The organism is Hyphomonas sp. BRH_c22, from assembly GCF_000961795.1.
Taxonomy (GTDB): Bacteria; Pseudomonadota; Alphaproteobacteria; order Caulobacterales; family Hyphomonadaceae; genus Hyphomonas.
The window spans coordinates 1-40,704 of the sequence record NZ_LADU01000017.1 but is presented as its reverse complement, the minus strand read 5'-3'; the positions used below and the strand labels follow the sequence as shown (position 1 = coordinate 40,704).

Below are 40,704 nucleotides of genomic sequence, written 5' to 3'. Positions count from 1 at the left end.
GTCCGGCCCGGCGGGCGGCTCTGCCAGTGTGCCCGGCGGCGGCGCGCCAATGACGGCCCGCCCGGAGAAATAGTTGATGAGGGCAATCAGGCTCGGCGCTGCGAGGACGCTGCCCCGGCCCAGGCCGCTTCCGCACCGCAGGGCGCCGGCCAGATCAGCTTCAGGTCCGTCGCCTCGGCCGCCAATGCGGCGTGGCCTTCCAGAAGGTCGGCCGGGATAACGCCCATGATGGTGAGGGCAATGGCCAGAAGGTAATGACGGCCCTCCTTGGGCAGGTCAGCGGGGGCAATGTTCACGATGACGTGCTTGGGCGGCATGGCGAGGCCGAGGGCGGCAAAGGCGGCGCGTACCCGCTTGCGGCTTTCGGCCACGGCCTTGTCGCCGAGACCCACGATTTAGAAATTCGGCTGCCCACCGGTGAGCTGCACCTGCACGTCGACAGGCTGGGCCTCAACGCCCTCGAACGCATCTCGTGATCCGGCAAACCATCCCAGCTTTCCGCGTCAGCGGGAAAACCCTTAAGACAGGCCATCGAACAAAGAAAGAACAAATTCGCGGGGAAGGTGACACCTGATTCCGGGTCAAAAGTATTTCAGGGTGCATCAAGGCTGAAGGCCGCAATGCAGCATACTGTTATGCGTAGCATCGCTCTGCTGCACGCAGACCCGCGCGGGCTGGGTAATCTCCCATACAAGACAGGCGGAAAGTGGAAATCCACGCGCAACCTGATTGGGGTGTTGCGTGTTACCACGGTGACGGGTCCCCCACTGGTGTCCGCGAATGAGGGCCGAAAAATTATGGTAGACATGCAGGACACATCCAAACCAGGAGGCGGCAGCAGCGTCGCCGCGATCGTCATGGCCACGATCCTGGTGGCGGTGTCGCTTTACCTGCTTCGCGGGATCGTCGCGCCGTTCCTGATGGCCGTGTTCCTGCTCATTGTCATCGATGGCCCGTCACGGCTCATCCGCCGCACGATTCCCGGTATGCCGCACTATCTTTCCGTCAGCATTTCGGTGGCGGTCATCCTTGGATTTTTCGCCGCCATAATCTGGGTGACGTTTACCAATATCGAACTCCTGTTCAGCGACGCGGAGACATATGCGCGCCGCCTCGGCGAAGTGGCGAGCGCCGTTCAAAGCGCCTTCGGCGTGACGATTCCGGCCAGCCTCGAACGCCTGACCAGCGACGTGAACATTCCGGGCATTGTCAGTTTTGTTGCAGGCTGGCTACGGTCGGCCGTTTCCGCGACTGGCTTCGCGCTTATCTATCTTGGCTTCATGCTGGCGTCACGGCGCTCGTTCTCCCGCAAGCTGTCGGCGCTCACAGACGAGCAGGGGGAGCAGAAGGAGACGGAGCATGTATTCGATGCCATTCGAGACGCGGTCGCCAGCTATATATGGATCCAGACCGCAACGGGCGTCATGATTGGCGTCCTGTCATGGCTGGCCTTGTGGGCATTGGGCGTTCCGCAACCCATCTTCTGGGCTTTCCTGATTTTCATTGCCAGTTACGTGCCGATCGTGGGGGGAACTGTGGGTGTTTTCGCGCCTGCTCTTTTCAGCCTTGCTGAATCGGGGGGGGTTACGACCCCGCTTCTCGTGCTCGCCAGCCTGCAAACCATCCAGATCGTCATCGGCTACGCCGTGCAGCCGCGTATGCAGAGCCGGAGCCTGAATATCGATCCCATCGTGGTCCTGCTCGCCCTCGCATTGTGGAGCATGCTGCTCGGCCCGGTGGGCGCCTTTCTGTCAACGCCGCTCACCGTTACGGCAATGGTGGTTATGGGTGAATTCAAACGTACCCGGTGGATCGCCATCATGCTATCCGACGATGGCCAGCCCGCTCAGCTGGCCTCCGAGGTGGAGGAAGACGCGCCGATCGGCGGCTAAAACCCAGGGTCGTCAACGCATTGACGAAGGCGATGGTCGGGAGCGGGGCGGCGATTGCGGGCCAATCCCGGCGGTTGGACTCAGGCGGACCGAATGTGGTCCTTGCCCCAACTCGGAGCGTTGAGCAAAGACCCGAATGCTTCTTCGACGCTGTTCTTCGTCCCTCTCCCCCAAAACCCCAGCGCCAACTCCCTGACAGGGCCCTGCCCTTCCGGTTTCGTGTCGCTTCAAGGTCCTTGCGGATGGGCGGCGGGGCCGCTTGGGGCAAGGCTGGTCGTTCAGTTCAGGGATGGATGGTATGGCGCCCTACCGTGCACAGCTGGCCGACCTCCCATCCGCGTGGGGCAGGTAAAATGCCCCGGACCTGCCGCCGGGGGAGCCGGCGACAGGGGCAGTATAGGCGCAATGCGCCGGGGGCGGAGAGAGACGCGCGCTTTTGCCGGGGGCGCTGCAGGTTGCGGCGCGACAGGTGGGGGAAAGGCGGATCAGGCGCTGGCGGTATCGGCCGTGTGCTGTGTAATCGCCTCCAGGGCGGCGTCGAGCACGTCGAGCCCGGCGCCGGGCCTGGGTGCGCACTCAGACAGGACGCGGCGCCAGGCGCGGGCGCCGGGCTGGCCATTGAACAGGCCCAGCATGTGGCGCGTCATGGCGTGCAGGCCCGTGCCGCGCGCGAGCTGGTCTGCCATATAGGGCCGGTAGGCGCGGATGGCGTCATGGGCCGAGACGATCTGTGCCCCTTTCCCGCCGAGGGCCGCGTCAACCTCCCCGAGCAGGGACGGATCCTGGTAGGCGGCGCGGCCGAGCATGACGCCATCGAACACTTTGAGGTGGTCGCGGCATTCCTCCATCGTGGTGATGCCGCCATTCAGCGTGATGGAGAGGTGCGGGCGCTCGGCCTTGAGCGCAGCGACGAGGGCGTAGTCGAGAGGCGGCACCTCGCGGTTTTCCTTCGGGCTGAGGCCCTTCAGCCAGGCCTTGCGCGCGTGGACGGTGAAATGGGTGCAGCCGGCGGCGGAGACTGTGTCAATGAAGGTGAACAGGGTTTCGCGGGCCGGCAGGTCGTCAATGGCGATGCGGCATTTCACGGTCACCGGCACGTCTACGGCGTCACGCATGGCGGCGACGCAATCGGCGACCAGGTACGGCTCGGCCATCAGGCATGCGCCGAACGCGCCAGACTGGACGCGCGATGACGGGCAGCCGCAGTTCAGATTGATTTCCTCATAGTTCCATTCCGCGCCGATCTTCGCGGCGCTGGCCAGCTTGGCCGGATCGGACCCGCCCAGCTGGAGCGCAACCGGCGACAGGCCGGGGGCCTGCCAGAGGAGGCGTTCCTGATTGCCGTGAATGATCGCGTCGGCGGTGACCATTTCGGTATAGAGCAGTGCGCTTTTCGTCAGGCAGCGATGGAAGGCGCGGCAATGCGCGTCGGTCCAGTCCATCATCGGCGCCGTGCTCACGCGGTATCCTAATGAACTGTTTTTAATCATTTTTGTCCAGTCACGCATAGAGTCTACTAACTTTTCCAGTCCCCGTAAGTTTAATTCGTTGTCCTTTTACTCAGCCATAGTGAGGTTCTGAGTCAAAAATCAAACTAAACTCAGGCTGAGCACCTTGGTTTTGGCAAGCCTCCCGACTGCTCGCTCGTGTGCGAGGCGCTCGCCCAGCTTAGATCTGGATCTAACTATCCTTGCGAGCGCCTGCAAATTCGTAGCCCAGGCCGGCGTGTCGCCTCCGGATTGATCGCGCCAGCGTGCTAAACCGTGAGCTGCGCCCGGTGAGTTTGTCACGGTCTGGAAATCACAGTCTGTGATCTCAGCCCGGCTCGTTCGCTATCGAAGTTCCGCACAGAGTGACTTGCATTCCGAATCAGACGCACTCTAATTCCGAATCAGACGGAGCTGCGCTCCGAATTGGACGGCAGGCCATGCAAGTAAAGTCAAAAGCCAAGGCGCGCCATGCCGAGCCGTGCGTGCTGGGCGCCCTCAGCGATACGCGCATCGTTGCACTGGTGGGCCCGCGCCAGTCGGGCAAGACAACGCTGGCGCGCAAAATCGCCGCCGACAGGAAGATGAGTTTCGTAACGCTTGATGACGAACAATTCCGGCAGTTTGCGAATGAGGATCCGGGCGGTTTCATGCGCGGCCTCGACCATGCCGTGATTGATGAAGTGCAGCGCGCGCCCGGGCTTATTCTGGCGCTCAAGCGATCTGTCGATGAAGACCCTCGTCCAGGTCGCTTCCTGATCACGGGCTCGGTCGATCTCTTCAAGGGCACGATCTCGCCGGATTCCCTTGCTGGCCGTGTGGAGACAATCGAACTCCTTCCCTTCAGCCAGTCAGAGATTGCGCAGCAGAATCTCTCGGCCTTTCTCGACAAGGCCTTCGAGGCAGATTTCCCCGCCCTTATGGAAACCGGGCGCACGCCCGACCTCGTCCTGCGCATTCTCGCGGGCGGTTATCCGGAAGCTCTGGCGCGGACCGATCCGCAGCGCCGCCAGACCTGGCTGCGCGCCTATGCCCGCGCCCTCACAACACGCGATGTCTCGGAGATTTCATCGGTGTCAAAGACGGACGAACTTTCAAGACTGCTCGATCATGCCGCTCTGTCTTCGGGAGGACTGCTCAATCTGTCGGCTCTGGCCTCGCCCCTCGGCGTTGACAGCAAGACGATTGATCGCTGGCTGACCTTGCTGGAACAGATGTTCATTCTTCGACGTGTGCGCGCATGGCACCGCAATGACCTCAAGCGCCTTGTCAAAACGCCTAAGCTCCACTTCCTCGACACGGGTCTTCTTGCGGCGCTGCGACGGGTCGGAAAGGGCGACATTCAGTCTGACCGAAACAGGCTCGGAACTCTGCTGGAAGGCTTCGTCTATTCAGAGCTTGAGAAACAGTCAGCGCTTTCGTCCGACCCGGCTCTGATCAGCCACTATAGGGACAAGGACAAGGTCGAGGTTGATTTCGTGCTCGAGCGCGGACGGCGCCTTGTTGGAATCGAGGTCAAGGCAGCAGCCACCGTGAAGACGGAGGACACGCGCGGCCTGAAACGCCTGCAGGAAGCGGCGGGCAAGGCGTTTGCCTGCGGAATCATCCTGCATGATGGCGACCGAATTCAGCGTATCGGAGATCGGCTGTTCGCCATGCCGGTCAGCCAACTCTGGGCGTGAGGCATGGTTAGCGCCTGCTCGACTGCAGCATCTGCTGGCGATCACGCGAAAACCCAGGCGCCTCGAGGCGGTGAAACTGCAGCTTTGGCGGCGCGAGCCGTCGGTGTGACCAAACAGACCTACTACCGCTGGCGCAAAGAGTATGGCGGCCTGCAGGTCGACCAAGCCAAGCGCATGAACGCTGGACAACCAGACCCTTCAGGCAGTCGTACGGGGTGCCGCAGACAGGCGCAGCCAAAGTTCTAAGCTCTTCGCGGCGTCGTGCTGCAGTCGATCACGTGCTGGAAGAGCTGGCGTCTCCGAACGCCGGGCTTGCCGTGTGATCGGCCAGCACCGCTCGACCCACCGCAAGTAACCCATCCGGCGAGATGATGAGGACGCCCTGATGTCGGCGATCATACGTCTGGCAGAACGGTTCGTCCGGTACGGTTATGGGGCCTACTGACACGATGGCAAATGCACTTTCCAAGCAAGCACAGCATACATCCTTTAATAAGCCGCGGGCCTTATTAAAGGATGTCGGATTGAACGTTGGTGACTAAGGAGAGTTCGGCCGCGGATCGAGGCGTTGGCGGTCGTGAAAGATCGGCCAGACTTTCGGCCAAGCTTTCGTTTTATGGATTATTTTCACAATATAATCAAGCCTCTAAATGTTTACAACATCGGCCATTGCGCTGCAGCGCCAACTCAAGTTAAGATCGGCCACGGCATCGGCCAACATCCCCGCGCACCTCACGCAACTTGCTAATTTTTATAGGTTTTCTCTGTTTTGACTTCGGCCAACGACCTCCTTGAAACACCAAGCCGGATCGAACCGGCCAGGCTTGAGGAAACACCTGAAGCCATTGCAGATCTCATCGCAGAAGTCGCCGCCAAGTCAGCTGTTCTGGGTACAAAACTGCATCCTCTGACAGCAGCAAACCTCGCTTCTCTCGTTCGCCTGATGAACACGTATTACAGCAATCTGATTGAGGGTCATGACACACGGCCGCGTGATATCGAACGCGCGCTGGCCGGTGACTTCGACGAAAACGAAGGACGAAGAAACCTCCAGATCGAAGCGGCCGCTCATGTACGCCTCCAAGCGGAAGTTGACCATCTAGCGTCCACCGGCGAGCTGCCTGAACCAGCCTCCAGAGACTTCATTCTCTGGCTGCACCGCGAGTTCTATAAGGACGCACCAGAGGAGATGCTGCGTATAAAGAGCGACAATGTCGAATTCCTCATGACACCGGGTGAATGGCGATCCCAAAAAGAACACGACGTTTCGGTCGGTCGGCACATACCCCCCTCAAGCGAACGCGTAGCTGACTTCATGGCCTATTTCGAAAGCCGCTTTGCTTTCGAACGTATGGGTCAGGCTGCACGCATTCTTTCGATGGCAACCGCTCACCACCGCTTCAACTTTATCCACCCCTTCCCTGACGGGAATGGCCGGGTCAGCCGCCTGGTGAGCCACGCCATGGCCGCAAAGGCGGATATTGGCGCCCATGGTCTTTGGTCGATTTCCCGAGGACTGGCGCGCGGCTTAGAAAGCCGCACCGACTACAAGCGCATGATGGATTATGCCGACAGCCCCAGGCAGGGAGATCTCGACGGCAGAGGTAACCTGTCTCTCAAGGCACTGACCGAATACACAGCCTGGTTCCTGAAGGTCTGCCTCGACCAGATCGATTTCATGGCTGAGCTCTTCGATCTCGACAATCTATCAGGGCGTCTGAAGCGTCTGATCGAGCGCTCTGAAACCCTGAAACCGGAAGCGGCCTTCCTCCTCGAAGTGGCACTGATCCGCGGTGAATTTGAGCGAGGCGCCGCGCCTCGCATCACCGGCCTGCCGGAGCGCACGGCACGGCGTGTCCTGGGAGATGTCGTCGATGCCGGCCTGCTGGCCTCGGAAACACCTAAAGGACCGGTCTCACTCCGCTTCCCTGCCGACGCATTGGAAATCCTCTTCCCGCGCCTCTATCCGGAAACCTGAACACTCAGGGGATCCAGGGCCGTTCAAAGGTCAGATTGTCGGTACCTGAAATATCAAGGGCCGCCGCACCGCCGAAAAGCCATAACCTTCCTGCGGGACGAGCACCGCATCGGCCGCACGGATGGTGCGGTGGACAAGGGGCGCATAAGTCTCACCATCATTCGAGTTGCCGACCGCGTTGATGATAACGTCGAGCCCCTGCATTGCCATGACGAGCGTAGCCTCGTCTTTGAATGACACAGCCTTCACAAGAAGATTTGCTCGATCTGTCTCATGGTCGCTGACGGGGAACAACGAAGGACAACTGAACCCATCACCGCAGCCGAAACGGCGTGCACGAATTACACGATCTGATGGGACATTACCGCCTACTAATCCTTTGGCAGTTCACACGGAGAGCACATGAAGAACCGTAACACATTGTTTTTATGTGTTATTTTGTGATATCCGTCATAGGTGCCGTGCTCACGCGGTATCCCAATGAACTGTTTTTAATCATGTTTTTGTCCAGTCACGCATTGAGTCTACTAACTTTTCAGCCTCCGCAAGTTTAACTTTTGCCCTTCTACTCACCTATAGTGAGGCTCGACAATACAGTAAGACCGCATAGCGCGATCGGAAACAAACCCCCGGCCGCACTGATCAATCATGCAGGCGTAACCAGTCCGCCATCGTGAAAAGGCCGGAAAACTCCAACCGGCAGTGGTCCAGACCTGGGTCTCAGAGCATCAGGCAACTGGAGGTCGGAAAGTACCGGACGACGAACGGGGATCAGTTCATCTCTGAATTTCAAACGGGGTCAAACCATGCCTCGATCTACGATTGCCTTCCGCCTGAACCAAATCATTCAAGTCTATTGGGACAGGGTCCAAAAACAGTTGTATTTAAGAGAATGATCGTTCCATTATAGCCTGCGAAAGCAACGCCGGACATCCGCAGGCATGCAACAAGCTACGGAGGCTTGAATGACACAACCGCACGCGGCGGGAGGCGCCTTTAGACCCATCGCGATTGTTCTGGTTGCCAAAGACGATTGGGCTTCGTCGTCATGACGGGCGGCAGAAGTCTCGGATGCGTCATGGCTGTGTTGTTCTTTTGCGTTCCGGTGATCGCGGAAGCGCAATCTCCGCCCGCCGCCGATTTTACGACGAATTTCCGAACGGACCGCTGGACGGAAGATTGGCGCATAAAAGATGCTCCGGCATGGAAGTCTATTCAACTGCCTGGAGGGATCGCTCACTTATCGTTTGGCGGAGACACCCATATTCGCTTTGAACACAAGGATGCCTTTGCTTTCGGAACAACGCAGGAGGGCGCGCGAACCAATTTAATCGGGCGAGCCCTGGTGCATGCCGATTTTAGATACGGAAGCAACTTTCGTACTTACGTCGAGCTGGGCGTGTGGGACCAGGCTGGCAAGCCGGACGGACTGTTTTTTGATGAGGCTGACCTCGCGCTCCAACGTGCGTTCGTCGACGTCGTGCCAGACGACCACTGGACTATCCGTATTGGACGCCAGGCCGTTTTCGATCGATCGAGCCGGCTTCTCAGAGCCGCTGACGCCCTGAACTACCAGCAAGTCTTCGATGGCGTTCACATTGATTACCGGTCGGATGGATCGGTTGCGGAGGCGTATATTGTTGAGCCGTTCATATCCAAAAACGGCTATTTCAAGAGGTTTGAGGGCTTTGGAGATGGACGGTGGTCAGGCGGGTCCTACCGGCGAACCAGCCGGACGATCAAGGGTTTATCCTACGGAGTCTACGGCGTTTGGATTGACCGGGACGTTGTCGCATTCCTTCGTGTGCCCGGCAGTGAGCATCGCGGGGTTGGCGTGGCCCGGATGACGTATGATGCAGGATCCTGGCGATCCAGTGTCGAATATGGCCGACAATTTGGGCAAGTCGGGGTTAACCCGATAGAAGCTTGGGCCTTTGCGAACGAGCTGTCTGTGAAACTTGACAATGCGGGTCACTGGCATGCGTCGTTGCGGCTGGACGGTGCGTCGGGAGACCGCGCAGAAACGGTTGCCAATGAAAGCTGGGCCCCGGCATTTGGGGGAACATTCAACCTTGGCCGAAACGGTGTCTATGGCGCGACCAATATAATTGGCGCTTACCCCGAACTGTCATGGCAGGCGACGCGGGACCTTCGTTTTGCAATCGGCGGAGAACATGTGTGGCGCGTATCCGATGGAGCAGTCTTTGGCGGGCCAGGCGGAGACGCGCTACTATCTGCAGGTGCCACCGGCGATATGTTCATCCTGAACGGGGCGAATGTCGGACTGAAATGGCGGTTGTCCGGCACCCACGAAGTGCGGGCCAATTTGTTCGCACTCTCACCAAAGGGCGCATTCAGGCAATCGGGCGGCGAGCAGATCCGGGGACTGACACTCAACATGATCTCTCGTTTCTAGGATGGTACAGAACAAATGATTGTCGGAAGATCTGAAGAAGTGAATCTACGCCTCCTGCGTCTCGACTTTTCTCCGTCGATGGTCGGGATATGTACACCGGCTGTTTTGAATCTGATGAACGAGTTAGCCGACTACCAAGTTACGCGCAATCAATTGCGAGCCGGGTTTCCTTTTATATTTGAACACAGAAATGCAGGCCTCGAATGAAAAAAGGGACCGGAGACTATCCGTGATTAAATCGAAAGCGTTCGAACCAAAACTTACGCGAGGCATTATTCGTTCATGCGACCTCACCGTTGTGCTGTTGGACCAGCGCCCTGAAATGCATATCTTGAGAGCGCGCCTCTCATCGTGTGCGATACCTTGTGTAGAGCCTGACACTGATTCAAGACGAAACGACCAAAATGTGCTCTTGGATAAAGTGATCACCGGGCTTCCGGTTGTTTGGGAGAAACAGCATCGACAAAGCGTTGTCGTGGGCGACGTCTGTGCCTCTATGGTCATCCACTTGTGCCTGAGTCTCCAGTGCGAGGGGCTCGAAACCTTCGTTTGCCCATCAAGTTTGAACTCTAACGACGAGTGCTCACTGAGCTTGCTGAGAATGTCGACCTTAGGCGTTGTTCCGATCAGCCCGTCTCAATTGCTGGCCGAAATTGGCGATATTCACCTGTGAGGCATTTTCAGATGACGAAGAAAACGAATGGAAGAGCACCGAACAGGCCGTAGAGTCCCACCAGCGCGCCGGACGAGAATGATCTCCTGCGGGTGAAGATAAAAACGCATAAGACACCAAGTGCGGCTTCGAACGTCAGTGCCGCCGACAGGTTCAGATGATACCAGTCCGTACCAAGCGGTTGGCTGTCGGGGCCGAAAACAAAGTGCCCGTAGCCGGCAACCAGGTCGCCCAGCCAGTGGGCCAAAGACAAGGCCATGGCGATCAGCGCGAAGTCAGAACGGCGCGTTACCGCGAAAGCGATCGCACCGGCAAGCAATGTCCAGCCGATCTGGGGGATCAGGTCATGACTAAACGTCATCTCGACTATTTGAGTCGCTAGGCTCGGCCCGTCCGCGCCTGACGGTGTCATTGTCTCAATGCCGAGTGCGACGAAAGTGAACATCGCGATGTCGATCAGAAAGGCACTGAATAAAAGCAGCCACCAGGGAATTTTCGGTGCGGCGCGTTTGGCAACCAATGTCGTTGCTGCGTGACCCAAGATTATTGGACACCCCCAACGTTCAGTTGCTGTACAAGTTCTGCCGTGGTGACAATAGCATGTGCATAAGCCGGGCCATTGATGTCGTGGGCGGCGTGCATGGACTCGGACGACATGGCGGCCGTTGCATCGCGGACCAGGGTCACATGGTAGCCGAGTTCCGCCGCATGGCGCGCTGACGTTTCGATACAGGTATTGGCAATCAGGCCAATGAAGATGACATGGGTGATCCCGTGCTGGCGCAGCTGCACATCAAGGTCGGTATTGGCGAAGCTGGACGCGCCCCAATGTTCCTTGACGACGATATCGCCGGGCTCGGGGCCAAAGCCCGGATACCATTCACCGCCCCAGCTATCGACAGCGAACAGTTGGTATTGGTGCGCCGCACGCTGTGAGGGTGTCAGGTGCGTCCATCCCTCAAAATCAGCGGGCTTGTGCCGGTGATGGGGCAGAATGAAGATCGGCATGCCGGCCTCGCGCACAGCCCCGCGGGTTCGAGAGATATTGGCATGAAGGTCGACCGATTTGGCAACCTCGCTGAGGGCGGGCCACATCTTGCCATCCTCTGCGAGGAAATCATTATACGGGTCGATGAGAAGAAGCGCAGTGCTGCCCTTGGGATATATCGTCTCGTCCATGGCAGGTTCCTTTCTGGAGGATTGAGCCGGTACTGCCTGGCTTTTTGTTTGTGCAAACATGACGGGCGGGGCTGCGAGGTTGGTTGCATCGTCGGAATGGGCTGGACTGCTCTCAGTCGCGGTTGTGCCCGGCCCGGCCAGAGGCATCCGGTCGCTGCTGGAATTGTCCTGAGCAAAAGCGAAAGTGCCGAGCGCGAAGCTGGCCAGCAGGATCAGATTGAAACGCATAGATGACCTCATGAACATTTACTGGCTGTGTTGAGTGGCGGGCTGCACACGCAGAGCGAAAACGAGAGCCAGAGCAAAAACAGCAACACCCGCGCCCGCAACGCCCGTCGCACTCAATCCTATCGCAGCGATCACACCGCCCCCGAGGGTCGCGCCCATGCCCTGTCCAAAATAAACCATGGAACTGTTAAGGGCGAACGCGATCGTCACTGCCGCGCCAGACGTTGCTGCCAGCCGTGCCTGAACCACGGTGGTCGTTGCAAACAGTGCAGCCGATCCAAGCGCCATCGTCACGATCAGGAACGGCACCGACAAGCCCTCAAAATCAAAATGCATGCCGAGCGCAAAGGCCACCTGCGTCAGGCCGGCCAGCATGAACAGAATGAACAATGCCTTTCGAACAGCCAGACGTGCAAACAACGCCCCGACAGGGACCCCGATCAGGCTGCCGATGCCCGTGGCAATCTGAACACCGCCAATGGCCGCGCCCGTAAGTCCGGTCGTCTGGGTGATGACGGGGCCGATATAGCCAACCGTCACGAAGGTCGCGACGAATCCCAGCATTGTGAGCGCCATGAGTTTCGGGTTTTCCCCGCTGAGCGCGGTTTTGAAATTCGCGCCGGCCAGCTGTGGGGCCTTCACGTTTCGAGGCGCGACAAGTGCGATCAGGAGTGCAGCGAGGACGGCTACTCCGCCTGCAAACCAGAATGCCGCGCGCCAGCCAAAAGCATCACCCAGTATTGTGCCAAGCGGCATTCCCAGCAGGAAGGCCAATGTGTAGCCAGCCATGACTGCGGCGATCGCATCCGCCCGCCTTACTTCAGGCACCATATTTACGCCGATTGTCGTCGCCAGCGGGATTGTCAGCGCAGCAAAGAAGCCGCCCATGAAACGCATGCCTGCCAGCGTTGCGAAATCCGGCGCCAGGGCTGACGCAAAATTCATCGCCACCATGCTGGCAAGCACGCCTACAAGCAGTCTCTTGCGATCGATGCCCGATAACAGCCGCGCCAGGAAAGGACCGCCAAATCCACACGCAATCGCGAACACCATTTGCAGCTGACCGATCAACGGAACGCCAACTCCGAGACCTTCTGCCATCGGATCGATCAGGCCAATAAAGACGAAGGCGCTAGTGCCAAATGCAAATGGCGCGAAAACCAGGCTAAGAATACGCGGGTTCATGCTGGACGGCCGGAACGCATGTTACTCCCGCCAATAAAGTCCATCATTTCAGGAATGACGATCTCGTACGCATCTTCCTGAATGAAGTGGCCGGCATCGTCGACGCGAGTGACTTCGGCATGCGGAAAGGCCTTCAGCCACATGCCATCAAGTGTTTCCGCGCTGAACGCGACATCCTTCATCGGCCAGACGATTTTCACAGGCTTGTTGCCAAATGCAGCCTCCAGCTTCGCGCCTTCGGCCGCCACAAAATCGCTGACAGGGCCGTTCGGGCCAAACGGGATCTGACGTGGAAAGGCGAGGATTCCCGACCGTGACGACCAGTTAGGATGAGGCGCAAGATAGGCCGCCTTGTCAGTTTCAGTCAGGCGTGCTGGATCGTTCAGCCCCGCCTGAAACAGGAACCCTTTCACAAAGGCGTGGGCCCCTTTGACCAGAAGCTCGCCAACGACAGGTGTCCGAAAAGCCCTGAGGATTGTTGGTAGAGGAACCTCGCGAACGGGTCGCTGGAAGAACGTATTCAGGACAAACAAGCCCGACACTCTTTCAGGGCGACGCGCGGCCCAGGTCAACCCAATCGGGCCGCCCCAATCCTGAACGACAAGCGTCGCGTTTTCAAGGTTGAGTGACTCAAGCAATGCTTCGCACCGGTCGGCATGTCGGGCAATGGCATAGACGTCTGTGCGGGTGGGTTTGTCCGATCTTCCGAACCCCAAATGGTCCATTGCAATTGCGCGAAAGCCCCAACCCGTCACGGCTTTTATGAATCGTCTATAGAGATACGACCAGGTCGGATTTCCGTGTACGAACACAATAGGTGGCCCGTCACGCGGGCCCTCGTCAATATAGTGCAGTCGCCCTTCAGGCGTGTCGAACCATTTCGGCGCATAAGGCCAGGCTCCGCCAAAGGTCCAGTCAGCGTCTGAATTGTTCATAGCGGACGCTCCATGAAATACATACCGACCCCGCCAAGGATCGCGATGAGCGTCCAGGGGTATGGCGCGGGTGTTCGCCACAGGGCCGGATTGCCGAAGGTGGCGAGCCCGATACAGAGCGCGGCAAAGCCTGCACTCATTGCCGTGGCGACGGCAGCGAACAGCACGCCCGATGGCTGCCATGCGGCCAGTATAAACAAGCTGATCATCGCCAGCACAGCCACCGATCCGACATGCCATGAGAAATGGTGGAGCCAGATCACGCTGTCAGGAAGGCCAGACGTCTTGAGCGGCCCAAGAACTTTTGGGGATCCGGCGACCTCATGGGCAATAACTCCAAACAGGGAGAGGCCCGCCGCAAAGTAGAACAGGATGTCGGACATATCGATCATGGCGTCACCAAGCCTCCTTGAAGGGACGAAGGTCGAGTTCCTGCGTCCACGCAGAGCGGGGCTGGTTATGAACCATCCAGAAAGCTTCCGCGATCGCAGCCGGATCGAGGGCTCCGTCTTCTCCCAGCTTGTCGAGATAATCGCCAAACCGGGATTTGACCTGATCGCCATTGACGACGCCATCGATAATGATGTGAGCCGCATGCACGCCTTGTGGACCGTACTCGCGTGCCAGCGCTTGGACAAGGTTTCTGAGGGCGCCCTTTGCAGAAGAAAAGTGCGCAAAGTTAGGCTTACCGCGCAGGGAAGCAGACGCGCCTGTAAACAACATTGACCCATGGCCCTGCCGGGCCAGAAGCGGCATCGCACGTTTTGCGGCCAGAAATCCCCCCAGGCAGCAGACACGCCAATAGGTTTCAAACTGTTCCGGCGTCAGAGCCTCAAAAGAAATGGGGGCATTGTTGCCGGCATTATAGATGACCGACGCCACCGGCATTTCTTTAGCCGCCAGCGCGCCGAACACGGCGTCGAGATCCTGCTCCGATGTCACATCACAGGACATGGCGTCAGCGGACCCCTCTTGTGCGGCAATAGCTGCGCGCGTTGCCTCGACCTTTTCGGGCGTCCTGCCGGTTACAAGTACGTGGTAGCCAGCCTTCGCGAACCGAAGTGCTATTGCGCCGCCAACGCCGTCTGGCGTACCGGCACCTAATATCAGCATGGTTTCTGTCATTCAGGTCCCCTCATCCCCCAGACCTAGGGACATAGTTGATTTACGAAGGCAGTTATGGAACATTCGTTCTATAACGTTTGATGCAGCGATCCTGACAGCGAGTCAACCGGCATTGCAAAGCGGCGAGCACTGCCGCACAAACCACGGCACCTGGAGACAAATGGATCGCGTGTGTCATGAAAGGCCCTTAGATCCGGGCCTAAAGAGGAACCCTGAATGCCTAGACCCCGTTCGAAATCGAGGGATGACCTGATCTCCAGCGCGATGGGCGTGTTCTGGGAGAACGGTTTCAATGCCACGTCTATTGAGGACCTGGTTGTTGCCACCAGCGTAAGCCGGGGTGGCATTTATGCTGATTTTGGTGGGAAGGAAGACTTGTTCCTCGCCTGTCTAGAAGCCTACCGCGCACGATTTGCCAATCCAGCCATCCACATCCTGGCATCAGGGTCCAATGGTCTCGAATCAATTGAAGCCTATTTCGACTATTTCATTACCCTCCACGAGAAACGCGGAATGCCGGGACCAGGATGCTTTATTGCGAGCACCATGACCGAACTTGCGCCTCATAATTCAGAAGCGCTGCGGATCGTGAACGAGCACAGCTCAGAGCTGAAATCGGCCTTCGCGAGATCACTTACGCAGGCGGCAAGTACAAGCAGAAAGCAGATCGCCAAAACTGAGATTTCAGAGATTGCGGAATTTCTGGTGACGTCGAGCCAGGGGCTGTGGTCATATGGAAAGAGCGTCTCTGACATACGCGTTTTGAAACGTTTCAAGATGACGCTTCTAGGCCTGCTGCGCTTTCGACTTGGGCTACCTGCTATGGGTCGAAAATGAGACCGGCAGGAAGCGACAGAAGCTTCGTGTCGAAGTCATCGTGATAAACAAAAAAGACGCATCACATGACAATCGAGAAAAAACTTCTGGACCAGTAGGTTTCAGGGTACGACCCGGAGGGATTTTAAGACTTACCTCCCAACTCCCCTTATCGGCCCGCTCTCAAGAGTCCAAGCAACTCCAGCACCCCACCTTCTGACTTCAATTCCGCGTCCAAGATTTTGACCCAACTCCTGGTCTGCCTCCGGCAATGTGGTCCGCTATTTGAGTTAGTGCCGGCTCCTTTTGTGGAGTTGAGACATGGACAAGAGAGCCAAGCCTGAAGAGATTATTGCGAAACTGCGTGAGGTAGGGGTTCGCCTCGCTCGCGGAGAAACTGCAACTTTGGCGGCACGAGCCGTCGGTGTGACCAAACAGACCTACGAACGCTGGTGCAAAAAGTATGGCGGCCTGCAGGTCGACCAAGCCAAGCGCATGAACGCTGGACAACCAGACCCTTCAGGCAGTCGTACGGGGTGCCGCAGAAGGCGCAGCCAAAGTTCTAAGCCCTTCGCGTCGTCGTGCTGCAGTCGATCACGTGCTGGAAGAGCTGGAGTCTCCGAACGCCGGGCTTGCCGTGTGATCGGCCATGCAAAACCGTGAGCTGCGCCCGGCGAGTTTGTCCCGGTCTGGAAATCACAGTCTGTGGTCTCAGCCGGCTCGTTCGCTATCGAAATTGCGCACAGAGTGACTTGCACTCCGAACCAGACGGAGCTGCGCTCCGAATTGGACGGCAGGCCATGCAAGAAAAGTTACAAGCCAAGGCGCGCCATGCCTCGTCGGGCGTGGCTTTGCCAAGCGGCCAGTACGACCGCTCCCGATTGTAGAGGCGCATCCACTCGTCGATGATGCGCAGGGCTGCAAAGCCGTCTGCAATGTCCTGCAGGCAGACCTGCTTCATATTTGAGCGAGCGCCACAAGCGTTCGATGAGCCGCAGGCAGGCGAAGCCAACATGTTCTCCAAGTATCGGCCCCGACCATCCATCGAGACGCGAACGCGTGCACCTGTCAGCGTGGTAAAGCGGTTCGAAGCGTGGAACATGAACAACAAAACTGCGCTGATCTGACGTTGTTCCAAAAGACCTTGAGCAGCAGATCGGAGAGAGATATCTCCCGAGTAATCCCGGATGAATTCACACCCGTCCAAGCAGGCTCTCCGCCCGACCTGACACCAATCCTTCAACCCCGGACATCGCTTTGCGCTCCTCAGTCTCCAGATCAAACCCGGCCGCGACGTTCCTCGCCTGCTCCAGCACCATCCCGCACAATGCCTTCACTCTCCGCCGGATATACGGCTCTGTCAGGCCGGTCTCTTCGGCAAACCTGGCCCAGTCCCGCGCCTGGATATCTTCCAGTGCAGCCCGCTTCGCAATCTTCATTGTGAGCCGTGGGCTGAGCTCGGGATAAGCGACGGTCGAAAGGAGATCATAGAGCGGCGCCAGCGTCGTGCTGCCATCATATAGGAGGCTGTAATTCTTCCCATGCGCGTCCGCATTGCCGATGATCAGATTGAAGATTGCCGCATCGAAGAGCTTGAGGACTTCGATTGCGGGCCGGGTCGCCACGCGCCGCAGGAGCGTGAACAGATCGCGGAACACCGGGCCACCATCGGAGGCGTATTTTCGCGCCGACGTGAACCCGAGCGCCTGACAGAAATCCTCCTGATGCTTACGCGTGACCACGCCGTCCTCGCCCCTAACCCGGTCATAGCGCCGGACGAGCAGGAAGGGCAGGCCTTCAGCTCTGTGGATATCGACCTCGGCGACATCAAGGCCAATCAGGTGCGCAAGCCGCATCCCATAGGCCTCGTTTTCGGTCGTGCCCTCGAACCTAGTGATCGGAGGCTTCAGGATGTGCGTTGTCGGCTGGCCGGGTGCTGGCAGTGCGATACCATCCGGCGTCAGGATGACAGGGAGTTTTGCCTGGGCGCCGGCCAGTGAGAGTCGCAATCCCTCCTCTCCGGCCAGCATGGGGCGCTTTGGCAGAGAGTCGATCAGGACACGCAGCTCTTTGTCAGACAAAGGTTTGGGCGTGAACGGCCCTTCCAGGGCTGGCGGCTCCTCCCCTTCCGGCCAGAGCGCCAGGGCACCTGCAACTTCCCCGCCCAGCATTTCAAGGAGGCGAAATTCATTGTGCTCAGAGACGCCGAGCGCGGCAGCAACATTCACCCGCTGGCTCTCTTCAGGCAGGATGCCTTCGAAAAAGGGCAGGCATTCGCGCCTGGAGTATGGTTCTTCCCGCAATGGCAGGGACACGGAAATGGCCCGGACATCGCTCCGGGCAAGCCAGGCGGGCAGATAAGCAAAGCCCATTTCGCCATGCGCGTCGACTGACAGGGTCCCGACAGAGCGCGCCCCCCACCATAGCGTCAGTGCGCGCGTGGTCATCGGCGATCCTCCGGCGTGGTGATGGTCAGCGAACAGCCAAGGGCCGAAAGAACATCGAGCACCTTGCCAATCTGCGCCGTGGGCTTGCCGCGTTCGAGTTCAACAAGGAAGCGCAGGCCAACGCCCGAAGCGGCAGCCAGTTCAGGCTGGCGAAGGCCTTGGGCCTTGCGTGTCTTTCGGATGAGGTGGCCAATTTCTTCTGGTGTCATGAGCATAATTTCCCGTACGGGAAACATATGCCTGTATCAGGCGAAAAACAAGAGAAATATCCCGGTCAGGAAATTTATTGCCTATCGACGGCCAAATCCATAAAACTTTCCTGAACGGGATATAAATCGAACAAAGCCCGGTCACTTGCCATATAATGCCCCGAACGGGATATTTGGTTAAAAACCTACTTCTTACACTCACTCATGGTGAGTATTCTTGGACGACTTTCAAACCAGCTCTACACGAAATCACCCGACGCGTGGCGCCAGTGAGCCAGGCTGCGCTGAGGAGGCCCGCTCAAGCGGCCTCCTGATACGGCCCCAACTGCCCGCCCAGCAACTCAACCAGATACCCACCATCGCGCAGGCCTTCGGCCTTGTTCACGAGATACCTGATAGCGTCCTTCATGGCGCCCCGGTCATCGGTCCAGTCTGCATTCACGGCGTCCTGGCCGTAGAGCACTATGGCAATCTCGCGCTGGCTCATGCCGAGCTCAAGACAATCAAGCCCGATCAGTCCGTCCCGCAGGACCTGCGTCCACTTGCTCCAGAGCGGGGCCTGGCTGCCAAAGTCATCGCCATAGATCTCGAACGCCTCTCGCTGGGCTTTCATCCTGCGCTCAAAGCCGTCAACGTCGGAGATCGTGAGCTTCACCCGTATCAATCGCAAGGTCCTGAGACACGAAAAGACCACCTGTCTCCGCTTGTAGTCCATAGGCTCCGCCCTCATCATTCGCTGTAACGCGAAAACGTCTCGCTATGCGCCCAACTGCAAAATTCCTCCCCACTCTTCCGTCTACCGACTGTTTCCGACTGCACACGCAGCGCACACGAAGTCCCACAAAGCATTGTTTATAAATGTTTTTTGCGCGATCCATCATCGGTGCGATGGCAAATCTGTGGGTCAGGTTGGATGGCATATCGGCAGGGCACTTCAGCAAACGGTCACCGCCCCGTTTAGCCGCGCCTGGGCAGGATGTCTTGCCCCACGCCTGACATTGAATCCTGCAATCACGCCGTCCGCCTGGCGAGAGGCCCGGTGTGATTTTTTTATGACACCCCGGGCGTAGTTTTCTTTACGCGCTTGAAATTTTTCCTGAGTTGGGATATCCGATGTTTGACACCGGTGTCATAAGAGCGCTGGACATCGACAGGGAGAAAATCAATGAATCGTCAGACAAAATTTGGAATCTGCGCGGGTGTATCGCTAATTGCCCTCGTATCAGGCAGCTTTTCGGCCATTGCGCAGGAAACCCAGGACACGCAACCGGCCACTGGCGAGGACGACCGGGTTCTTGAAAGTGTCGTGGTAACCGGTTTCCGGAATTCGCTCGCAGAGGCCCTCGACGTGAAGCGCAACGCTTCCGGCGTTGTCGATGCGATCGTGGCTGAAGACATCGCCGCCTTCCCGGACCTGAACCTGGCAGAATCGCTTCAGCGCATTTCCGGCGTGTCGATCGACCGCGTCGGCGGCGAAGGCCGCCAGATCACCGTCCGTGGACTGGGCGCCGACTTCACGCGCATTCGCATCAACGGCATGGAAGCGCTTGCCACCACCGGCGCATCGGATTCCTCCGGCGGCTCGAACCGCGGCCGCGGCTTCGACTTCAACACGTTCGCATCGGATCTGTTCAACGAGATCCGCGTCTCGAAAACGACATCCGCCGCACAGGAAGAAGGCTCGCTCGGCGCAACTGTTGACCTGCTGACCGCACAGCCCTTCGATTATGATTCCGGCCTGACGGCCGCCGGTTCGGCCCAGATGGGCTTCAACGACCTCTCCGAAGAGACCAGCCCCCGCCTTGCCGGACTGCTTTCCTACAAGAATCCCGAGGGCAATTTTGGTGCGCTCCTGTCGGTTGCTTACTCCGACAGGACCATACTGGAGGAAGGCTTCTCGACAGTGCGCTGGCAGGACGGCAATTTCCGGTCAGTCAATGGCGCCGCCTGCCCGGCGGGACCGGACTGTGCGTCGATCGACACAAACTCTCTCGTCTATCACCCGCGCATTCCGCGCTATGGCCGCCTGACGCACGAACAGGAGCGCCTCGGCCTGACGGGATCCGTCCAGTTCCGCCCGACCGACCGCACGACCGTGTCGCTTGACGGGCTCTACTCGCAGTTCGACGGCACCCGGCAGGAAGAATATCTCGAAGTGTTCTTCCGAAGCCAGGAAGGCAGAATGGATGTCACCAATCCTGTCATCAATACCAGCAACAACACGCTGGAATCCGGCACGTTCACGATCAGCCCGAACGCCAACGGAACCCATCCGATCCGATCCGAGGCACGGTTTGACAAGCTGACGACTGATTTCACGCAGCTCACGCTGAATGTCGATCATGAGTTCACCGACAGCCTGCGCGGCAACTTCCTCGTCGGAACCGTGGAATCCGAGTTCGACAATCCGGTTCAGACGACCATCTTCTTTGACGCGGTTGGCGACGTAACCGGGTACACCTACGATTTCAGCGGCGATCCGCAAACGCCTTCCATTGATTTCGGTTCGCTCGATGTGACCGACCCGAGCCAGTTTGCCTTCACCGAATTCCGCGATCGCCCGCAATCGGTCACGAACGCTTTCGACACGGTTGCCGGCACACTGGAATACGACCTCAATGATGCGCTGACGCTGTCTGGCGGCCTCAGCTTCAAACAGTTCGAGTTCAGCACGACAGAGGCGCGCCGGGAATCAACCTTCGGCTCATCCGTATGCGCCCTTCCGGGCATAGCCTGCCCGGTCGGCGCGACCGGACTGCCGATCACTGCTGGTATCCTCTCGCCCGTCACGGGATTCGGAAACGGACTGGGCGCAAGCGGCATCGACACCAGCTGGGTATCCCCGAATGTCGGCGCAGCTGCCGCGCTGATCGGTGTGTACGGCATTCCCGGCGCCGTTCAGGCGGGCAATACCCGCAGCGTGAAGGAAGAAGACCTGGGCGGCTTTGCCCAGCTCGATTTCGAGTCACAGCTTGGCACCATTCCGGTTCGCGGCAATGCCGGTGTCCGTTATGTCGAGACGACTGTCACATCCACCGGCAGCGTCAGCGGCACCGCGGTGACCGTGGAGCGGAGTTACGAGGATACGTTACCAGCGCTCAACCTGACATTCGAAATGACGGAAGATTTCTACATTCGCCTGGGCGCGGCGAAAGTGATGGCGCGGCCTTCCCTGGGCAACCTCACACCCGGCGGCGCCCTGGACAGCTTCAACGGCCCGCCATTCCGTTACAACTCCGGCAATCCGGGCCTCGATCCATTCCGTGCGAACGCCTATGATGCATCGTTCGAATGGTACTTCTCGGACGAGGGCCTCCTGGCGCTCAGCGTTTTCTACAAGGACGTCGACAGCTTCTTTACCCGTTCGACAACCACGGAAGTGCCTTACAGCCAGACCGGCCTGCCGGCATCTCTGCCGCCTGCATCAAGCCCGCTATTCGACCTGATCCAGGCCGGTGGTGATCCGCTGGTCGAAATCGCCCAGGTCTCGAATGGTGGCAGTGCCAGCCTGCAAGGGTTCGAACTGGCCTACCAGCAACCCTTCACGTTCCTGCCAGCGCCATTCGACAATTTCGGTTTCCAGGGCAACTATACCTATGTTGACTCCGACGAAATCCTGGGCTTCTCGCCGAATGCCTTTAACGCGACGCTCTATTATGAGGATGATCGTCTTTCGGCCCGAATCTCGGCGGCTTACCGTGATGCCTACCAGACGAATGCTCCGAACAATGCAGGCCGTGACGAGCGCGGTTATGATGCGACCACGAATGTGGACTTTGCATCCTCCTACAAGCTCACCGAAAATTTCGACGTGACGTTTGAAGCGATCAACCTGACCGACGAATTCGAGCAGCAGGTTTTCGACACGGCTGATCTGGTCAACGTGTACCATCACACAGGCCGCGAATTCCTGATCGGCGTGCGTTACAAATACTAGGGGACTTCTTCCTTTCCCTGATCAAGCGCCCCGGCACGAGTTAAGTCGTGCCGGGGCATTTTCATTTGCTGGCAGACATTTCATCACCGCCCGAGTGCGCCCGGTGGATACCATGGCCAGGCCGGCTCAGGCCGTCCTGTCTTCGGTGATGTGAACCGCGTGTGCGGCATCCTTGCTGACCACGATATCGGCTGAATCGCGCAGGGGCTGGATATGCTCGCGCAGGTTCGGCAGGTTGACGCCGTCCCAGACCGTCCGTGCGAAGGCCCTGAGCTCAGGCTCGCTCATGTGCAGCCATTGGGCATAGAAGGAGGCGGGATCGGTGCGCGCAGCATGCCAGAAGCCGGTGAAACGGTCGACATACCAGCGTTCGAGATCGGCCTCCGCCGCATCAAGATAGACCAGCACGTCCGGTTCGCCTGCCGTGCGGTCCGGGCGCGACGGCGGCTGGAAGCCGAGGCCTTCAAGGATCAGGAGATCGGGCAAGCGGATGGTGCGGGCCAGTGCCGGGTCGATGTCGTATGTCTCGTGGCTGTGGGCCGGGAAATCCGCCGCGCCCCGGCGCAGGCTGGCCAGCGCCCCGGCAAAGCCAGCGCGGTCATAGGTTTCCGGAAAGCCCTTGCGCATGAGCAAGCCCTGCGGCTCAAGCACCGCGTTCGGGAAGAGGAAGCCGTCGGTCGATACGGTTTCAACCGTCAGGCCGGGCCTCAGCGCATCTGACACATGCCGCGCCAGTGTCGTCTTGCCGGCCGCCACCGAGCCGGTCAGGCCGATGATCCGGGCCTTGCCGGAGGCGCGCAGCGCGGCAAGGCGCGCCGCCAGTTCGCCAATGCCGGTGCCTTGCCCACCCGTTGCCTGCTGCACCATTGCGACCGGTCCTTCCTGTGCGTCCGTGGCCAGCCTAGCTGCACTCGCGCGCGGTACCAATCGGAATTGGGCGGCGCCCTGCCCTGCGGCTGCCTTGGTGACCGCAGCAGACCCTGTTAGATTAGACAGGTGCAGGCCCCGAAGGAACCCGTACAGTGCTTGGCATGAAGACTTATCTTGGCTGGAAGATCGACTTCCTGAATCCCGAAGGCGAGCCCGCGTTTGCGGGACCGGATTCGGTGTCGTGGCGCGTGTTCAAGAACCCGATTGCGCTGGGCATTGGCGGCATTGCCGCCGTGCTGCTGGAATTTGCCGATGCGCGGATTCGTTCAGGTGTATGGGACCATTCCGTGTTCAAGACCGATCCGGTTGGCCGGTCCCAGCGCACGGGCGTGGCCGCCATGGTCGGCGTCTATGGCCCGCAGGGCGCAGCGCGGCGCGTGATCCAGGGCGTCACCAACATGCATGCGCGTGTGAAGGGCGAAACGCCTTCGGGCGAACCCTACAGCGCGCTGGATGTCGACCTGCTGGACTGGGTGAGCGCAACCGCCAGTTACGGCTTCCTGACGGCCTATGACCGTTTTGTTGCTCCCGTTTCCGAAGCTGACAAGACGCGCTTCTTCACGGAGGGCGAGGCGGTAGCCCGCCTCTATGGCGTGCAGCATCCGCTGACCAGCGAAGCCGATTTCCATGCGATGCTGTGCGGGCTGCTGCCGCGCTTCGAGCCGCACCCGATCAATACTGAATTTCTCGACATCATGAAATCCGGCCGCGCCGCCAAGGGGGTGCCGAAGGGCCTGCAGAGCGCCGTCGTGCATGCGGCCGTATCGATCCTGCCGGTGGCGGTGCGCGAGCGGCTGGAACTGGGATCGGAATATGACCTTACGCCGCGCGGAGCGCGTGTGGTGCGCCTGATGGGTGCCGTAGCGGAACGCATTCCGGTGCCGCAAAGTCCGGCGGGTCAAGCCTGCGCCAGGCTGGGACTTCCGGCGACTTTCTTGTGGAAGAGCCCCGAAAAACAGGCAAGTATGCTGCGCAAGACACAAGAGGGACTGGCCGCTTCACTGGCGCACTGACCCCGGAGGAGCGACAGAGTGAACCTTGACTTCCATCCCGAAGAAGAAGCCTTCCGCGACGAGGTCTGCGCCTTCCTCGATCGCGAACTGACGGCGGACCTGCGCGCCTATGCGGCGCGGATGACCAGCGTCTACAGCGACAAGGAAACGGCGCTGGCCTGGCAGGCCATTCTCGTCAGGCAGGGCTGGGCCGCCCCGTCCTGGCCGGCGGAACATGGCGGCTGCGACTGGAGCGTGGCGCAGCGCTATATCTTCGACGTCGAGATGGCCCGGTCCGGCGCTCCGCCCCTGTCGCCCATGGGCATCGCCATGTGCGGACCGGCCCTGATCGGCTACGGGTCCGAGGCCCAGAAGGCGCATTACCTGCCGCGCATCCTGTCCGGCGAGGATTACTGGTGCCAGGGCTATTCCGAGCCGCATGCCGGGTCCGACCTCGCGCAGCTGACCATGTCGGCCCGGGCGGATGGCGATGATTTCATCTGCAACGGATCGAAGATCTGGACGACGCATGCGCACGAGGCGAACATGATGTTCTGCCTGGTGCGCACCGATGCCAGCGGCAAGCCGCAGCAGGGCATCACCTTCCTGCTGATCGACATGACGGCGCCCGGCGTACGCGTCGACCCGATCACCATGATCTCTTGCGAGCATATCCAGAACGCGGTCTTCTTCGACGATGTGCGGGTGCCGAAGGCGAACGTGGTCGGCAAGGTCAACGAGGGCTGGACGGTGGCGAAATACCTGCTCGAGTTCGAGCGCGGCGGCTCTAGCTACGGCCCGCGCCTGCTGGCGCGCCTGCGGGCGCTGCGCCGCACTGCCGCCGAGGCCGGCATGGGAGCGGACATGGCGACCAGGCTGTCCTGGGCGGAAGCCGATGTCTCGGCGCTCGAAGCGGCCGAACTGATGATGATGTCAGAGCTGGCCGGCGGCGGCTCGCCCGGCCTCAAGGCGTCGATGATGAAGATCCGGGGCACGGAGCTCAGCCAGCACATAACCGAACTCGCGCTCGAGGTGGCTGGCGCGCATGCCGCCCCCTTCCAGCCGCACCATACCCGCCCCGGCGGGCCGGTCGTCAATGCCCCGTCCAATTCGGGCGCGCTGGTCGGCCCGGAGAGCGCCGTCACCGTGGCCGCGAAATACTTCAATGACCGGGCCGGCTCGATCTATGCCGGCTCAAATGAAATCCAGCGCAACATCCTCGCCAAGGCACAGCTGGGCCTTTGATCGCAACACGGAGCAATAATGCCCATACTCGTCCTCTATGAACATCCGCTGTCGCCCTATGCGCAGAAGGTCAAGATTGCGCTGCGGGAAAAGGGCCTGCCTTTCGAGGCGCGCATGCCGGAAGGTATCGGTGCGGGGCACACAAAAGGCGAATTCGCCGATGCCAACCCGCGCCGCGAAGTGCCCGCGCTGATCCACGGCGACACGGCGATCTTCGATTCCACGGTGATCCTCGAGTATATCGAGGACAAGTGGCCGCAGCCGCCGCTGCTGCCCGAGGCACCGGCCGCACGGGCACACGCGCGGCAGATCGAGGACGTGATGGACACGCATTTCGAGGCGATCACATGGGGCCTCGGCGAGCTGCATTTCTTCAGGCGCGGCGACGAGGCGGTCCGCAAGGTGATTGAAGCCAGGGCAGGTCAGCAGATTGCCGGCTTCATGGCCTGGCTGGACGGGAAACTGGATGAGGATGACTGGTTCAGCGGCGATGATTTCGGCCGCGCCGACCTAAGCGTCATTCCCTACCTCAATGCGGCGGACGGGTTCGGCTACACGCCTGTGGCGGGGTCCCGGCTGGATGCCTGGATGGCGCGCGCGAACGGGCGCGACAGCGTCAGCCAGACCGACGCGGAATCGCGCGCTTCGATCACAGGCATGCAGATGGTCAGCGCGGCGGTCGAAGCCGGCCTGTTCAAGCGCCAGTACCGCGACCACCGGCTCGAATGGATGATCAAGTCAGGCGGCATGGACATCGTGCAGGACGGCCTTGCCAAGGGCACGATCCGCTTCACCGATCACTGGGATACCTGAAATCCACAACAATCCGCTCGTGGCGGCAAAGGGAGACACAGAATGCACATCAAGACACGTTTCACGGAAATGTTCGGAATCGAGCACCCGATCGTCCAGGGCGGCATGCAATGGGTCGGCTATGCTGAAATGGTCGCTCCGGTCGCCGAGGCCGGCGCGCTCGGCTTCCTGACGGCGCTCACGCAGCCGACACCGGAAGACCTGGCAAAGGAAATCCAGCGCACCAGGGACATGACCGACAAGCCCTTCGGCGTGAACCTGACCATCCTGCCGGCAATCACGCCGCCGCCCTATGCCGAATACCGCCAGGCCATTATCGAAGGCGGCATCAAGATCGTCGAGACAGCCGGTTACAAGCCGCAGGAGCACGTTGACCATTTCAAGCAGCACGGCATCAAGGTGATCCACAAGTGCACCGCTGTGCGCCATGCGCTTTCGGCGGAACGCATGGGCGTGGATGCGATCTCGATCGATGGGTTCGAATGCGCGGGCCACCCCGGCGAGGATGATATTCCCGCCCTGATCCTGATCCCGGCAGCGGCCAACAAGGTGAAGATCCCGATGCTGGCATCCGGCGGTTTTGCCGATGGCCGCGGCCTGGTTGCCGCCCTCGCGCTTGGCGCTGACGGCATCAACATGGGCACACGCTTCTGCGTGACCAAGGAGGCGCCGATCCATGACAGCTTCAAGGCCCAGATGGTGGCCAATAACGAGCGCGACACGAACCTGATCTTCCGGACGCTGCACAATACGGCGCGCGTGATGAAGAATGCGGTCAGCGACGAAGTGGTCGAGATCGAGCGCAGGGGCGGCGCCAAGTTCGAGGATGTCATCCATCTCGTAGCCGGTGCACGCGGCCGCAAGGCCATGGCCGAGGGCGATGCGGATGGCGGTATCTGGTCGGCCGGCATGGTGCAGGGCCTGATCGACGACATCCCGACCGTCAAGGAGCTGATCGACACGATTATCGCGGACGCCAATGCGATCATCAATGCACGCCTCGCTGCAATGACCAAATAGGAACAGGATGGATATTTGATGGCCTACGAGCAGATCCTTCTGGAAAAGGATGGCCCGGCGGCCATCATCACCCTGAACCGGCCCGAGAAGCTGAACGCGTTCACCGCGCAGCTTGGCCAGGAACTGGCCGATGCGGTAAATGCCTGTGACGCAGACGACGATGTGCGCGGCATCATCCTGACCGGGGCCGGGCGTCACTTCTGCGCAGGCGCCGACATTTCCGACGGCGCCGATGCGTTCGACACAAGGAGCGGCACGGGCGCGAAAAATTTCGGAACGCCGGAACCGGGAAAGCCGCGCGACGGCGCCGGCTTCATCGGCGCGCTCTATAATTGCCGCAAGCCCGTGATCGCCGCCTTTAACGGGGCGGCGGTCGGGGTCGGCCTGACACTGGCGCTGCCAACCGATATCAAGATCGCATCGGACAGGGCGAAGTTCGGCTTTGTGTTTGCCCAGCGCGGCCTTCCGCCGGAAGCGGGAAGCGCCTGGTTCCTGCCGCAGCTGGTCGGCCTGCCGCAGGCGCTGCGCTGGTGCATGACAGGCCGCGTGTTCGGCGCCGAGGAGGCCCTGGCCGGCGGCCTGATCAGCGAGATCCATCCGCCGGAAGACTTGCTGCCCGCAGCCAAGCGCATCGTCGATGAGATTGCCCGCAATTCCGCGCCGGTCTCGGTCGCGCTGGTGCGGCAGTTGCTCTGGCGGTTCGGGCCGACGGCGCATCCGTTTGACCTGCTCAAGGTCGACGGACAATTTGCGCTGACGCTCGGATCCTCGCCGGACGTGAAGGAAGGCGTCACGTCATTCCTCGAGAAACGCGCGCCGCATTTTCCCGGGAAGGTCTCGGCTGACATGCCGGACGGCTATCCCTGGTGGGACGCCGACTAGTCTGGTGCGTGCCCCCCCAAAAAAACGGCCACGATCCCGGAAGGATCGTGGCCGCGATGCCAGGGGAGGAAACGCTTTCCGGTCCTAGAACCGGTACGTGAGAGAGGCACCATAAGTCCGTGGCATGCCTGCGAAACGCAGGACGACGTTGGCGTTCGATGTGATCTGCTGCCAGTAATATTCATCGGTGAGGTTCTGGCCCCACACTGACAGTTCCCAGTTATTGTTTATTGAATAGAGACCGACCGAGCCATTCAGGACGCCGTAGGAGTCGATGTCATAGAGCGGATCATCCGGGTCACCAGCGGTCGAGTCGCTCTGCCAGCGGCCGGATAGCGAGGCACGCAGGCCAAGTTCCGTCGTCATCTGCCGGTCATAGAGCAGCGCGAGGCTGGCCGATGTTTCCGGGCTGTAGAGGAAGGGGTCACCTGCATTGCTGGTTGGCAGGCCGAAGGCATCCGAGGTGTCAAATTCCTTGATTTCGGTCTGCAGCAGCGTCAGGCCGCCCATGGCTGTCAGGTTCTCGCTGATCAGCCAGGTCAGTTCCGCTTCGGCGCCATAGGCCTCCGACTTCGGGACGTTCTGCAGGCGCGAGAGGGCGCGGTAGATCGGGTCCGGGAAGAAGGCCGCGACCTGCTTGTCCTCGTAATCATAGAAGAACAGCGACGCATTGGTCTGGAGGCGCTGGTTGAAGAATTGCGCCTTGATGCCGGTTTCGTAGGCCAGCAGGCTTTCCTGCGTGGCCGGGGCGTTCTGCTCGGATTTCGACGCGGCGTTCACCGGCGTCGAGGCCGACTTGTAGCCCTGGGTCACCGAGGCGAAGAGCAGCATGTTGTCACGTGGTGTCCAGTTGCCGACAACCCGCCAGCTGACATTGTCCTCGTCCGTGTCGGACTCGACCGGCCCGAAGGAGTTGGTGGCAAGGTCATACGTGTTGCAGCCATTCTCGGTGAGCGCAGCCGGCGGAACGGCCAGGCCATACAGCGCCGAGAAGAACACGCGGTTGAAGACGTTGACGTTCGGCTGCATCGACCCATCCACGTCGCCGGAACAGCCCACATATTCCTGGCTGTCCTTGGTGTAGCGAATGCCGGTCGTCAGCGAGAATTCCGGAGTGATTTCCCAGTCGGCATTGGCGAAGATGCTCTGCGTCGTCGACTGGAAATCGCCGGTATCATAATAGGTCTGGAACGAGTTCAGCAGTTCTGCCGCCGTGTAGGGCAGGCCGGTTTCCGGGTCGACGTTCACGGCGGAGACGAGACCGGCGATCTCCGGCGGGAAGCCAAGCGCAGCCGGGTTCACGGTCAGCAGGTAGGCAGCCGTGCTGACGAAGTTGGAGTTGGCGTTGTCACGCAGCAGCGTGCGGTTGCCGTCAGTCGTCTCGTCCTTGCCGTAATAGGCGCCGACCAGCCAGTTGACCCGGCCGGTTTCACCCTCGAGGCGCAGCTCCTGGCTGAAGGATTCGATGTCGCCATCCACGTCCTGCAGCAGGATCTGGTAGGGCACGCCCGACCAGTCGAGAACCGATTCACGCTCCAGCTTGTTGAGGCCGGTGAGCGAGACGAGGCGCATGTCATTTTCGAACGTGTAGTTCACGCCGAGACGGATCGCGCTGAAGCTCGAATCCTCTTCGTGCGGGCCATCAATGCCCTGGCCGGCGCCAATGTCGGCCGAGCGATCCCAATAGGGCGCCCAGTCAGCCTGGGAGGCCTTGGTCGGGGCATTGTTCTGGAGATAGTCGAACAGGCCCGGTGCCAGGAAACCCGATGCCGCCGCGGGACCGGCCGTGCCGGGCACGGTGAAGGTCGGGTCGGTGTTCGGGGTCAGGCCGATGCCCTGCCCGCCGATTGTATCGGATTTGTTGATCCAGCCATTGTAGGAGAGGTTGATGTCCAGATTGTCGGTTGGCTGGAGCGCAAGCGCGGCACGGTAGCCGAGCTTCTCCTTCGTGCCGCGGTCTTCGCCGCGGGTGATTGATTTCTGCCAGCCCTTGTCGCTGTTCTCGCTGCGGATGGCAAAGCGCGCCTGGGCCCGCTCGGAGAGCGGCAGGTTGATCATGCCTTCAAGGTTCCAGGTGTCGTAATTGCCGACATCGGCCGTCACCTGCGCTTCGAATTCGTCGGATGGCTTGTTGGTGACCATGTTGATCAGGCCGGCCGTCGTATTGCGGCCGAACAGCGTGCCCTGCGGGCCCTTGAGGACCTCAACGCGCGAGATGTCGAATACCGGGCCGGAATTCATGAACGGATAGGGATAGGCAACTTCGTCAACATACGTGCCGACGGTCGATGTGGCCGAGAGGTTGATCGTGTTGAAGCCAATACCGCGCAGCGTGTAGGTCGGCACGCCCTGGTAGCTCTGGGACACCGAGAAGCCGGGAACGACGGACTGCAGGTCCTCGACGCTGTCGATCCTGAGCTGTTTCAGCGTGTCTTCGCTGAACGCCTGGATCGCCATGGGCACGTCCTGTGCCGATTCTTCGCGGCGCTGGGCGGTCACGACGATCGACCCGAGCTTGAGCGAGCTATTGTCCGATGCCTGTTCGGCCTCTTCCGTGACGGCGTCCTGTGCCACAGATGGCATCTGGGACGCGAGCGCGAACAGGGACGCGCCCAGCAGGGCATATCGGCGGATTCGTGGCGTCTTGGTCATTAGCATATCTCCTCCCGGCAGTACCCTCTGGATGGGGTCTGTCCAATGGTGGCGACATTCAGAAATCGGCCCTTCCGGGGCAAGCTATCGGAAGTGACAGGGTGGGCCTCACAGGCCGAGCACGAGCTTGGCCATGATATTGCGCTGGACCTCGTTCGAGCCGCCATAGATGGAGCCTGCCCGATTGTTGAGGTAGCGCGGCATCAGGGTGAGCCGGTCCGAAGGGCCGACCGGCGCGATATTGCTGCCCGGCTGGCGTGCCTCGAGCTGGTCGACCCCCGCATAGGCCCCGCCCGCCTCGATGCCGAGCGTGTCGATGCGCTGCATCATTTCGGTGCGCTGGACCTTCAGCATGGACGCCGCAGGCCCCGGATTGGCACCGCTGGAAAGGGCCGCTGACACACGCTGCTCGGTAATCTTGATCGCTTCCAGCCCAATCTCGGCGGCGGCCAGGTCGCGGGCAAAGCCTCCTGCACCGGCCAGCAGGCCATCCCTCGCAGCAAGGGCCCGGATGCGCGCCACCCCGGCTTCGAGACCGGCCGACGAGCCGCCGCCCCGTTCGAATTCGAGCAGGTACTTGGCCACGGTCCAGCCGTCATTTTCGGCACCGAGCCGGCCCGCCTGCGGCACGCGGACATCATCGAAGAAGACCTGGTTGACCTCATGCTCACCGGCCAGCGTGATGATCGGCTCAACCTTGATGCCCGGCAGGTTCATGTCGAGCAGCAGGAACGTGATGCCTTCCTGCGGCTTTCCGTCGAAACGGGTGCGCACGAGGCAGAACATGCGGGTCGCGAAATGCGCATGTGTGGTCCAGATCTTGGTGCCGTTGAGAACATAGGCGTCGCCATCCGCAACGGCCTTGAGGCCGAGACTGGCAAGGTCCGACCCGGAATTCGGTTCGGAATAGCCCTGGCACCAGTAATCCTCGCCCGACAGGATGCGCGGCAGGTAATGCGCCTTCTGTTCCGGCGTGCCATGCCCGATGATGCACGGGCCGACCATGCTGAGCCCCATGGGCGACAGGCCCGGAGCCCCGGCGCGGGCGCATTCGGACGCAAAGATATAGCGCTGCATCTCGCTCCAGCCGGTACCGCCATATTCCACGGGCCAGGCTGGCGCCGCCCAGCCACGCGCATGCAGGATGCGCTGCCAGGGCAGGCTGAATTGCGGCTCGATGAAGACGCTGGTGGTCAGCTTGCCGGCATTTGCCAGTTCCGGCGTCAGGTTGTCGTGGAGGAACGCTCGCACCTCGTCGCGAAAATCGCTATCTTCCTGTGTAAGGTCGAGATTCATCTGGCTCCTCCGGGCGTATGCGGCAATCTTGTCAGTGCTGCCATTCCGACACACTGGCAGTAGCGCGCACACGGATGCAACCTGCTCGATTCGATAGGGTTGATTAAATTGACGAAACCGGCTGATCCAGTGTGCAGGGAAAGTGACATCGCCACGCGGTTGATGGACCTTGCGTACGCCGTGGCGGCCCGGGGCGAAGCGATGGGAATGCCCTATATTGCGGTTAGCGCCGACATTGGCAGCCCCGAACCCATGCAGGATTCGTCCGGCCAGCCGCTCGCGGAAACCCTGTTCAAATGGGTCGACCCTGAACTGGCCTACTGGAAGGACCGCGCCTTTGCGCTGAGGTCAGGATTTGTCCGCGGCGCGCGCACCTGCGCCGAACCCTTCTATTTCGAGAATGGCAAGGTCGGCAGCTGGCGGCATATCGCGGCCCTTGACGGACTTGCAGAGACGATGGACGCCGATGCCTATGGCATCGGGGGAGCCATCATCTCGCCCTGTCACCTGCCGTCGGGCGTCATCGGGGCGATCGTCTGGGCAACGCCTGACCGCTCGCTCGACGTCAGCGCCGTGTTCGCGGCGCATGCGGTGGAACTTCATGTCCTGACGCTGAAACTGATGGCGACCTATCATGACTTCAGGGGCGCCAGCCCGACCGACCTTGCGGTAACGCTCACGCGCCGGGAAACCCAGTGCCTGAAATGGGCGGCAGCAGGCAAGACCGACCATGAGATCGCGACCATTATCGGCATATCGCAGCCGACGGTGCGCTTCCACATTACCAATTCCAGCCGCAAGCTCGGCGTATCGGGGCGCTCGCAGGCCGTGCACCGGGCCACGACGTTGGCTATATTGGCGGCGGGCAGGCCTGAAAGGGGTTTCCTGCGGGCGAATGCGGCCTAACATCAGGCTCAGCCTGCCGAACTGGAGACTGCCATGACCCGACTGCCGAATGACCAGCCCGTGCCGCAAGGCGTGTTCGACCTTTATGATGCCTATTGCCATGGCGCCATGTCGCGCCGGGACTTCTTTGCCGGGCTCGGCAAGTATGCGGTGGGCGGCATGAGCGTCGCCGCGCTCGCTGCCTGCGTCATGCCGGACTACGAGAACGGGCTGCAGACCTCGCCCGATGATTCAGACTTGCGGATCGAGACCCTTGCCTATGACTCGCCGGACGGAGCAGGCACCATGGCCGGCGATCTCGTGCGGCTGAAGTCAGGCCCCGGCAAGCAGCCCGGCGTGATCGTCGTGCACGAAAACCGCGGCCTCAACCCGTACATCAAGGATGTCGCGCGTCGCACGGCGCTTGCCGGATACATTGCGCTTGCACCGGACGCGCTCTATCCGCTCGGCGGCTATCCCGGCAATGATGATGACGGCCGCGAAATGCAGGCGACGCGCGACCGTGACGCCATGCTGCAGGACTTCATGGCCGCGGCAGAGACGCTGCGCGATCATCCTGAATGCAATGGCAAGGTCGCCTGCGTCGGCTTCTGCTTTGGCGGGGCGATCACGAACCTAATGGCGGTGAACCAGCCCTGGCTGTCAGGCGCGGTGCCTTTCTATGGCGGCTGGCCCAGCGAGGAAGATGCCGCGCGGGTCAAGGTGCCGCTGATGATCCATCTCGCCAGCCTCGATGAGCGGGTGAATGCCGGCTGGCCCGCCTATGAGGCGGCGCTGAAGGCAAATGGCGCTGACTACCAGGCCTTCATGTACGAGGGCGTGAACCACGGCTTCCACAATGACACCACGCCGCGCTATGACGCGGCCGCCGCGGAACTCGCCTGGTCACGCACGCTGGATTTCTTCAAGGCGAAAATGGCCTGAATTCGGCGTGATCGGTTGAAGCCTGGGCCCTCGCTGGCGCTTCGGGCATTTCAAGCCTCAATTTGATCCTCGATCAAATTGTGCGCCGCAGGCGCACCCGCGTGAAATGGTGGGCGGTACAAGGTTCGAACTTGTGACCCCTACGATGTCAACGTAGTGCTCTACCACTGAGCTAACCGCCCGATCCATCGGGAAGCGGCGGTAATGGCGAATCCAGCCCGCCACGTCAAGATGGTTTAGGCGGCCATTACCTTGTCGACCTCGTCGACGATCTCGCGCAGGTGGAACGGCTTGGACAGGACTTTCGCACCCGCCGGTGTCGGCGCGCCGGAAGACAGCGCCACGGCGGCAAAACCTGTAATGAAAACAATCTTCATTGCCGGATCGAGCTCGGCGCCGCGGCGCGCCAGTTCAATCCCGTCCAGCCCCGGCATGACAATGTCAGTCAGCAGGAGGTCGAAGACCTCGCGCTCAAGGGCATGCAGGGCGGTTTCGCCGTCCGCATAATCCTGAATCTCGTGACCTGCCCGGCGCAGCGCAGCGGCCAGGAATGTGCGCATCGAGTCGTCATCTTCTGCGAGAAGGATCTTGGTCACGCTCGCCCCCTTGAATACCAATGTTTGATTTAAGACATAAACAGCTGATCCGGTAAATCAGGCGTGAATGGAGACGCGATTTCCCATGTCTTTTTTCAATTGGCCCTGAAAAAGCTTGACCTTCAGACGAACAGACAAACCATGGGTGTCATGAGCAGCGCCTTTCCCCTGACGGACCTCGACGCATGTGGGTCTGCAACATCTGTTGTGTATGAGACGCCCTATACACTGGCCATGCCGATTGGTCCGGCCCAGCCCGTCCTGTTCACCTCGCCCCATTCGGGAAATGTCTACCCTGCGCCCATGCAGGCGGCGCTTTGCGTGCCGCTGATTGACATACGCCGTACCGAGGATGCGTTTGTCGAGGAATTGTTTGCCGAGGCTCCCATCCTTGGCGCAACGCTCATGGCCGCGCGCTATGGCCGGTCGGTGGCCGATCTCAACCGGGATCCGCGAGAGCTCGATGCGACCATGTTCAGCGACGGCCTGCCGCGCGCCAGCGGCGTTCCCACGGCACGCGTCGATGCCGGTCTTGGCGCCCTGCCCCGCGTGGCGGCGCGCGGTGAGCCCATCTATGCCCGCCGGCTGACCCGCGCCGAAGGGGAAGCCCGGCTCTTCCATGTGCACGACGCCTATCATGACCGCCTCGGGCTGGAGCTGGCCGCCCTGCGCGAAACCCATGGCGCTGCCCTGCTGATTGACTGCCATTCCATGCCCTCGGTGCAGCCCGGGCGGCGCCAGCTGGCCGATATTGTGCTGGGAGACCGGTTCGGATCGAGCTGCGATCCGAGGCTGACCGGGCGGGTTGAGCGCGCCTTTCGCGCCCAGGGCCTGAGCGTCGCCCGCAACGCGCCCTATGCCGGGGGCTATACGACACGGCGTTACGGGCGCCCGAAGCGCCAGATCCACGCCTTGCAGATCGAAATCAATCGCGGCCTGTACATGGACGAACATGCCATCACGCGATCGGACAGATTTGCTGAGATAAGAGCCATCATTACAGATGTGACCTCTCATATCGTCGAGATCGCCCGTCTCCTCGGCCGCGGCTGAGCCCTTGATCAAAAAAAAGGGCCGCACCCGAAGGTGCGGCCAAAGTCAAAGGGAGGAAACGCCAGAGGCGTCTGCACCGAAGTGCAAGACCAGAAATATGTTGCGGTGCACAAATAAGCAAGCGCAGGAATGTCGCACGTGTGCGATTAACCTCAACTGCCCGCATTTTGGGCACAGAAACCCCCTCCGGCACAGTGATTGCGTAGGACTTGCTCGAAATTCCTGTTTTGGGACGTGAATCGTCCTGCTGTAGTTTGGAGTAAGAAATGGCTGACGAAACAGATCTGCACGTGGGCAAGCGCCTTCGCCGCCGCCGCCGGCTGCTGGGCATGACCCAGCAGGACCTTGCCAGCCAGGTGGGCGTACGGTTCCAGCAAATCCAGAAGTACGAGTGCGGTGCCAATCGCATTACCTCCTCGCGGCTCTACGAACTGTCGCGCGCGCTGAGCGTATCGGTCCAGTATTTCTTCGACGGGATCCCGGCGGCCGATGCCCCGGACGCGGCCAATGATGCCGAGCACATGGAAGGCGACATCCTTTCGCAGAAGGAAACGCTGGAACTGGTGCGGGCCTATTACCGCCTCGGCGAACGCCCGCGCCGCCGCCTGCTTGAGCTGGCCAAGGCGCTGGAAGGCGACCAGTCGAGCCACGGCGCCGCTTGACGCCCGGCCCCCGGCATGGCTAGCCCTGCCGGATGCCAGACGGAATAATCCTTGAAGATGAGCTCGCCCTTGCCGGGCAGCTCGCAGATGCGGCCTGGACAGCCATCCGGCCGCATTTTCGTGCGCTGAATACGGTCGACAACAAGGCGCAGACGCCCGCGCCCGCCCCGTCCGCGAATCTTCCCAAGCCCGGCGACCGGCCCGCCATCCCGGCACGGCCGGAATTTGATCCCGTCACGGAAGGCGACCGCGCTGCGGAACGCGCAATTCGCGCCATATTGCAGGCCGAACGGCCGCATCATGGGGTGACCGGCGAGGAATATCCTGAAACGCCCTCCAGCAGCGGCTACCGCTGGCTGATCGACCCGATTGACGGCACACGGGCCTTCGTCGCGGGCCTGCCAGTATGGACCACATTGATTTCGCTGGTGGGCCCGGATGACGTCCCGATCATCGGGATCATCGACCAGCCTGTCCTGAGCGAACGCTATGTCGGCTGGCCGGGCGGCGCAGAACTCCAGACACCCGGTGCGCGAACCCCCATCCGCGTATCCGCCTGCAACGATCTTCGCCAGGCAATGATTGCCACAACTGACCCCTTCATCCTGAACCCGGCCGAGCAAGGCGCATGGGCGCACCTGCGCGCAACCGCCCGCATCAGCCGCTATGGCCTAGATGCATACGCCTATGCGCGCCTCGCGGCCGGCACGATCGACCTTGTCGCGGAAACCGGCCTGAAAGCCTGGGACGTCGCCGCCCTCATCCCGGTCGTGCGCGGCGCAGGCGGCCTCACGACGGACTGGCGCGGGAATGCGCCCAAACTTGGCGGCCAGATTGTCTGCGCCTCCAGTGAGGGCGTGCTGGAACAGGCCCTGCTGGCCCTGCGCCGCTCGGCCACGCTGGCCTGACAGGCGCATGCAAAAAGACCGGCCCCGAAGGACCGGCCCATTTGCGCAGGTAGCCAAATTGATCAGCCGTAATGCGTGGTCATCGACGTGCGGAACTGCGGGTCGGCAAAATCCGGCCATTTGTCCTTGTCGAAGCCGGGCGCGTTTTTCAGCCGGTCCTTCTCGACATTGAGGACCATGTGCTTGTTCTCGCGGTCAACGCTGAGGCGATTGAAGGGAACGGCGAAATACTTGTCGCCCATGCCGAGAAAGCCGCCAAAGCTAAGTACGGCATATTCGATCTGGCCGCTGCCGGTATCGACCATGAGGTCCTCAATCTTGCCGAGATCCTCGCCTTGCGCGTTGTGAACCGAGTCTCCGTTGATCGAAGAAGCGGACAATAGGGAATGTGTCATGGCGTTTCCTTTCCTTGTAACCGTCATGAAAAGGAAATGCGCGGCACCGCGACAATGTTCCACGCGCGCGAGCTAAAATTACGGAGAGGTGATGAGCCCCTCCCGGTAGCGCCGGCTGCCCATGATCACACGGCCATCGTCAAGGGTGATGTCCAGGTCGCCCGAGGCGCGCGGCTTCAAGGCGGCGATGTGCGCCCTGTTGACCAGCCGCGAGCGGTGCACCCGCACGAAACCGTGCTCGCTGAGGTGCGCCTCCCAGGCCGCCAGCGTGCCGCGTACCAGGTGCACCCGGTCTGCCGTCTGGAACTGGACATAATTGCCAGCGGATTCGACGAGGAAAATCGCTGCCGGCGGCAGGAAGACGGCCGTGCTGCCATCCCGGATCGCGATGCGTGACGGGTCGCTGGAAGCAGGCTGCGACGTGCCCCCGAATCGCTCGAATGCCCAGAATACGGCGGCGATAATGGCATAGGAAATGACGTCCTTGCGCCATTCATAGAGCAGCGGCATCAGCACGCCGTCATCGAAAAAGCCGTAGCGCCGGCCCAACAGGCTGAACACCATGGTACGCAGCAGCGCCATGCCGCCAACATGGATGAGGGAAATCAGGATTGTCATGCCGGCATGGAAAAGCGCGAAGCGGACCCAGGCGCCATTCCTGGGCGGCACCCTGCGGATGCCAAGGCCGATCAATGGCGCCAGCGCCACCCAGAGGACATAGCTCGTCGCCTCCAGCGTGAAGGCCCCGCCGATATCCGGCGTACCGCCGCCGCGCGAGTCGTCGATGATGTTGCTCGTCGCATTGACGAAGAGATTGACGAGGCCGAGGGCGATCACCGACAGCCAGGGCCAGAGCCATATGGCCCGGTCACCGCTCGTCACGCCTGGCCTACCGCTCGTCACACGTCTGTCCCCGCTTGTCCCGCCCAGCCACCGCCAGCGTCGCCACGATAGCGTGGTCCGCCGGTTCGGCAAAGAAAAGGAAATACGCGAAGGAGATACACCATGACCGAACGGCGATACGACCTCGACTGGCTGCGCATCGGCGCATTCGTCCTGCTGATATTCTACCATATCGGCATGTTCTATGTGACCTGGGACTTCCATGTGAAGTCGAGCCGGGCGAGTGACCTGATCGAACCGCTGATGAGGCTCTCAAACCCGTGGCGCCTGACCCTGCTATTCCTGATCTCGGGTGTCGCGACGCGGTTCATGGCCGACAAGATGAGCGCAGGCAGCCTGTTTCGCACGCGCATGGGGCGGCTCTGGCCGCCGCTCCTGCTGGCCGTGTTCGTGATCGTGCCGCCGCAGACCTATTATGAAGTCGTCGAGGCGATGCAGGCGCACACGCTGCCGCCGGGCCCCTGGCTGGACGATTTCTACCGCAAATACGTCACCGCCTCAGGCCACTGGTGCGACGCGGACGGCTGCATCTTCACGCCGACCTACAATCACATGTGGTTCGTGGTGTACCTGATCCTCTACACGATCGCGCTTCTGCCCCTGATCCCGCTGATCCGGCGCCTGCCCGCGCGGATGAGCCAGCTGATTGCCGGACCCGGCCTGATCCTGACGCCGTTCCTGTTCCTGTCTGTCACACGGGTGACCCTGTTCCCGGTCTTCGGCGAAACGCACGACTTCCGGGCCGACTGGTATGCGCATCTCCTCTATTTCTCGACCTTCCTGTTCGGCTTTGCGATTGCCCGGCATGCGCCGTTTTTTGCGGCCTGCGTCAGATGGCGCTGGGCCGCAGCGGCCATGATGCTGCTCTCCTGGGCCGCGCTGATGGTCTATTACCGCGCCTGGTCCGGCGAAACCGCGCCGCCGGAAGCCCTGCGCAATCTGTTTCGCTGCGTGCGGGAACTGCAGGCCTGGACGGCCATCGTGGCGGCGGTCGGCTTTGCCCACCATCACCTGCGTGAACGAGACGGCCCGGTGCGGCGCGCCCTGACGGCGGCGGTGTTTCCCTTCTATCTGGTTCACCAGACAATCATCGTGGCGGCAGGGCATCATCTCGACGCGCTGCGACTGCCGCTGGCGCTGGAAGCCACGCTGCTGATCGGGGCGACCTTTGCCGGTTGCTGGCTGTTCTACGATATCGGGCGGCGGATCCCGTTGCTGCGGATATGGATTGGCTTGCCTTCACGCCCCAGGACAGGTGACGCGCCTATGGCCCCGTCACTTCAAGTCCCTGTTCGCGAAGGATCGCAATGACGCTGTCGTCGCCCGCCAGGTGGCCCGCGCCTACGGCAATGAGGCGCGTTCCGGGCGCGTCCAGCATGGCCGCGATCTTGGGCGCCCAGATCTCGTTGCGATCCTTCAGGAGGGCGTCATAGATCGCGTCTGAGCCCATCATTTCGGGATTGGCCAGCAGCACGCCGAGCCCGTTCACATCGCCATCGGCCCACTCATCGACAAGGGTGTCCAGCATGTCTGCGCCCTCGTCGATGGATTCGGCCGAACTGATCAGGAAATCGACCTGCACATCGTCCGGCAGGCTGGCGAGCCGTCCGAGCTGTTCATCCACGGTCTCGAGATAGGCGAAGGCCTTGCCGTCGGCCCGGCCCTCAGCCATCAGCACCTGCTCGACACCGGAATTGGGATCGAAACCATCCTTCTGCATCTGCATGACGGACAGGTTGATGGCCGCAAACCAGGGCCGCATGTTCTGCACCGCGCCCAGCGGCAGACCGACATAATCAAGCGCCGCCTGAAGCTCGAGCTTCTCGGATTCATCCAGCAGGTTGGTCAACTGGCCGCCATTGGCAAACAGGCCCTTCTCGCGGACAAATTTCATCATTTCCGCGCCAGCCTCCGGGCTCGACACATCGGCCTCGAACACCAGCGTGTCGGCCGCCTCGATCGCAGCGTCGATCTCATCGCTCCGCCACGCAAGGCCCGGCCGCAGGAGGTGAACCGTGCCCATGATGTAAAGCGTCGTGTCCTCGTCCGAAACGGCCCAGACAGCAGGCGTTCCGGGACCGCGAGAGGCCTTGGCCGCTGCCAGCGCCGCCTCGGCGGCCGCGTCCTGCTCGGCCTTTGCGGCAGCAGCCTCTGCGGCAATCGAAGCGGCATCGGGCGCCTTCTCCTTGCAGGCGGTCGGGCCGATCAGCGCGAGGCCGATGACCAGGGACAGGGCAAAGCCGGATATGCGCATCTGGACGTTCCTTATTCGAGCCTGACCTAGCTACCGCAATTTCCCGCAGGCGCAAACGACACGGGCGCCTTTCACCGTTGCGCC

Annotated in this window: 35 protein-coding genes, 1 tRNA gene and 2 pseudogenes; 18 read left to right on the top strand and 20 right to left on the bottom strand. The window is 60.8% G+C overall.

Annotated elements, in window-relative coordinates:
• Positions 1-494: pseudogene (locus tag VR74_RS21500) on the bottom strand (magnesium chelatase domain-containing protein); the annotation flags it as partial.
• Between the two features lie 141 nt (positions 495-635).
• Between VR74_RS21500 and VR74_RS02535 the strand changes: the two are divergent.
• A complete protein-coding gene (locus VR74_RS02535; protein ID WP_299949416.1) occupies positions 636-1,892 on the top strand; it encodes an AI-2E family transporter in 1,257 nt (418 codons plus the stop codon).
• A 485-nt stretch (positions 1,893-2,377) separates the two neighbouring features.
• Here VR74_RS02535 and dusA read toward each other — a convergent pair whose 3' ends face one another.
• Positions 2,378-3,382, bottom strand: coding sequence for a tRNA dihydrouridine(20/20a) synthase DusA (gene dusA, locus VR74_RS02530; RefSeq protein ID WP_045694138.1), 1,005 nt, complete (start codon positions 3,380-3,382; stop codon positions 2,378-2,380).
• Positions 3,383-3,819: 437 nt separating this feature from the next.
• Between dusA and VR74_RS02525 the strand changes: the two genes are divergently transcribed.
• The 3 genes and pseudogenes from VR74_RS02525 to VR74_RS02520 all read left to right on the top strand — a co-directional run bounded on the left by VR74_RS02525 (position 3,820) and on the right by VR74_RS02520 (position 7,039).
• The gene (locus tag VR74_RS02525; protein WP_045694119.1) at positions 3,820-5,061 is read left to right on the top strand and encodes an ATP-binding protein; all 1,242 of its coding nucleotides are present in this window, start codon (positions 3,820-3,822) and stop codon (positions 5,059-5,061) included.
• Positions 5,062-5,130: 69 nt separating this feature from the next.
• Positions 5,131-5,238, top strand: a pseudogene (locus VR74_RS20420) (transposase); the annotation flags it as partial.
• Between the two features lie 592 nt (positions 5,239-5,830).
• On the top strand, positions 5,831-7,039 hold the full coding sequence (locus VR74_RS02520) for a Fic family protein (protein ID WP_045694117.1): 1,209 nt from the start codon (positions 5,831-5,833) through the stop codon (positions 7,037-7,039).
• 30 nt (positions 7,040-7,069) lie between these two features.
• On the opposite strand, the gene VR74_RS02515 is transcribed toward VR74_RS02520, so the two are convergent.
• On the bottom strand, positions 7,070-7,279 hold the full coding sequence (locus tag VR74_RS02515; protein ID WP_299949414.1) for a hypothetical protein: 210 nt from the start codon (positions 7,277-7,279) through the stop codon (positions 7,070-7,072).
• 838 nt (positions 7,280-8,117) lie between these two features.
• Here VR74_RS02515 and VR74_RS02510 point away from each other — a divergent pair.
• On the top strand, positions 8,118-9,455 hold the full coding sequence (locus tag VR74_RS02510; RefSeq protein ID WP_045694113.1) for an alginate export family protein: 1,338 nt from the start codon (positions 8,118-8,120) through the stop codon (positions 9,453-9,455).
• Between the two features lie 680 nt (positions 9,456-10,135).
• On the opposite strand, the gene VR74_RS02500 is transcribed toward VR74_RS02510, so the two are convergent.
• From VR74_RS02500 to VR74_RS02475, 6 genes are all read right to left on the bottom strand, one after another.
• Positions 10,136-10,669, bottom strand: a complete 534-nt coding sequence (locus VR74_RS02500) for a hypothetical protein (RefSeq protein WP_299949413.1) — start codon at positions 10,667-10,669, stop codon at positions 10,136-10,138.
• Positions 10,670-10,671: 2 nt separating this feature from the next.
• Positions 10,672-11,307: an isochorismatase family cysteine hydrolase gene (locus VR74_RS02495; RefSeq protein ID WP_045694136.1), complete on the bottom strand. Its 636-nt coding sequence runs from the start codon at positions 11,305-11,307 to the stop codon at positions 10,672-10,674.
• A gap of 246 nt (positions 11,308-11,553) precedes the next feature.
• The gene (locus VR74_RS02490) at positions 11,554-12,720 is read right to left on the bottom strand and encodes an MFS transporter (protein ID WP_045694108.1); all 1,167 of its coding nucleotides are present in this window, start codon (positions 12,718-12,720) and stop codon (positions 11,554-11,556) included.
• Positions 12,717-13,655 carry an alpha/beta fold hydrolase gene (locus VR74_RS02485; RefSeq protein ID WP_045694106.1) on the bottom strand — a complete coding sequence of 313 codons (939 nt, stop codon included), beginning with the start codon at positions 13,653-13,655 and terminating at the stop codon, positions 12,717-12,719. Before VR74_RS02485 ends, VR74_RS02490 begins: the two co-directional genes overlap by 4 nt.
• Positions 13,652-14,047 carry a hypothetical protein gene (locus VR74_RS02480; RefSeq protein ID WP_045694105.1) on the bottom strand — a complete coding sequence of 132 codons (396 nt, stop codon included), beginning with the start codon at positions 14,045-14,047 and terminating at the stop codon, positions 13,652-13,654. The genes VR74_RS02485 and VR74_RS02480 overlap by 4 nt, the downstream gene beginning before the upstream one ends.
• 4 nt (positions 14,048-14,051) lie before the next feature.
• On the bottom strand, positions 14,052-14,780 hold the full coding sequence (locus VR74_RS02475) for an SDR family NAD(P)-dependent oxidoreductase (RefSeq protein WP_045694103.1): 729 nt from the start codon (positions 14,778-14,780) through the stop codon (positions 14,052-14,054).
• 216 nt (positions 14,781-14,996) lie between these two features.
• Here VR74_RS02475 and VR74_RS02470 point away from each other — a divergent pair, with 216 nt between their 5' ends.
• Positions 14,997-15,617: a TetR/AcrR family transcriptional regulator gene (locus tag VR74_RS02470; RefSeq protein ID WP_299949411.1), complete on the top strand. Its 621-nt coding sequence runs from the start codon at positions 14,997-14,999 to the stop codon at positions 15,615-15,617.
• A 1,172-nt stretch (positions 15,618-16,789) separates the two neighbouring features.
• Here the strand turns inward: VR74_RS02470 and VR74_RS02460 are convergent.
• The 3 genes from VR74_RS02460 to VR74_RS02450 form a co-directional block, all read right to left on the bottom strand.
• Positions 16,790-18,043: a type II toxin-antitoxin system HipA family toxin gene (locus VR74_RS02460; RefSeq protein ID WP_045694099.1), complete on the bottom strand. Its 1,254-nt coding sequence runs from the start codon at positions 18,041-18,043 to the stop codon at positions 16,790-16,792.
• Complete coding sequence (locus tag VR74_RS02455) at positions 18,040-18,258, bottom strand: helix-turn-helix transcriptional regulator (RefSeq protein ID WP_366462051.1); 219 nt, start codon at positions 18,256-18,258, stop codon at positions 18,040-18,042. The genes VR74_RS02460 and VR74_RS02455 overlap by 4 nt, the downstream gene beginning before the upstream one ends.
• A 292-nt stretch (positions 18,259-18,550) precedes the next feature.
• Positions 18,551-18,907, bottom strand: a complete 357-nt coding sequence (locus tag VR74_RS02450) for a DUF2285 domain-containing protein (protein ID WP_299949418.1) — start codon at positions 18,905-18,907, stop codon at positions 18,551-18,553.
• Between the two features lie 510 nt (positions 18,908-19,417).
• Here VR74_RS02450 and VR74_RS02445 point away from each other — a divergent pair.
• The gene (locus tag VR74_RS02445) at positions 19,418-22,189 is read left to right on the top strand and encodes a TonB-dependent receptor (protein ID WP_045694096.1); all 2,772 of its coding nucleotides are present in this window, start codon (positions 19,418-19,420) and stop codon (positions 22,187-22,189) included.
• Between the two features lie 126 nt (positions 22,190-22,315).
• Here the strand turns inward: VR74_RS02445 and VR74_RS02440 are convergent, their stop codons facing one another.
• On the bottom strand, positions 22,316-23,056 hold the full coding sequence (locus VR74_RS02440) for a hypothetical protein (RefSeq protein ID WP_299949410.1): 741 nt from the start codon (positions 23,054-23,056) through the stop codon (positions 22,316-22,318).
• A 164-nt stretch (positions 23,057-23,220) separates the two neighbouring features.
• Between VR74_RS02440 and VR74_RS02435 the strand changes: the two genes are divergently transcribed.
• From VR74_RS02435 to VR74_RS02415, 5 genes are read left to right on the top strand one after another with little or no spacing between them, the layout of a single operon-like run.
• Complete coding sequence (locus VR74_RS02435) at positions 23,221-24,132, top strand: oxygenase MpaB family protein (RefSeq protein WP_299949408.1); 912 nt, start codon at positions 23,221-23,223, stop codon at positions 24,130-24,132.
• Between the two features lie 18 nt (positions 24,133-24,150).
• On the top strand, positions 24,151-25,356 hold the full coding sequence (locus VR74_RS02430; protein WP_045694092.1) for an acyl-CoA dehydrogenase family protein: 1,206 nt from the start codon (positions 24,151-24,153) through the stop codon (positions 25,354-25,356).
• Positions 25,357-25,374: 18 nt separating this feature from the next.
• Positions 25,375-26,169: a glutathione S-transferase family protein gene (locus VR74_RS02425; RefSeq protein ID WP_299949406.1), complete on the top strand. Its 795-nt coding sequence runs from the start codon at positions 25,375-25,377 to the stop codon at positions 26,167-26,169.
• A gap of 42 nt (positions 26,170-26,211) precedes the next feature.
• Positions 26,212-27,189, top strand: a complete 978-nt coding sequence (locus VR74_RS02420; protein ID WP_045694091.1) for a nitronate monooxygenase family protein — start codon at positions 26,212-26,214, stop codon at positions 27,187-27,189.
• Positions 27,190-27,207: 18 nt separating this feature from the next.
• The gene (locus VR74_RS02415; protein ID WP_045694089.1) at positions 27,208-28,071 is read left to right on the top strand and encodes an enoyl-CoA hydratase-related protein; all 864 of its coding nucleotides are present in this window, start codon (positions 27,208-27,210) and stop codon (positions 28,069-28,071) included.
• Between the two features lie 84 nt (positions 28,072-28,155).
• Here VR74_RS02415 and VR74_RS02410 read toward each other — a convergent pair whose 3' ends face one another.
• Both VR74_RS02410 and VR74_RS02405 read right to left on the bottom strand, forming a co-directional pair.
• A complete protein-coding gene (locus tag VR74_RS02410) occupies positions 28,156-30,723 on the bottom strand; it encodes a TonB-dependent receptor (protein WP_045694088.1) in 2,568 nt (855 codons plus the stop codon).
• A gap of 108 nt (positions 30,724-30,831) precedes the next feature.
• Positions 30,832-32,019 (bottom strand): acyl-CoA dehydrogenase family protein, encoded by a 1,188-nt coding sequence (locus VR74_RS02405; RefSeq protein WP_045694086.1) that lies wholly within the window; start codon positions 32,017-32,019, stop codon positions 30,832-30,834.
• A 108-nt stretch (positions 32,020-32,127) separates the two neighbouring features.
• On the opposite strand from VR74_RS02405, the gene VR74_RS02400 reads away from it, so the two are divergent.
• Together VR74_RS02400 and VR74_RS02395 are read left to right on the top strand one after the other, a co-directional pair.
• Complete coding sequence (locus tag VR74_RS02400) at positions 32,128-32,925, top strand: helix-turn-helix transcriptional regulator (RefSeq protein WP_299949403.1); 798 nt, start codon at positions 32,128-32,130, stop codon at positions 32,923-32,925.
• 33 nt (positions 32,926-32,958) lie between these two features.
• Positions 32,959-33,849 (top strand): dienelactone hydrolase family protein, encoded by an 891-nt coding sequence (locus VR74_RS02395; protein WP_045694083.1) that lies wholly within the window; start codon positions 32,959-32,961, stop codon positions 33,847-33,849.
• A 107-nt stretch (positions 33,850-33,956) separates the two neighbouring features.
• On the opposite strand, the gene VR74_RS02390 is transcribed toward VR74_RS02395, so the two are convergent.
• Together VR74_RS02390 and cpdR are read right to left on the bottom strand one after the other, a co-directional pair.
• A tRNA-Val gene (locus VR74_RS02390) sits at positions 33,957-34,031 on the bottom strand.
• Positions 34,032-34,085: 54 nt separating this feature from the next.
• Positions 34,086-34,445: a cell cycle two-component system response regulator CpdR gene (gene cpdR / locus VR74_RS02385; RefSeq protein WP_035617936.1), complete on the bottom strand. Its 360-nt coding sequence runs from the start codon at positions 34,443-34,445 to the stop codon at positions 34,086-34,088.
• A 150-nt stretch (positions 34,446-34,595) separates the two neighbouring features.
• On the opposite strand from cpdR, the gene VR74_RS02380 reads away from it, so the two are divergent.
• The 3 genes from VR74_RS02380 to VR74_RS02370 all read left to right on the top strand — a co-directional run bounded on the left by VR74_RS02380 (position 34,596) and on the right by VR74_RS02370 (position 37,068).
• Positions 34,596-35,498: an N-formylglutamate amidohydrolase gene (locus VR74_RS02380; protein WP_299949401.1), complete on the top strand. Its 903-nt coding sequence runs from the start codon at positions 34,596-34,598 to the stop codon at positions 35,496-35,498.
• Between the two features lie 266 nt (positions 35,499-35,764).
• A complete protein-coding gene (locus tag VR74_RS02375; protein ID WP_045694081.1) occupies positions 35,765-36,160 on the top strand; it encodes a helix-turn-helix transcriptional regulator in 396 nt (131 codons plus the stop codon).
• A gap of 32 nt (positions 36,161-36,192) precedes the next feature.
• A complete protein-coding gene (locus VR74_RS02370; RefSeq protein ID WP_045694079.1) occupies positions 36,193-37,068 on the top strand; it encodes an inositol monophosphatase family protein in 876 nt (291 codons plus the stop codon).
• A gap of 62 nt (positions 37,069-37,130) precedes the next feature.
• Here VR74_RS02370 and VR74_RS02365 read toward each other — a convergent pair whose 3' ends face one another.
• Both VR74_RS02365 and VR74_RS02360 read right to left on the bottom strand, forming a co-directional pair.
• A complete protein-coding gene (locus tag VR74_RS02365; RefSeq protein ID WP_299949399.1) occupies positions 37,131-37,463 on the bottom strand; it encodes a PRC-barrel domain-containing protein in 333 nt (110 codons plus the stop codon).
• 78 nt (positions 37,464-37,541) lie between these two features.
• On the bottom strand, positions 37,542-38,366 hold the full coding sequence (locus VR74_RS02360; RefSeq protein WP_299949397.1) for a LytTR family DNA-binding domain-containing protein: 825 nt from the start codon (positions 38,364-38,366) through the stop codon (positions 37,542-37,544).
• A 102-nt stretch (positions 38,367-38,468) separates the two neighbouring features.
• Between VR74_RS02360 and VR74_RS02355 the strand changes: the two genes are divergently transcribed.
• A complete protein-coding gene (locus VR74_RS02355) occupies positions 38,469-39,677 on the top strand; it encodes an acyltransferase family protein (RefSeq protein WP_045694073.1) in 1,209 nt (402 codons plus the stop codon).
• Here the strand turns inward: VR74_RS02355 and VR74_RS02350 are convergent.
• On the bottom strand, positions 39,631-40,620 hold the full coding sequence (locus VR74_RS02350) for a TraB/GumN family protein (RefSeq protein ID WP_299949395.1): 990 nt from the start codon (positions 40,618-40,620) through the stop codon (positions 39,631-39,633). The two genes, VR74_RS02355 and VR74_RS02350, sit on opposite strands and share 47 nt — an antisense overlap.
• Between the last annotated feature and the right edge of the window lie 84 nt (positions 40,621-40,704).

Coding starts and splice junctions, on each gene's coding strand:
- VR74_RS02535 (WP_299949416.1), top strand. CDS start 636: ATGCGTAGCATCGCTCTGCTGCACGCAGACCCGCGCGGGCTGGGTAAT.
- dusA (WP_045694138.1), bottom strand. CDS start 3,382: ATGATTAAAAACAGTTCATTAGGATACCGCGTGAGCACGGCGCCGATG.
- VR74_RS02525 (WP_045694119.1), top strand. CDS start 3,820: ATGCAAGTAAAGTCAAAAGCCAAGGCGCGCCATGCCGAGCCGTGCGTG.
- VR74_RS02510 (WP_045694113.1), top strand. CDS start 8,118: ATGGCTGTGTTGTTCTTTTGCGTTCCGGTGATCGCGGAAGCGCAATCT.
- VR74_RS02495 (WP_045694136.1), bottom strand. CDS start 11,307: ATGGACGAGACGATATATCCCAAGGGCAGCACTGCGCTTCTTCTCATC.
- VR74_RS02490 (WP_045694108.1), bottom strand. CDS start 12,720: ATGAACCCGCGTATTCTTAGCCTGGTTTTCGCGCCATTTGCATTTGGC.
- VR74_RS02485 (WP_045694106.1), bottom strand. CDS start 13,655: ATGAACAATTCAGACGCTGACTGGACCTTTGGCGGAGCCTGGCCTTAT.
- VR74_RS02480 (WP_045694105.1), bottom strand. CDS start 14,047: ATGATCGATATGTCCGACATCCTGTTCTACTTTGCGGCGGGCCTCTCC.
- VR74_RS02475 (WP_045694103.1), bottom strand. CDS start 14,780: ATGACAGAAACCATGCTGATATTAGGTGCCGGTACGCCAGACGGCGTT.
- VR74_RS02470 (WP_299949411.1), top strand. CDS start 14,997: ATGCCTAGACCCCGTTCGAAATCGAGGGATGACCTGATCTCCAGCGCG.
- VR74_RS02460 (WP_045694099.1), bottom strand. CDS start 18,043: ATGACCACGCGCGCACTGACGCTATGGTGGGGGGCGCGCTCTGTCGGG.
- VR74_RS02455 (WP_366462051.1), bottom strand. CDS start 18,258: ATGCTCATGACACCAGAAGAAATTGGCCACCTCATCCGAAAGACACGC.
- VR74_RS02445 (WP_045694096.1), top strand. CDS start 19,418: ATGAATCGTCAGACAAAATTTGGAATCTGCGCGGGTGTATCGCTAATT.
- VR74_RS02440 (WP_299949410.1), bottom strand. CDS start 23,056: ATGGTGCAGCAGGCAACGGGTGGGCAAGGCACCGGCATTGGCGAACTG.
- VR74_RS02435 (WP_299949408.1), top strand. CDS start 23,221: ATGAAGACTTATCTTGGCTGGAAGATCGACTTCCTGAATCCCGAAGGC.
- VR74_RS02425 (WP_299949406.1), top strand. CDS start 25,375: ATGCCCATACTCGTCCTCTATGAACATCCGCTGTCGCCCTATGCGCAG.
- VR74_RS02420 (WP_045694091.1), top strand. CDS start 26,212: ATGCACATCAAGACACGTTTCACGGAAATGTTCGGAATCGAGCACCCG.
- VR74_RS02415 (WP_045694089.1), top strand. CDS start 27,208: ATGGCCTACGAGCAGATCCTTCTGGAAAAGGATGGCCCGGCGGCCATC.
- VR74_RS02410 (WP_045694088.1), bottom strand. CDS start 30,723: ATGACCAAGACGCCACGAATCCGCCGATATGCCCTGCTGGGCGCGTCC.
- VR74_RS02405 (WP_045694086.1), bottom strand. CDS start 32,019: ATGAATCTCGACCTTACACAGGAAGATAGCGATTTTCGCGACGAGGTG.
- VR74_RS02395 (WP_045694083.1), top strand. CDS start 32,959: ATGACCCGACTGCCGAATGACCAGCCCGTGCCGCAAGGCGTGTTCGAC.
- VR74_RS02380 (WP_299949401.1), top strand. CDS start 34,596: ATGAGCAGCGCCTTTCCCCTGACGGACCTCGACGCATGTGGGTCTGCA.
- VR74_RS02375 (WP_045694081.1), top strand. CDS start 35,765: ATGGCTGACGAAACAGATCTGCACGTGGGCAAGCGCCTTCGCCGCCGC.
- VR74_RS02370 (WP_045694079.1), top strand. CDS start 36,193: ATGCCAGACGGAATAATCCTTGAAGATGAGCTCGCCCTTGCCGGGCAG.
- VR74_RS02365 (WP_299949399.1), bottom strand. CDS start 37,463: ATGACACATTCCCTATTGTCCGCTTCTTCGATCAACGGAGACTCGGTT.
- VR74_RS02355 (WP_045694073.1), top strand. CDS start 38,469: ATGACCGAACGGCGATACGACCTCGACTGGCTGCGCATCGGCGCATTC.
- VR74_RS02350 (WP_299949395.1), bottom strand. CDS start 40,620: ATGCGCATATCCGGCTTTGCCCTGTCCCTGGTCATCGGCCTCGCGCTG.